The organism is Frankia sp. BMG5.60 (genome assembly GCF_059428125.1).
In genome coordinates this window covers 1,266,481-1,324,151 of record NZ_CM182091.1, presented here as the reverse complement: position 1 = coordinate 1,324,151, position 57,671 = coordinate 1,266,481, and the positions used below count along the sequence as shown (strand labels likewise).

Annotated in this window: 43 protein-coding genes and 4 pseudogenes (2 of these 47 only partly in view); 33 read left to right on the top strand and 14 right to left on the bottom strand. The window is 70.1% G+C overall.

The features are described 5' to 3' along the window. The 3 genes from AC5R91_RS05370 to AC5R91_RS05360 form a co-directional block, all read left to right on the top strand. On the top strand, window positions 1-1,760 hold the 3' portion of the coding sequence (locus tag AC5R91_RS05370; RefSeq protein WP_495396002.1) for an acetyl/propionyl/methylcrotonyl-CoA carboxylase subunit alpha. 268 nt of this gene lie to the left of the window's left edge; 1,760 of the gene's 2,028 nt are visible here — the last part of the coding sequence; the start codon falls outside the window, past its left edge; the stop codon is at window positions 1,758-1,760. Between the two features lie 130 nt (window positions 1,761-1,890). Then, window positions 1,891-3,042 carry an acyl-CoA dehydrogenase family protein gene (locus AC5R91_RS05365; protein WP_495396001.1) on the top strand — a complete coding sequence of 384 codons (1,152 nt, stop codon included), beginning with the start codon at window positions 1,891-1,893 and terminating at the stop codon, window positions 3,040-3,042. Between the two features lie 121 nt (window positions 3,043-3,163). Then, window positions 3,164-3,976, top strand: coding sequence for a COG4705 family protein (locus AC5R91_RS05360; protein WP_495396000.1), 813 nt, complete (start codon window positions 3,164-3,166; stop codon window positions 3,974-3,976). A gap of 124 nt (window positions 3,977-4,100) precedes the next feature. Here AC5R91_RS05360 and AC5R91_RS05355 read toward each other — a convergent pair whose 3' ends face one another. Further along, window positions 4,101-4,775 (bottom strand): response regulator transcription factor, encoded by a 675-nt coding sequence (locus AC5R91_RS05355; RefSeq protein WP_495395999.1) that lies wholly within the window; start codon window positions 4,773-4,775, stop codon window positions 4,101-4,103. Between the two features lie 91 nt (window positions 4,776-4,866). On the opposite strand from AC5R91_RS05355, the gene AC5R91_RS05350 reads away from it, so the two are divergent. Beyond that, a complete protein-coding gene (locus AC5R91_RS05350; RefSeq protein WP_495395998.1) occupies window positions 4,867-6,258 on the top strand; it encodes an AbrB family transcriptional regulator in 1,392 nt (463 codons plus the stop codon). Between the two features lie 27 nt (window positions 6,259-6,285). On the opposite strand, the gene AC5R91_RS05345 is transcribed toward AC5R91_RS05350, so the two are convergent. From AC5R91_RS05345 to AC5R91_RS05325, 5 genes are all read right to left on the bottom strand, one after another. Continuing rightward, window positions 6,286-6,834 carry a hypothetical protein gene (locus AC5R91_RS05345; protein ID WP_495395997.1) on the bottom strand — a complete coding sequence of 183 codons (549 nt, stop codon included), beginning with the start codon at window positions 6,832-6,834 and terminating at the stop codon, window positions 6,286-6,288. 105 nt (window positions 6,835-6,939) lie between these two features. Beyond that, window positions 6,940-7,551, bottom strand: coding sequence for a cysteine hydrolase family protein (locus AC5R91_RS05340; protein ID WP_495395996.1), 612 nt, complete (start codon window positions 7,549-7,551; stop codon window positions 6,940-6,942). A gap of 99 nt (window positions 7,552-7,650) precedes the next feature. Further along, a complete protein-coding gene (locus AC5R91_RS05335; RefSeq protein WP_495395995.1) occupies window positions 7,651-9,174 on the bottom strand; it encodes a catalase in 1,524 nt (507 codons plus the stop codon). A gap of 15 nt (window positions 9,175-9,189) precedes the next feature. Beyond that, window positions 9,190-9,621 carry a Fur family transcriptional regulator gene (locus AC5R91_RS05330; RefSeq protein WP_495395994.1) on the bottom strand — a complete coding sequence of 144 codons (432 nt, stop codon included), beginning with the start codon at window positions 9,619-9,621 and terminating at the stop codon, window positions 9,190-9,192. 52 nt (window positions 9,622-9,673) lie between these two features. Further along, a complete protein-coding gene (locus tag AC5R91_RS05325; RefSeq protein WP_495395993.1) occupies window positions 9,674-10,828 on the bottom strand; it encodes a phosphotransferase family protein in 1,155 nt (384 codons plus the stop codon). A 229-nt stretch (window positions 10,829-11,057) separates the two neighbouring features. Between AC5R91_RS05325 and AC5R91_RS05320 the strand changes: the two genes are divergently transcribed. From AC5R91_RS05320 to AC5R91_RS05290, 7 genes are all read left to right on the top strand, one after another. After that, entirely contained in the window at window positions 11,058-12,269 is a 1,212-nt protein-coding gene (locus tag AC5R91_RS05320) for an NAD(P)/FAD-dependent oxidoreductase (RefSeq protein WP_495395992.1), read from the top strand. 1,405 nt (window positions 12,270-13,674) lie between these two features. Further along, on the top strand, window positions 13,675-13,947 hold the full coding sequence (locus AC5R91_RS05315) for a hypothetical protein (RefSeq protein ID WP_495395991.1): 273 nt from the start codon (window positions 13,675-13,677) through the stop codon (window positions 13,945-13,947). Window positions 13,948-14,782: 835 nt separating this feature from the next. Then, a complete protein-coding gene (locus AC5R91_RS05310; protein ID WP_495395990.1) occupies window positions 14,783-15,751 on the top strand; it encodes a 2-dehydropantoate 2-reductase N-terminal domain-containing protein in 969 nt (322 codons plus the stop codon). Window positions 15,752-15,805: 54 nt separating this feature from the next. Beyond that, window positions 15,806-17,026, top strand: a complete 1,221-nt coding sequence (locus AC5R91_RS05305; RefSeq protein ID WP_495395989.1) for a glycosyltransferase — start codon at window positions 15,806-15,808, stop codon at window positions 17,024-17,026. Beyond that, entirely contained in the window at window positions 17,023-19,101 is a 2,079-nt protein-coding gene (locus tag AC5R91_RS05300) for a right-handed parallel beta-helix repeat-containing protein (RefSeq protein ID WP_495395988.1), read from the top strand. The genes AC5R91_RS05305 and AC5R91_RS05300 overlap by 4 nt, the downstream gene beginning before the upstream one ends. Beyond that, entirely contained in the window at window positions 19,101-21,020 is a 1,920-nt protein-coding gene (locus AC5R91_RS05295) for a right-handed parallel beta-helix repeat-containing protein (RefSeq protein ID WP_495397899.1), read from the top strand. The genes AC5R91_RS05300 and AC5R91_RS05295 overlap by 1 nt, the downstream gene beginning before the upstream one ends. 118 nt (window positions 21,021-21,138) lie before the next feature. Beyond that, a complete protein-coding gene (locus AC5R91_RS05290) occupies window positions 21,139-22,077 on the top strand; it encodes a polysaccharide lyase (RefSeq protein WP_495395987.1) in 939 nt (312 codons plus the stop codon). 566 nt (window positions 22,078-22,643) lie between these two features. Here the strand turns inward: AC5R91_RS05290 and AC5R91_RS05285 are convergent. Continuing rightward, the gene (locus tag AC5R91_RS05285; RefSeq protein ID WP_495395986.1) at window positions 22,644-23,423 is read right to left on the bottom strand and encodes a polysaccharide lyase family 7 protein; all 780 of its coding nucleotides are present in this window, start codon (window positions 23,421-23,423) and stop codon (window positions 22,644-22,646) included. A 502-nt stretch (window positions 23,424-23,925) separates the two neighbouring features. After that, entirely contained in the window at window positions 23,926-24,063 is a 138-nt protein-coding gene (locus AC5R91_RS05280; RefSeq protein ID WP_495395985.1) for a hypothetical protein, read from the bottom strand. A gap of 325 nt (window positions 24,064-24,388) precedes the next feature. Here AC5R91_RS05280 and AC5R91_RS05275 point away from each other — a divergent pair. From AC5R91_RS05275 to AC5R91_RS05245, 7 genes and pseudogenes are all read left to right on the top strand, one after another. Then, window positions 24,389-24,646, top strand: a pseudogene (locus AC5R91_RS05275) (hypothetical protein); the annotation flags it as partial. A 421-nt stretch (window positions 24,647-25,067) separates the two neighbouring features. Continuing rightward, complete coding sequence (locus AC5R91_RS05270) at window positions 25,068-25,901, top strand: glycosyltransferase family 2 protein (protein ID WP_495395984.1); 834 nt, start codon at window positions 25,068-25,070, stop codon at window positions 25,899-25,901. Beyond that, entirely contained in the window at window positions 25,898-27,676 is a 1,779-nt protein-coding gene (locus tag AC5R91_RS05265) for a glycosyltransferase (protein WP_495395983.1), read from the top strand. Before AC5R91_RS05270 ends, AC5R91_RS05265 begins: the two co-directional genes overlap by 4 nt. A gap of 302 nt (window positions 27,677-27,978) precedes the next feature. Next, window positions 27,979-29,154 carry a glycosyltransferase family 2 protein gene (locus AC5R91_RS05260; RefSeq protein ID WP_495395982.1) on the top strand — a complete coding sequence of 392 codons (1,176 nt, stop codon included), beginning with the start codon at window positions 27,979-27,981 and terminating at the stop codon, window positions 29,152-29,154. Window positions 29,155-29,252: 98 nt separating this feature from the next. Beyond that, on the top strand, window positions 29,253-29,630 hold the full coding sequence (locus tag AC5R91_RS05255; RefSeq protein WP_495395981.1) for a hypothetical protein: 378 nt from the start codon (window positions 29,253-29,255) through the stop codon (window positions 29,628-29,630). Beyond that, window positions 29,627-31,528 carry a hypothetical protein gene (locus tag AC5R91_RS05250; protein ID WP_495395980.1) on the top strand — a complete coding sequence of 634 codons (1,902 nt, stop codon included), beginning with the start codon at window positions 29,627-29,629 and terminating at the stop codon, window positions 31,526-31,528. The genes AC5R91_RS05255 and AC5R91_RS05250 overlap by 4 nt, the downstream gene beginning before the upstream one ends. A gap of 109 nt (window positions 31,529-31,637) precedes the next feature. After that, on the top strand, window positions 31,638-32,891 hold the full coding sequence (locus AC5R91_RS05245) for a lipopolysaccharide biosynthesis protein (RefSeq protein WP_495395979.1): 1,254 nt from the start codon (window positions 31,638-31,640) through the stop codon (window positions 32,889-32,891). Window positions 32,892-32,993: 102 nt separating this feature from the next. On the opposite strand, the gene AC5R91_RS05240 is transcribed toward AC5R91_RS05245, so the two are convergent. From AC5R91_RS05240 to AC5R91_RS05220, 5 genes and pseudogenes are all read right to left on the bottom strand, one after another. Beyond that, window positions 32,994-33,839 carry a class I SAM-dependent methyltransferase gene (locus AC5R91_RS05240; protein ID WP_495395978.1) on the bottom strand — a complete coding sequence of 282 codons (846 nt, stop codon included), beginning with the start codon at window positions 33,837-33,839 and terminating at the stop codon, window positions 32,994-32,996. Next, complete coding sequence (locus AC5R91_RS05235; protein ID WP_495395977.1) at window positions 33,836-35,155, bottom strand: glycosyltransferase family 2 protein; 1,320 nt, start codon at window positions 35,153-35,155, stop codon at window positions 33,836-33,838. Before AC5R91_RS05235 ends, AC5R91_RS05240 begins: the two co-directional genes overlap by 4 nt. Then, window positions 35,152-36,969, bottom strand: a complete 1,818-nt coding sequence (locus AC5R91_RS05230) for a polysaccharide deacetylase family protein (protein WP_495395975.1) — start codon at window positions 36,967-36,969, stop codon at window positions 35,152-35,154. The genes AC5R91_RS05235 and AC5R91_RS05230 overlap by 4 nt, the downstream gene beginning before the upstream one ends. 290 nt (window positions 36,970-37,259) lie before the next feature. Further along, window positions 37,260-37,430 (bottom strand): annotated as a pseudogene (locus AC5R91_RS05225) (IS5/IS1182 family transposase); the annotation flags it as partial. 81 nt (window positions 37,431-37,511) lie between these two features. Further along, window positions 37,512-37,968, bottom strand: a pseudogene (locus AC5R91_RS05220) (NF041680 family putative transposase); the annotation flags it as partial. Between the two features lie 73 nt (window positions 37,969-38,041). Here AC5R91_RS05220 and AC5R91_RS05215 point away from each other — a divergent pair. The 3 genes and pseudogenes from AC5R91_RS05215 to AC5R91_RS05205 form a co-directional block, all read left to right on the top strand. Beyond that, a pseudogene (locus AC5R91_RS05215) lies at window positions 38,042-38,517 on the top strand (SAM-dependent methyltransferase); the annotation flags it as partial. Between the two features lie 258 nt (window positions 38,518-38,775). Continuing rightward, complete coding sequence (locus AC5R91_RS05210; protein ID WP_495395974.1) at window positions 38,776-39,867, top strand: acyl-CoA synthetase family protein; 1,092 nt, start codon at window positions 38,776-38,778, stop codon at window positions 39,865-39,867. Then, window positions 39,867-41,261 (top strand): aldehyde dehydrogenase family protein, encoded by a 1,395-nt coding sequence (locus AC5R91_RS05205; RefSeq protein ID WP_495395973.1) that lies wholly within the window; start codon window positions 39,867-39,869, stop codon window positions 41,259-41,261. The genes AC5R91_RS05210 and AC5R91_RS05205 overlap by 1 nt, the downstream gene beginning before the upstream one ends. A gap of 88 nt (window positions 41,262-41,349) precedes the next feature. On the opposite strand, the gene AC5R91_RS05200 is transcribed toward AC5R91_RS05205, so the two are convergent. After that, window positions 41,350-41,814, bottom strand: coding sequence for a PaaI family thioesterase (locus AC5R91_RS05200; RefSeq protein ID WP_495395972.1), 465 nt, complete (start codon window positions 41,812-41,814; stop codon window positions 41,350-41,352). 486 nt (window positions 41,815-42,300) lie between these two features. On the opposite strand from AC5R91_RS05200, the gene AC5R91_RS05195 reads away from it, so the two are divergent. The 12 genes from AC5R91_RS05195 to AC5R91_RS05140 all read left to right on the top strand — a co-directional run. Beyond that, window positions 42,301-43,965, top strand: coding sequence for an AMP-binding protein (locus AC5R91_RS05195; RefSeq protein ID WP_495395971.1), 1,665 nt, complete (start codon window positions 42,301-42,303; stop codon window positions 43,963-43,965). A 66-nt stretch (window positions 43,966-44,031) separates the two neighbouring features. Next, complete coding sequence (locus tag AC5R91_RS05190; RefSeq protein WP_495395970.1) at window positions 44,032-44,817, top strand: ferritin-like domain-containing protein; 786 nt, start codon at window positions 44,032-44,034, stop codon at window positions 44,815-44,817. Then, window positions 44,814-45,455 carry a PaaI family thioesterase gene (locus AC5R91_RS05185; protein WP_495395969.1) on the top strand — a complete coding sequence of 214 codons (642 nt, stop codon included), beginning with the start codon at window positions 44,814-44,816 and terminating at the stop codon, window positions 45,453-45,455. Before AC5R91_RS05190 ends, AC5R91_RS05185 begins: the two co-directional genes overlap by 4 nt. Then, window positions 45,452-45,709: an acyl carrier protein gene (locus AC5R91_RS05180; RefSeq protein WP_495395968.1), complete on the top strand. Its 258-nt coding sequence runs from the start codon at window positions 45,452-45,454 to the stop codon at window positions 45,707-45,709. The genes AC5R91_RS05185 and AC5R91_RS05180 overlap by 4 nt, the downstream gene beginning before the upstream one ends. Beyond that, window positions 45,706-46,554 carry an SAM-dependent methyltransferase gene (locus AC5R91_RS05175; RefSeq protein ID WP_495395967.1) on the top strand — a complete coding sequence of 283 codons (849 nt, stop codon included), beginning with the start codon at window positions 45,706-45,708 and terminating at the stop codon, window positions 46,552-46,554. Before AC5R91_RS05180 ends, AC5R91_RS05175 begins: the two co-directional genes overlap by 4 nt. A gap of 11 nt (window positions 46,555-46,565) precedes the next feature. Next, window positions 46,566-47,465: an acyl-ACP desaturase gene (locus tag AC5R91_RS05170; RefSeq protein ID WP_495395966.1), complete on the top strand. Its 900-nt coding sequence runs from the start codon at window positions 46,566-46,568 to the stop codon at window positions 47,463-47,465. Window positions 47,466-47,508: 43 nt separating this feature from the next. Further along, window positions 47,509-48,837, top strand: a complete 1,329-nt coding sequence (locus AC5R91_RS05165) for a cytochrome P450 (RefSeq protein ID WP_495397898.1) — start codon at window positions 47,509-47,511, stop codon at window positions 48,835-48,837. 198 nt (window positions 48,838-49,035) lie between these two features. Further along, window positions 49,036-49,977 carry a LysR family transcriptional regulator gene (locus AC5R91_RS05160; RefSeq protein ID WP_495395965.1) on the top strand — a complete coding sequence of 314 codons (942 nt, stop codon included), beginning with the start codon at window positions 49,036-49,038 and terminating at the stop codon, window positions 49,975-49,977. A gap of 134 nt (window positions 49,978-50,111) precedes the next feature. Next, window positions 50,112-51,845 carry an AMP-dependent synthetase/ligase gene (locus tag AC5R91_RS05155; RefSeq protein ID WP_495395963.1) on the top strand — a complete coding sequence of 578 codons (1,734 nt, stop codon included), beginning with the start codon at window positions 50,112-50,114 and terminating at the stop codon, window positions 51,843-51,845. A gap of 164 nt (window positions 51,846-52,009) precedes the next feature. After that, the gene (locus tag AC5R91_RS05150) at window positions 52,010-53,245 is read left to right on the top strand and encodes an NAD(P)/FAD-dependent oxidoreductase (protein WP_495395962.1); all 1,236 of its coding nucleotides are present in this window, start codon (window positions 52,010-52,012) and stop codon (window positions 53,243-53,245) included. A gap of 45 nt (window positions 53,246-53,290) precedes the next feature. Further along, complete coding sequence (locus AC5R91_RS05145; protein ID WP_495395961.1) at window positions 53,291-53,893, top strand: SGNH/GDSL hydrolase family protein; 603 nt, start codon at window positions 53,291-53,293, stop codon at window positions 53,891-53,893. A gap of 43 nt (window positions 53,894-53,936) precedes the next feature. Beyond that, window positions 53,937-57,671 carry the 5' portion of an SDR family NAD(P)-dependent oxidoreductase gene (locus tag AC5R91_RS05140; protein ID WP_495395960.1) on the top strand. 3,660 nt of this gene lie beyond the right edge of the window, so the window shows 3,735 of its 7,395 coding nt (coding positions 1-3,735); its start codon is at window positions 53,937-53,939; its stop codon lies beyond the right edge, outside the window.

The window sequence follows — 57,671 nt, the reverse complement described above, 5'->3', positions numbered from 1 at the left end:
CGTTCGCGGCCGCGTGCGCCGAGGCGGGCATCGTGTTCGTCGGGCCGCCGGTCCGCGCCGTCGAGGTGATGGGCGACAAGATCACCGCCCGGCGCGCGGTCGCCACGGCCGGGGTGCCCGTGGTGCCCGGCCGCGACGACCCGGCGATGACGGACGCCGACCTGGTCGCCGCTGCCGCGCAGATCGGCTACCCGGTGCTGCTCAAGCCGTCCGCGGGCGGCGGGGGCAAGGGCATGCGGGTCGCCGTGGATGCCGCCCAGCTACAGGCGGAGATCGCCGGGGCCCGCCGCGAGGCCGCCGCGGCGTTCGGCGACGACACCCTGTTCGTCGAGCGGTTCGTGGATCGTCCCCGCCACATCGAGGTGCAGGTCCTCGCCGACGCGCACGGCACGACCGTCCACCTCGGCGAGCGGGAGTGCAGCCTGCAGCGGCGCCACCAGAAGGTCGTCGAGGAGGCGCCGTCGGTCCTGCTGTCCCCCGAGACGCGGGAGCGGATCGGGGCGGCGGCCGTCGCCACGGCCGCCTCGGTCGGCTACGTCGGCGCGGGCACGGTCGAGTTCCTCGTCGCCGCGGCGAACCCGGAGGAGTTCTTCTTCCTGGAGATGAACACCCGCCTGCAGGTCGAACATCCGGTCACCGAGCTGGTGACCGGGCTCGACCTCGTCGCCGAACAGCTCCGCGTCGCCGCCGGGGAACCGCTCGGCTACACCCAGGCCGACATCCGGCTGACCGGCCATGCGGTGGAGGCCCGGGTGTATGCCGAGGACGCCGCGCGGGGCTTCCTGCCGACCGGCGGGCGGGTCCTGCGGCTGGACGAGCCGTCGGCGCCCGCCGTCCGGGTCGACTCGGGGCTGCGGCTCGGCGCCACCGTCGGGTCCACCTACGACCCGATGCTCGCCAAGATCATCGCCCACGGGCCGGACCGGGACACCGCGCTGGACCGGCTCGACCGGGCGCTGGCCCGCACCTGCGTGCTCGGCGTGACCACCAACATCGGCTTCCTGCGGGCCCTGCTCGACCATCCGGCCACCCGGGCCGGGCAGCTCGACACCGGGCTGATCGAACGGGACCTCGACGCACTCGTCGCCGCCGCCCCGGGCGCGGCTGACGTTCCGGCCGTGTACGCGCTGGCCCGCCTGCTGGAGCTGACGCCGGACACGCCGTTCGTCGATCCCTGGGACGTCCCCAGCGGATGGCGGCCCGGCGAGCACTCGTCGCTGCACTGGACGATCGCGGCCGCGGGCCTGGCCGGACCGGTCGAGGTCGGTGTCCGCGGCACCCCGGCGGACGCGTTGGTCGCCGTCGACGGCGGCGAGCCGATCCCGGCCGCCGTGGAGTGGGCCGGGGCGGCCGTGGGTGGGCCGGCCAGCCGGCTGGCGGCCGGAGGCGAGCTGGCGGTGACGCTGGCCGGCCGTACCCGCCGGTGGCGGGTCGTCGCCGACGGTGCGACGCTCTGGCTGGGCGCCGACGGCGCCGCGTGGCCCGTGTCCGAACACCGCCGCCGCTCGGCCGCGGCCGCCGTCGAGGCCGGCGGCGAGGCCCGCAGCCCCATGCCCGGCACCGTCATCGCGGTGCACGCCACCGCCGGCGACGAGGTGGCCGCCGGCGCGCCGCTGGTCGTGGTGGAGGCGATGAAGATGGAGCACACCGTCGGCGCCCCGGTCGCCGGGGTGGTCAAGGACGTCCTCGTCGGCATCGGCGAGCAGGTCACCCTCGACGCGGTGCTCGCCGTCGTCGATCCGGCCCCGGTCGAACTCTGAACCCGGTCGAACTCTGAACCCGGTCGAACTCTGAACCCGGTCGAACTCTGAACCCGGTCGAACTCTGAACCCGGTCGAACTCTGAACCCGGCCGAACTCTGAACCCGGCCGAATCCTGAAGGAGTCAGCAATGCCCGACACCCGGTTGAGCGAGGATCAGGAGTCGCTGCGCAAGCTCGTCGAGGAGTTCGCCCGCGAGGTCGTGGCCCCGGCGGCGGCGGCGCACGACGAGGCGAAGACCTTCCCCTACGAGGTCGTCGCGCAGATGGCGGAGATGGGGCTGTTCGGCCTGCCGTTCCCGCAGGCCGTCGGCGGGCAGGGCGCGGACTACTTCACCCTGTGCCTGGCGATCGAGGAGCTGGCGCGGGCGGACTCGTCGGTGGCGATCACCCTGGAGGCCGGCGTCGGGCTGGGCGCGATGCCGGTGTACCGGTTCGGCTCCGACGCGCAGAAGGAGCAGTGGCTGCCACTGCTGACGTCGGGACGGGCGCTGGGCGCGTTCGGGCTCACCGAACCCGGCGCCGGCAGCGACGCGGGCGGCACCCGCACCACCGCCGGCCTCGACGGCGACGAGTGGGTCATCAACGGGTCGAAGGCGTTCATCACCAACTCGGGCACGGACATCACCCGGCTGGTGACGGTGACCGCGGTGACCGGTCGGACGGCGGCTGGCGGCAAGGAGATCTCCGCCATCCTGGTGCCGGTGCCGACCGCGGGCTTCACCGCGCAGCCCGCCTACTCGAAGGTCGGCTGGCACGCCTCCGACACCCACCCGTTGACGTTCGACGACGTGCGGGTGCCGGCGGAGAACCTGCTCGGCGCGCGCGGCCGCGGGTACGCGAACTTCCTGAGCATCCTCGACGAGGGGCGGATCGCCATCTCGGCGCTGTCGGTGGGTCTCGCCCAGGCGTGCGTCGACGAGAGCGTGCGCTACGCCAGGCAGCGGGAGGCGTTCGGCGCGCCGATCGGGCGCAACCAGGCCATCGCCTTCAAGATCGCGGAGATGGAGACCCGGACGTACGTCGCGCGGGCGGCCTATTACGACGCGGCCTCCCGGATGCTCGCCGGCCAGCCGTTCAAGAAGCAGGCGGCGATGGCGAAGCTGTTCTCCTCGGAGGCGGCCGTCACCAACGCGCGGGAGGCGACCCAGATCTTCGGCGGGTACGGGTTCATGAACGAGTATCCGGTGGCCCGGCACTGGCGGGACTCCAAGATCCTCGAGATCGGGGAGGGCACCAGCGAGGTGCAGAAGATCCTCATCGCCCGCGACCTCGGCCTGTAGGCCGCCGCTGGCCGGACCTGCCGAGAATCCCGCCGGGAGCCGCAGTCAGATTCGGGAGCCGCAGTCAGATTCGGGAAATGCAGTCAGGTTATCGTCAGGTCCGGGCTGCGAGCCTCGCGGCATGACTGCTGTGACTGGCCGGGCGGGACCATGGGGCCGGACGACGTTGAACAAGGTCCCACAGGTCACGATCTTCTTCTGGATCATCAAGGTCCTCTGTACCACCATCGGTGAGACCGCGGCGGACTTCCTCGACTCGAATCTCGGCCTGGGCCTGACGAACACGACCTACGTGATGGGCGCCCTGCTGGTCGTCGCGCTGTTCTTCCAGTTTCGGCTGGAGCGCTACGTTCCCTGGGTCTACTGGCTCGCGGTCGTCCTGATCAGCGTGGTCGGCACACTCATCACCGACAATCTGACCGACAACGCCGGCGTGCCGCTGGAAGCCACCACCGCCGTGTTCGCCGCCGCGCTGGCCGCGACGTTCGCGGCGTGGTTCGCGGTCGAGCGGACGTTGTCGATCCACACCATCTCCACCACTCGGCGGGAGGGTTTCTACTGGCTGGCGATCCTGTTCACCTTCGCCCTCGGCACGGCCGCGGGTGACCTGGTCGCGGAGAAGCTGAACCTGGGCTACGGGGTGTCCGTGCTCGTGTTCGCCGCGGCCATCGCCGCGGTGGCGGCCGCCCGGTTCGCCCTCGCCGCGAACGCCGTGCTCACCTTCTGGATCGCCTACGTGCTGACCCGGCCGCTGGGAGCCTCCGCCGGTGACCTGCTGTCCCAGCCGCGGGACGAGGGCGGACTCGGTCTGGGCACGGTCGGGACCACGGTGATCTTCCTGGTCGCGATCGTCGGCCTCGTCGCCTACCTCACGGTCCGGCGCCGGGACGAGATCGCCCCCGAGAGCCTCCCGGGGAGGACGACGGAGGCCTGAGGCGCGGGCGGCGGGCGGCGGGCGGCGGGGGTGCGGGGGTGCGGGGGTGCGGCGGTGCGGAGTGGTGGCCGCGACCGGCGTCCGTCGCCACCGGCCGGCCGGCGACGTCCTCGTCGCAGTCGGGTCAGTGCAGCCGGTATCCGATCCCGCGGACGGTGTCGAGCCGGGCGTCGACCGCCGCCACCCGCAGGGCACGCCGCAGCCTCGTCACGTAGGAGTCCAGCGTGTTCTCCCGGACGATCGCGCCGGCCGGCCAGGCCGAGCAGACCAGCGTCTCCCGGCGGACGACCTCCCCGCGGCGTACCAGCAGGGTCGCCAGCAGGCGGTACTCGGTCGGGCTAAGGGGTACGGCCGTCCCGCCGCTGCCCAGGCGGAACCGCAGCGGATCCAGGGCGATCGCGTTGCCGTTGCCGCCCGAGTCCGGTCGGCGGCGTCGGACCAGCACGTCCAGCCGGGCGGCGAGCTCGGCGAACGCGAACGGCTTGGTCAGGTAGTCGTCGGCCCCGCGGGCGAAGCAGCGCAGCCGGTCGGGCAGCGCATCCCGCGCCGTCAGCACCAGCACGGGTGCCCCGACGCCGCGGTCGCGCAGGGCGCTGACGACGTCCATCCCGTCCATGTCCGGCAGACCCAGATCCAGCACGAGGGCGTCGGGCCTGGCCGCGACGGCGGCGATCCGGCCGAGGGCGGAGGCGCCGTCGCGGACCGCCCACACGATCTGGAAGTCCGCCGCCTCGAGTCCGCGGACGAGGACGCGCCGCAGCGCCGGATCGTCCTCGATCACCGCTATCGCTCCGGGCACCGTTTCCGCACCTCTCCCGCACCTCTCCTCCGACGCGAGCTCGACGGATGGGATCGCATGCAGAACATCACGCCGGGCGTGTGAAGACCGTGTGAGGGGCGCACCGCAGGCTCCAGCCAGCACCGGAATCCGCCTGTTCCGACCTTCGGGCCATCCATTTTGGCCCCATCGTGTCAGGCTGGGGTGGTCTGTCAGGCTGGGGTGGTCTGCCTGGATAGCTCCCTTATCTGCATTCACCGATCTCACATCAGACCGCCGTACCCTGGGTCGGGTGCAAGGAATTCTGCTTTCATTCCGGTGCCGCGGAAACGGTGCTGGCGGATGGATTCTGCTGGTGGTGGCCTGTTATCTCCTCGGCGAGCTCGGTGAAATCGTCGGGGTGCCCGCGCCGCAGCTCGTCGTCCCGTTGCTGGTGGGGGCCGTTCTCGCGCTCGGTGGGATAGTCCGGCGGAATCTCCCGGCCCCGACCATCCGCGTGTCCCAGGCCGTCCTCGGCGTCCTGATGGGGAGCTATCTGAACGTCTCGGAGCTGCGCTCGGTCCTGGGCACGGCGCTTCCGCTGACGGTGGTCACGCTGGCGACCATCGCGTTCTGCCTGCTGGCGGCGCTGCTGTTCACCCGGACGAGCCGGGGCAGCTTCACCGACGCGGCGCTCGGCATGATGCCGGGCGGCTCGGCCGCGATCGTGGCCTGCGCCGAGGAGCTGCGGGCGGACAGCCGGCTGGTGGCCCTGAGCCAGTACCTGCGGGTGGGGCTCGTCGCGTTGACGGCACCCGCCGTCGTCGCCATGTCCCACGGGACGGTGGGACGTCCGCGCCCGGGCTCCTTCCCGGCCTTCGCGCATCTCGTCGACGGATCCAGCCAACCGGTCGGCCTGGCGTTCCTCGTCGGTGTCTGCCTGCTGGGGGCGCGCGCGGGTCGCCGCCTCGCGCTGCCGGCGCCGGCGCTGCTGGGACCGATGCTGCTGGGGATGGTAGTGGGCTCGATCGCGGTCGGACCGGGATTCGCCCCCGCGGGCCCCCTGCGTGACCTGGTGTTCATCCTCGTCGGGCTCGACGTCGGCCTGCGTTTCAGCCGCGCCTCGGTGCGCGAGATCCGCCGGGTGCTGCCGTCGCTGTGCGCCTGTATCGCCCTGGTCTGCCTGGCCTGCGCGGGCCTGGCCTGGGTGCTGGCCAGGATGATCGGCGTCCCGTTCCTGGAGGCCTACCTGGCGACGACCCCGGGCGGCATCAACGCGGTGCTCGCCACCGCCACCGTGGCCCACATCAACGTCGGCGTGGTCTCCACCGTCCAGAGCTTCCGTCTCGTCCTCGTGGTGCTGTTCACCCCGCCGCTGGTCCGCTGGCTCGTCCGGCGGGCTACACCAGCCAACGGACCAGCCGCCCCCGTCTCGGTGGACGCCCTCGGGCCCACGGAGCCCGGCGTGCCCGGGGTGCCCGTCCAGGCGGACGCCCCGGGGTCGGCGAGCGGGGTCCTCGACTGACGCCGGGCCGGCCCCGCCGGCCGCGGGTCAGGCCAGGTCGGCGCCGCCGAACACGGCTCGGGCGGCGGTGGTCCGCAGCCGGTCGAGCACCTGCGCCTGCCTGTGGGCCCGCTCGAGGAGCACGTCGAGTCGATCCTGGTCGATCCGGTCGTACCGGTCGGCCACGGCACTCAGGGTGCGCCAGCCGGCCGACTTGCCCGCCACTCCGATCCGCAGCGTCTCGAGCTCGATCACCGTGCTCAGCTCGGAGCGGCGCACGACCCGACCGTTGGACTTCAGCCGGCCCGCCGCTTCGGCGGCCCACCCGGCGGCGATCTTGTGCTTCCGCTCGTGGACGCCGAGCGCGTGCATCAGCTCGAGCAGCGCGTCGCGGTCCTCGGCGATCTCCGAGGCCACCCGTGCCAGCGCGTCCCCGACGGGTGTTCCGCGGTGGGCCGTCGCCGTGCGGCGGGCGAGCCGCAGCCCGGCGGTGGAGCCGGCCAGGTGGTCGTTCAGGTAGATGCCGAGCGGGTCCGGGCCGGCCTGCGCCCCGGCCGCGCGACCGCCGGTGATGGTCTCGGTTCTGGCGTCACTCATGCCGCGCCTCCCTCGCTCGGGCTCACCGCCGCGGGTCGGTCCTGCGGTAGGTGTCTCCGGTCGGGCCCGGGCTAACCCGCGCCGGAGACTCCCGGGGCCGGGTGGTCAGCGCCAGGCGGCGGTGATGGCGGTGGAGGGCACGACGAAGGCGATGTTGCGCATGGTGTAGCGGACGACGTGCTCGGCGTACTCGTACGGGTCGCCCGCGATGCAGTCCGGCGGGACGACGACCGTGTAGCCGAGGTTCATCGCCTCGATCGCCGTGCCCAGGACCGCGATGTTCAACGAGACGCCGGTGACGATCAGGGTGGAGACCTTCGTGTTGCGCAGGTACTGGTCGAGGCCGGTGGCGAAGAAGCCGGTGAGGCCCTGCTCCCGGCGGAACACGACATCCTCCGGACGCGGAGCGATCTGGGGCATCACCGCGCCCTGACCCCCGGCGGTTCCGGCGGCCGACGACGCCCGCAGGTTCACGAACGTGTTGTGCGCGAAGCCGAAGCCGTCGGGGCGCCGTTCGTCGGTGCAGTAGTAGATCCGCACGCCCACCTTGCGACCCGCGTCGAACAGCGCGGACAGGTTGTCGAGCAGACCGGTGCGCCGGGCGGACTCGGCGAGCCCGGGAAGTAACGGTCGGTCGCCCAGGAGGTTTTCCTGGCATTCCATGTTCACGATGGCGGTGGTGGCCGGGTCCAGGTGCGGCGTGACGTCGAGAGGCATGGTCGGCACGCTACCCGGCACCGCCCGCCCCGGTCGTGGTTCGTGCTCGGCATCGGCGACGAGCACGAACCACGGCCCGGCGGGGCGGACGCGCGTGGGTCAGGCCTTGGCCTGAGCGTCGGATCGGGCCGGGTTGGCCTGCTGCGCGGCCTTCGGGTCGGTCTGCTGTTGCTTGGCCCGAACGCCCGCCTCGATCCGGCCGCCGAGCTCCTTGTCGACGTTGCGCCAGTACTCGAAGGCACGCTCGAGGACCGGCTCGCTGACGCCGTTGAGCAGGTGGCCGACGATGTTGTCGACCAGCCGGGCCCGGGCGGCGTCGTCGAGAACCTCGCGGACCATGGTGGCGGCCTGGCCCCAGTCGTCGTCGTCGGGACGCAGGGTGTAGGCGGTGCGCACCATCTCGCCGTCGGCGTGCCAGCGGCCGCCGTCGTCGGTCAGCTCCGGCTGGGCCGCCGGGCCGCCGTACGAATTGGGCGCGTACACCGGGTCGCTGACGTTCCGCACCCGCATCGCGCCGTCCTTGGAATAGCTGTGGACGGGGACCTTCGGCGAGTTCACCGGGATCTGCTTGTAGTTCACCCCGAGGCGGGCGCGGTGGGCGTCGGCGTAGCTGAACCCGCGGGCCAGCAGCATCTTGTCGGGGGACAGGCCGGTGCCGGCGACGAGGTTGTTCGGCTCGAAGGCGGCCTGCTCGATCTCGGTGTGGTAATCGCTGATATTGCGGTTGAGGGTGAGGCGGCCGACCTCGTGCAGCGGGTAGTCGGCGTGCGGCCAGACCTTGGTCAGGTCGAACGGGTTGAACCGGTAGGTCTTCGCCTCCTCGAACGGCATGATCTGCATCTTCAGCGTCCAGCTCGGGAACTCCCCGTCCCGGATGTGCTCGTACAGGTCACGCTGGTGGTAGTCGGTGTCGATCGCCGCCATCTGGTCGGCCTCGTCCTGGGTGAAGAACTCGATGCCCTGGTCGGTCTTGAAGTGGTACTTCACCCAGAACTGCTCGCCGGCCGCGTTGATCCACAGGTAGGTGTGGCTGGAGTAGCCGTTCATGTGCCGCCACGTGCGCGGAATGCCGCGGTCACCCATCAGCCAGGCGACCTGGTGGGCGGATTCCGGGGACAGCGTCCAGAAGTCCCACTGCATGTCGTGGTCGCGCAGGTTGTTGTCGGCGCGTCGCTTCTGCGACCGGATGAAGTGCTGGAACTTCAGCGGGTCCCGGACGAAGAACACCGGGGTGTTGTTCCCGACGAGGTCGAAATTGCCCTCGCTCGTGTAGAACTTCACCGCGAAGCCGCGGGGGTCGCGCCAGGTGTCGGGGGAGCCCCGCTCGCCCGCCACGGTCGAGAACCGGATGAGCACGTCCGTCTGGGCGCCGGGCTGGAACACCGCCGCCCGGGTGAAGGCGCTGACGTCCTGGGTCACCTCGAAGGTGCCGAACGCGCCGCCGCCCTTGGCGTGCGGCTGGCGCTCCGGAATGCGCTCCCGGTTGAAGTTCGCCATCTGCTCCAGCAGATAGTGGTCTTGCAGCAGCAGTGGGCCGTCCGGCCCGACGGTCAACGAGTGTTCGTCGCTGGCGACGGGCACTCCGGCGTCGGTCGTCGTCGGACGGGTCTCGTATGTGGTCACAACGTCCTCCTCGCCTTACCGTGCAGGGACACCATCCGATCTGCAGCTACGGCACACGCCCCAGAACACGACCTCGGCCTCTTCGATCATGAACCCGGCGTCATCGCTCGGCTCCAGACAGGGGCGGGCGCCGGTCACGCAGTCCACATCGGCTACCCGGCCGCAGACGCGACAAACCAGATGGTGATGGTTGTCGGCCGTGCGGGTCTCGAAGCGGGCCGGCGAGCCCGCAGGCTCGATCCGGCGAACGAGACCGGCGGTCACGAAGACCGCCAGCACGTCGTAGATGGCCTGCTTCGAGACCGTGCCGAGCCTGGCGCGGACCCGCTCGGCCACCGCGTCGGCCGTGGCGTGCGGATGCTCGGCGAGCACGTCCAGCACCGCGAGACGCGGTCCCGTCACGCGCAGGCCGGCACCGCGCAACGCGGCTTCCCGGTCGGTGGCCATGGATCGATCGTGCCACCTGTTCTGGATAGAGTCAATTTAACGACCAGGTCGTTTACTGGGCCTCGAGCAGGGCCAGGGTGTCGAGGTCGGCGGTCGCGACGGAGAAGCGTCCGATCATCGTGTGGTTGTCCTGCCCCCAGTGGTCCTTGGTACCCATCCAGGCCTGCAACCCGTACATCGCCCACCGCCGGTACTGCTCCCAGATCGCGTCCGCGGCCGGCACGTCGCGCGCGCCCGTGGCCAGCAGCGCCTCCCGGTAGCGGACCAGCAGCTCGCGCTCGTGGGCGCGGCGCTCGTCGACGGTGAGCGCGCCGACCATGAAGTAGCTGACGTCGCGCCAGGCGTGCCCCTTGCGGACCATCTGCCAGTCCAGCCAGATGCGATGGCCGTCCGGGCGCAGGTAGGTGTTGCCGAGGTAGGCGTCGCCGTGCACGATCGTGCGCGGCCCGGTCTGCTCGCGGGCGTACTGGTTGAGCAGGTCATAGGCGCGCAGGAAGCGCTGCGGGTCGGCGACCATCCAGGCCGGCAGCCGTTCGATGTAGACGTCGCGGCCGAGGTTCTCCTCGACCAGCCACCACATGATGCGGGCCTGGTCGCAGTCGCCGCGGGTGTCCATCGAGGTGGGCAGCCAGCTCGCCGCGTCGAGCCGGGGGCTCGCCCAGTAGCTGCCGTGCAGGACGGCCATGTCGTCGAGCGCCCGGCCGACCGCGTCGACGCCGATGTGCTGGAAACTGTTGCCGAACTCGCCGCCGAGTTCGATGAGGTCCTCGAGGACCGCCAGCCCCTGGCCGCTGCCGTCGGGATCCCAGTCGGCGTAGTAGAACCGCGGCGCCGGGATCCGGCTGCCTTCGACCAGTTCGTGGTAGAACCGCGCCTCCACCTGGCAGATGTCCATGGGGTTCGCGCGGCCGGTGAAGTTCGCCTTGAGGCACAGGTGCTCGGGCAGGCCCGCCTGCCGGCCGACCTCGTTGTAGCTGACGGCGACGCGTCCCTTCGTGGTGTGCGTGCTGCGCAGCTCCACGGTCCGCAGGTCGGTCACCTCGATGCCCGGGTAGCGGTTGGCCAGCATCGCGCCTAACCAGGGCGCCGTGACCTGGTCCCAGCGCATCGGCATCGGCGCCGGCCGGGCGTACGGGCCGTAACTGGCCAGCTCCGTGACGTCGGGCCGCCAGGGCTGGGCGGAGGGCAGGCTCGGGCTGTTCGACACGCGGCGACTCCCGTCGTTCACACTCGGCTACGGCACCCGCCCTGTGCAGGCACTGGCGCCGGTGGCAGATTGTGTCAGTCTTGCCGGTGACACGCCTGTTCACCGGGGGCGTTCGGTTCGGCCGGGATCAACCTTTTCTCTGGCACCGGGTGCCACTAGAGTTCTGGGCGTCCCGGGAGGCCGGGTCGGTGGGCGCTGGCCCGCCCCGGTCGTGGAGGGCTCTGGCTGCATGGACAGGATCGTCATCGTGGGGGCCGGGCTCGCCGGCGGACGGGCGGCGGTGGAGCTGCGCGCGCAGGGGTTCACCGGGAGCATCGTGCTGCTGGGCGCGGAGGAGCACCCGCCCTACGACCGGCCGCCGTTGTCCAAGGGTGTGCTGTCGGGCCGGCTCGAGGACACGACCCTGCCGCTCGATCTCGGTGGCGTGGAGGTCCGGCTCGGCCGGCGGGCCACCGGGCTGCGGCCCGGGGTCGTGGAGACGGATGCCGGCCCGGTCGCCTACGACGGGCTGGTGCTCGCCACCGGGGCCGCGCCGGTGACCCTGCCCGGCGACGGGCCGCAGCGGGTGCTGCGCACCATCGACGACGCGCGGGCGCTGCGCGAGGCGCTCAAACCCGGCGTCCGGCTGGTCGTCGTGGGCGCGGGGTGGATCGGCGCGGAGGTCGCGACGATCGCGGCGAAGATCGGCGCCGAGGTGACGGTGATCGAGGCGGCCGCCTCGCCGTTGCAGGTGGCGCTCGGCGGCGAGGTCGGCGGGCAGACGGTCGCGTGGTACGCCGAGGCGGGCGTGGACCTGCGGCTCGGCGTGTCGGTGCGCGAGATCGGCCCGCAGGCGCTGGTGCTCGGTGACGGTGCGGTGCTGCCGGCCGACGAGGTCGTCGTCGGGGTGGGCGTGCGTCCGGACACCGCGTGGCTCGCCGACTCCGGCCTCGTCCTCGACCGTGGGGTCGTCGCCGACGAGCATCTCGCCGCCTCCTGGAGCGCGGATGGACCCCCGGTGGTGGTGGTCGGGGACTGCGCGGCGTGGTGGTCGCGGCGGTACGACCGTCGGCTACGGGTGGAGCACTGGGACTGCGCGCAGGGCAGCCCAGCGGTCGCCGCCACCACGCTGCTCGAGGGCGAGGCGGTCTACGACCCGGTGCCCTACTTCTGGTCGGAGCAGTTCGGCCGGATGGTGCAGGTCGTCGGGCTGGCGGGGGCGGGGGATACGCTGGTATGGCGGGGGGATCCCGGCGCCGTCGCGGCGCCGGAGGCCAAGCGGGCGCCCGGCTGGTCCGCCGGCTGGCTCGGGCCCGACGGCCGCCTGTCCGCGATCGCGACCGTGAACCGCCCGATGGACGCCGTCGCCGCCCGCCGGCTGATCGCCGCCGACGCGGTCGTGGACGCCGAGCGGTTCGCCGACCTCGCGATCGCCCTCAAGGACCTCGCCACCACCGCCTGAGCTCGCCACCTCGCCACCACCGCCTGAGCTCGCCACCGCCGTTCGCGGACATCTCCCCACACTCGCGGGCGATTAGTCAGGAATAACGCGCAGTGCGACCTGTTCGCTCCGCTGCGGCAGCTCGGAGCGGGTCGGCGTGGGGGTGATCCGGCCCCGATACCAGAACGGATGGTCGTTGGCCTCCCCCCGCCCTGGGGTGATCCGCCCCGCCGATACCCGCCAGCACGGCCTCAATCCGCGGGGACTGCACCCCCGCCGTGAGCCCGGGTGGCGTAGTCCTCGGCCTGCCCGCCGTCGCCGGCGGCGGCGTGGGTTTCGGCGAGACATCCGATGGGTCCATGCCGTCAGGCCGCCGGGGAGCGCTGGCGGTTCTAGGGAGGTGCGGGGGCGGCCGATGATGACGGCGGCAAGGTCGATGAGGCGGTCGGCGTAGGCCAGGGCGTAGGAGCGGCGCCCGGGTTCGCAGGCCAGGCCGGCGAGGGCGAGAAGCCGGCGAACATCACGATCAGGACCGCGGGGAGTGCTCCGGCGACCGGCTGCACGACGGCACGTAGGCCGGTGAGCCAGGGAGACGGCACGGACTACCCCTGAGGCAGATCCTAGACCGGGCAGGGCGTCTCCGCCGACGGTGGCGTGCCGGTGTTCTGGAAGGTCTACGACGGCGGCGCCACCGAGGTCAGCCAGGTCGAGGCGGCGATGCGCGCGATGCGGGACCTCGCCGCCGAGCGCCGGTTCCTGCTCGTCGGGGACAGCAAGCTCGTGTCGTACGCGAACCTGTCCGCGATCGACGCCGCGGGCGTGCGCTTCCTGGCCCCCGCGTCGAAGACCCTCGTCCCGACCACGGTGTTCGCCGGCCTGGACTGGGCGGGTGCACGGATCCTCGAGCACGTAGCGGCCCGCGACACCGGCAAACTCGCCCACCAGCGCGCGTCCCACCGGGCCTGTGAGGGGGTCACCGTGCTGCGCGGCCCGCGCGCCGCCGACCCGCCACTGACCGTCCGCACGGTCTACGTCTGGTCGTCCGAGCACCAGCAGGCCAGCCGGGCCGCCCGCGACAAGAAGATCGAGGCAGCACGGGAGGACCTCGTCCGGCTGCGCCGCAACCTCGGGAAGTACGCCTACACCACGAGACCGCGGTCACCGACCGGGTCGACGCGATCCGCCGCCGCCACGGCGTCTCCGCCCGGCTGCGCGCTCAGGTCGGCGCCGACGAGGACACCGGGGCCCCTACCCTGCTCTGGCACTTCGACGAGCAGACCTGGCCATCGACACCGCCGCCGACGGCTGGTTCGCGCTCCTGACGAACCAGACCACCGACGAGGCCGACACCGGCGAGGTCTTCGCCGGATACAAGGGCCACAACGCCGTCGAACGCCGCCACGGCGCCTTCAAGGGCCCACTCGCCGTGGCCCCGCTGTTCCTGGAGAACAACGCCCGGATCTGCGGGCTGCTCCACATCGTGTGCATCACCCCGCTGATCTTCTCGCTCATCGAGCGGCAGGCCCGCCAGGCCGCCCGCCCCGACGGGAAGGTCCCCGGCCTCTACGCCGGCCGTCCCGTCCGCCCCACCGGCCAACTCATCGCCAGAGCCCTGGCCAGCCTTCGCCTCGTGCCCGCCCACGACAGCCAACCCGACCCAACCACCATGATCGCTACCCGGTCGGCCGAAACTCCTTAACCACAAGCGCGGAGTACGGGGTAAAGGTGCAAACAAGGCATCCACAGACGCCTCGATGCAGCCGTCAGACAGCATGGCCGGATAAGCCGCCCGCAATGGCAAGTTCTTTCGTTCCTGTGGCGAGAATCGGCCGAGCCGGTCTCAAGACGCGACACGCGAGTTCTTCAATCGCCGGTGACGCCCAGGCCGGCCGCTATCCTCGCCATACGGAAAGGGAGGGGTGGGTCCACCGTCCGCGGGCAATGGGGTCGTTCATTTGTGGGGGAGAAAAATGTGGGACAGGCACGCGACCAGCCTATCTCGTTGGTCACGGATGCAAATACTGTCGCGTCGACGCCAAATGTCGAATCTACCGCGCCTCCGACATCCGAGACGCAGGACAGGTTCTGGTCGTTGATCAGAACCTACTGATTCTGATCGAGTGTCAGACCTGGCCAGAATGCCAGGATCTAAGGTTTTAATTGACGGGAGACTGGGTTCTGCCCATGTCCTGTGGGGGGTCGTGGATGTACGCGCCTCAACTGCTTCAGTTGCCCTTGGCGCCCGGAGCGGGTCGTTCGCTCGGGCGCGTCGTGTGCTTCGTATGGAGCATTTTATTCACACTTTCCCGGCATAACTGCCTGGCTCGGCGGCCGTAGCCGGTCTTCTGCTGGCTGTTGTCGACAATGGATGGTCCTTGGCCGCCAGACTCGAACCGTTGTGTGCCAGTGGCGATCACCTCGACCTGCTCTTACATCAACCGTGTCCCCACCATAAGTGTCCGTGCTCAGAGGTCGGGCGGGTGCACCCGCGCTCACCAGCTGGATGAATACCACGAGAGGGAGATCTAGTAGCTATGGCGCGAATCTTCATCATGGGCTCGGGTGTCGTGGGCGCTGCCACCGGAAAAGGATTTCGCGCGGCTGGCCACGACGTCACGTTCATCGACATCTCGAAGCCACGGATTGCCCAGCTCAGGGCAGCGGGACTGGACGCCCGGGGCGCCCTCGATCTCGGCGCCGAGCCGGCATCCTTCATCTTTCTGACGCTTCCAACTCCCAACGACGGCAACCGATACGACCTGTCCGCCTTCGAGGCGGGAACGGCCGCCGTCGGTGCGGCCATCGCCAATGCGGCCGTGCCGCCCACCGTCGTCGTGCGGTCGACGGTCCCGCCGGGCACCACGGAGGATCTGGTCCAGCCGATCCTCGACAAGCACTCGGGCACCACGGCCGGGGAGGGATACGCACTCGCCGCCACCCCGGAGTTCCTGCGTGCGGCGTCCGCGCTCGAGGATGCCCGGTGGCCGTGGATGACGGTCATCGCCGCCCGTAGCGCACGCACCCGGGAGCGTCTCGCGAATCTCCTGGCGCCGTTCGGAGGCGAGGTCCGGATCTTTAACGACCCGGCCATCGCCGAGTTCATCAAGTGCTCACACAACATCTTCAACGCCGCCAAGATCAGTTTCTGGAACGAGATGTGGCTGGTCGCGCAGGAACTGGGCCTGGACCAGCACGTGATCGCCGAGACGGTGGCGATTTCCGCGGAGGGTTCCTTCAACGCGCGGTACGGGATCCGCGGTGGCGCCCCCTACGGCGGCGTCTGCCTGCCCAAAGACACCCGTGGCTTTCTGGGATACGCGGAGACCATGGAGATCGACATGCCGTTGCTGCGCGCGGTTGTCGAGGTCAACGAGCGGCTTGAGGAGATGGCCGGTAGCGAGTTGCTGAAGGAGAAGGTGGCATCCTTCGACAGTGCGGCGGCCGGGACCCTGCCGGTCCAGCGGCCGGAGCCGTCGGCCGCCTCGACGACAGCAAGCGCCTGACCCGGACTCGGCGTTGCGCCAAGTTCCGTCCACCTTCCGATAGGAAGATCGTCCGTGACAATCAACTATTACCTTGTCTATCTTCCGCTTGGCTTCATAGGTCTGATTCGTTGGGCATTCTGGTTGATCAGACGTGTTCCGGCGGCGCTCTACCGGCCCATCAAAAACGATCATCGTCTGTCATTGTCGATCGTGGTGCCGGTGTACCAGGAAGAACCGGAGATCTTCACGCGGGCGCTGGAGTCGTGGATCGCCAACCGGGTTTATGAGGTTATTCTGGTAATAGATGTCACCGACAAGAAGTGCTTGGAGATCGCGTCCCGCTATCCGGCCACGGTGATCGTCACCGATGTCCCCGGGAAGCGGGACGCGCTCCGGCGTGGCTGGGAGGCGGCGAGCACCGAACTCGTCGCTCTCGTCGACTCCGACACCATCTGGGCCACCGACGTCATGGTCGAGGTCTGCAAGCCGTTCATCGATCCCCGGATGGGCGGTGTCGCAACCCGCCAGAACGTCTACAATCCGCATGGGTTCCTCCAGCGGATCACGGATCTGTTCCTGGACTACCGCTACTTCGACGAGAATGCCGCCCAGACGGTCATGGGTCGAGCAGTCTCCTGCCTCTCCGGGCGTACTGCGGTGTACCGCCGCGAGCTGCTCCTCGAGATCTCTGCCGACTTCATGACGGAGACCTTCCTCGGTGTCCCGTGCATGTCCGGCGACGACAAGCGCCTGACGACCCTGATCCTCGAACGGGGATACGCGACCTACCTGCAGCGGTCCGCGCGCGTCTGGTCGACCTTTCCGAAGGGCTGGCGCATCTTCTGCAAGCAGCGTCTGCGGTGGGCCCGTAACACCTGGCGGTCCGACCTACGCGCCCTGTCCAGGCGCTGGGTCTGGAAGAAACCCTTCCTGGCTTTCACGATGATCGATAAGGGTATGAGCAGCTTCGCGTTGTTGCTCTCGCCGATCTTCATGACGCTGGCCGTCGTCCGCCAGGACTGGTTCTTTGTCGCCTGTCTGGCTGCCTGGTGGTGGGTGAGCCGGGCCGTCAAGGCACTTCCGCACCTACGTCGACGCCCGTCCTCCTTCTTTCTGATACCCGGATGGGTCTTCGTCTCGTTCGTGATGGCGATCATCAAGCTGGGCGCGCTCGCGACGATCCGCAAGCAGCGTTGGCTGACCCGTCAGGTGCAGGTGGAGAACGGCGTCGTGGTCCGCACAGCCCAGCCCGGCCTGGCCGAGTCGCCCGCGCCGGTGGACATTCCGGCGTGAACGGCCACCTGCTCCTGCGGTCCAGCGTGTCCCTGTATCGCCTGCTGGCCTGGATGTGCGCGGTCTGGACAGCCGCCGCCGGACTCCTGATCGCCGGTACCCTGGGGGCGGGCGCGGCGCCCCCGCCGCCTGCCGCCGGTGCGGGCGCGGTGCGTGCGCGCTCGGCAGCGGTGCCCGCTGCGCACCGGCGGATCATCGTCCGCGCCGACCGGGTCGATCTCGTCGCCGACGGTCGGCACATCGGGAGGATCCCGCGCCCCGGCGGCGTCATCGAGGCCAGCTGGCTGGCGAGCAAGCTGCCGCAACGCTGGCTCAGCGACGCGGGCGGGGCCACCGTCCGGCTGGCGGCCGAGCTCGTGCTCGGCCGTGGCGTCCTGTTCGAGGTCGGTCCGCTGACCCGACGCCTGGAACTGGTCGGTGGTCCGGATCCGCGGGAGGCCGCCGGTGTCTCGGTGGGCAGCGGCACGCTGTTCATGTCGAATACGACGGTCGTCTCAGTCGACCCCGCCACCCATCGCCCGGTTGCCGCCGGCCTGGCAGGGCGGCCCTGGATTTCGGTGGGGACGGGCGGCCGGGCGGAGGTCCGTGATACTCGGATCATCGGACTCGGTGGCGGCACGGGCGCGCACTCTGCCGGGCTGTTCCTCGGTCCGGGTGCCACCGGCTTGATCACCCGTTCGACCTTTGAGAACAACAATACCGGTCTCGTGATGTCGGGAACCCGGTCCGTGGTGGTGGATACCGTTACGGTCCGCGGCTCCACAGGGACCGGAGTTGCGCTGCGCGACGACGTGGAAACGTCGATCGGTGGCCTGGTGAGCACCGACAACGGCGAGGACGGGGTGTCGGTGTCCGGCCTCGCCGGTCGGCACGTCACCGGCCTACAGACCGAGCACAACCGCAGGTACGGGGTTCGGGTCGCGGACACCCGCGGCGCGCGGGTGGTGGGCATCCGCTCGACGGGCGACACGATCGGCCTGGCTCTCGATTCCTGCCAGGGCTGCACCGTCCGGAATCCGCGCGTCCAGGGCGGCGCCGTCGGTCTGCAGATCGGTGGGAACAGCGCCGGCGTCACGGTGAGTGGCGGGACGATCGCGAACGCCGGGACCGGCGCGCGGATAGCCGCCACGGCCGGTCCGGTGCGCATCAACGGTCTGTCTGTCGCAGCCGCCATCAACACCGGCGTCGCTCTGTGCGGGGCCGACGTTGCGCTGGACACCGTGACGGTGTCGGCCAAGGGAACCGGCGTCAACATCTGCGGTCAGTCCACCGGCGGGCGACTCGTCGGCGGTACGGTGCGGGCCGGCAGGACCGGAGTCAAGGTGATGGCGCCGGCCAGCCGCGCATCGGTCACGGGCACCGCCATCGTCGGCGGCTCCGATGCCGGCGTGGAGATCTCGGCATCCGGGGTCGCTTTCCACCACGTCCGGGTCGAGCGGGCGCGTACCGGTGTCCGGGTCTACGGCCAGGCCCGCGACACCGTTCTCGACGGCGTCACGATCCGGGGCGGGCGGGACGGTGTCGTGGCAACCGGCACGGCCGGCCGGCTCACGGTGCTGCACCCCAGTATTTCTGGCGTCTCCAGGGTCGGAGTCTCCTCCGGTGCCAACGGCCTGTCGATTCAGGCGGGGTCGATCGACGACGCGTATCTCGGCGTCAACCTGCGTGGCTCGAGCCATATCAGTGATCTCGCCGTCACCGATGTCGTCAAGGGATTCAAGATAAGCCATGGCGGTCACGCCGACACGAGGCACATCGATGTTCTGGCGACCAAGTTCGGCGTTCAGGTGGATAAGGGGAGCTCGTTCGCTCTCGCTGATTCAAGGGTTCGCGCATCCAGAGCTCTGATAGGACGGGTGGATCGACGTGGTGACAATACCGTTGCGCTTCCTCCATTCCCCTGGTACGGTTTTGCCGCAATCGTCGCAGTCGTACTGGCGTTGCTTCTGGAAGTAATTCATCGAATACGGGCGGGAAGCCCGAAAGACGTCGGCTTCCGACCACGTGGTAAACACCGAATGAGTTGCGTCGACCGGCTTCGAGCCGCAGTCAACGCGCGCAAGGGAGCGGGTTGATGTCCACAACGATAAGACGCACGGCGGTGTTGGCTGCCGCCGGCGTACTAGGTACCTCGGCGGCACTGGTCGCGGGGCCGAGCGCGGCACAGGCGGCCGGCTGTGCCGGGCAGGTCCGGTACGCGTCGACGACGAACACGATCTACCTGCAGTCGGGCTCCGCGACGCTGACCGACATCAAAGCGAGCTGCCCCGCCGCACCGCTGACACTGGTGAACCCCTCGCGGCGGATCTGGGAGCTGGACGCGGACCTGGTCATCCAGAACGGGGCCAGGCTCGTCCTGCACGGTGGGGCCGTCCGGGGCGATGTCGACGTACTGCGGCTGCGGAGCCTCTCCTCGGCGGCGAAGAACGAGGTCAGCGCGATCACGGCTCAGTACGGCAACATCGATGTCAACACCGTGCGGATCACCTCCTGGGACACGGCGACCGGTAAGCCCGACACCGACCCGGCCCTGCCGAGCGGCGCTCCGCCGGGCGCCCGTGGGCGCGCCTTCATCCGAGCGCTGTCGTACCTGGACGGAAGCACGCCGCGCGAGTCCCGGCTGGATATCGCCAACAGCGATATCGGCTACCTGGGCTGGTACGGCGCGGAGAGCTACGGCGTCTCCTTCAAGGGTCGTGGCTGCGACGCGCAGCACATCCCGGTCTGCGACGTCCTCAACGTCTACGGCTCCGAGACCGACAGCCGTTTCCACCACAGCTTCATGGGGACGTACACATACGACGCCACGAACATGGGGTTCACCGGTAACGAGTACGACCACAACGTGATGTACGGTCTCGACACGCACGACGACTCCGACTTCCTCACGATCACGAAAAACCACTTCCACCACAACGGTGACCACGGAGTCATCTGCTCGCAGCGCTGCAACAATCTGCTGATCTCCGACAATGAGAGCGACCACAATGGTATCCCGCCGTTCTCGTTCCCGGGTGACAAGGATTTTTCGGACAACCAGGTCCACGGGATCATGCTGCACCGCGGTATCACGAATACCGAGGTCAAGAACAACCGTGTGCACGACCAGCCGAACGGTGCCGGTATCGCGGTCTTCGACAGCGTCGGCAACTCGATCCACGATAATGTGATCGACAGGGCCGAGTACGGACTGCGTTACAGCGTGGGGACGACTAGGCTGCAGACCTTCAACAACAGGATCACCAACAGCAGCCGGTACGCCGTCCTCACCTTCCAGGGCTCGGACACCCCGATTTATTCGACCCGGACGGGTCGGCCGACCAACCTCTTCTTCTCCGGCAACACCTTTACCGGGACGGGCGGCAACGCCTTCAAGATCAGCGACACGGACGGCGCGACGTTCATCGGGAACAGACTGTCCGGCACGGTCGGACCGGTCCTGACGGAGAACAGCACCGGAACGGTGTTCAACAGGCTCACCTACCCGGCGAACCAGTTGTTCGCCACCCGCGGGTCGATAGCCACCAGGGGCAGCACGACGATCGTCGGGGCGACCCGGCCGACCAAGGTCAGAGTGGACACGAACAGTGGAGTGACGCTGACCAACACCGACCATCGGGTCTACGACCTGCCGACTGCGGTCGCCACTTCGCTGACGCCGACGGGTGGCACCGTCGTGCTGACCTCCGCCGTCATCGGGACGGCGGCGACCACCATCACCCCACGGGCTCTCTGGGTGACACCGGTGGTCGGAACGGCCACCGCGCGGGTCACCAGATTCACCTCGGCCACGAGCCACCTCCTCATCTCGGTCAACACGGCGGGTACACAGCTGACCATCAGGATCGGTAGGCGCAGACCCAACACCGTCTACACGATCAAGTCCGGATCGACGGTGCTCGCCACGGGGACCTCAGACGCCAGCGGCCAGGTGACGTTTACGATTACCCCGACGACCACGGGTGTCATCGACTACACGATTGGCACACGTTGACGAACCGGCTGTCGCAGATGGGCGGGCAGACTGTCATAAATGGGCAGATCATCAGATCATCAGATCATCAGATCATCGTTAATAGGCGAGAATGTTGTAGATAGGCGAGGTGTTGTAGATGGGCAAGGTGTCGAGGGCCATCGCCGGTACGGTCGGAGCGACCCTGCTGGCGATGACCCTCGTCGCCTGTTCCGGCTCGTCCGAGCCGAAGCCGGCGCAGCCACCGCCTTCACCTACCGCCACCGGGGGCCGGGGCGCGGCGGCCACGCCAGGCATCGACGCGGACACCGCTCTGGTCGCCCGGCTGGCCAAGGTGGCGGGAGCTGATCTCACCCCGGCCCGGCACGGCCAGTTCGGGATGAACCAGGCGGAGATACTGCCGATCACCTCGGCCGCGGACTCGCTGCCCGCCTCGGATGCGGCCCGCTCCGCAGTGCGCGCAGACGCGTACCTGCGGGTGCACTACCCGGCTGGCTCGGCGAGCCAGACCGTGCGGCGGGAAAGTGGCGCGCCGTCCGGCGGGGCCCAAGCTTACCTTTACTACGGCCGCCGCCCGGTCGACGCGCTGGTCCTGCACTATTATATCCGGTTTCCCATCGGCTTCGACTTCGTGAAGGGCGGGAAGCTGCCAGGCCTGTTCGGCGGTACCGTGACCAGCGGTCAGCACATCCCGGATGGCTCGAACGGATTCTCGACTCGGTTGATGTGGCGGGCCGGCGGGGCCGGCGAGCTTTATGCCTACCTGCCCGACTCGGTCACGCACGGCACGTCGATCGGGCGTGGCCGGTGGACCTTTGCCACCGGCCGCTGGATCGAGGTCCAGCAGGAGGTACGGCTGAACCATCCCGGCCAGCGGGATGGTGATGTCACCGTCTGGATCGATGGCAAGCCGGTCCTCGACGCTACTGGCCTGAGGTTCCGGACCGTCTCCAATCTGGCGATCGACGGAGTCTTCTTCTCGACCTTCTTTGGTGGGGACGACCTGAGCTGGGCCACCCCAATGGACCAGCACGTCGACTTCGCGGGTATCTCCGTCCGGCCGCCGCCGAACCGTTGACCTCGGCCGGCCCTCTCGTCAGGTGTCTGCCCAGGGCCTCGGCAACATCGCATAAGGTTATGGCCGGTTGTGCCGGGTAGTGGCACTGGAGCTCAATCTGGGTGGGCGTTCATACCGGGGTGACTCACGTCCGCCTTTCGCACCGAACCCGCACGAATCACAAAAGAATACGTCTTCATCATCGCCAGCCTGCGCGGTGACCGCATGTCCGCGGGAGCGCTCCACACCCACGTCCGCCAACATTGGCGAATCGAGAACCGGGGTACTACGTCCGCGACACCACTTGGCGCGAGGACGCCAGCCAGGCCTACACGGGAAACGGCCCGCGAACTCTCGCTATCCTGCGAAACCTCGCCCTCAGCCTCTTCCGCCTCCACGGCATTACAAAAATCAAGGAGACAACCGAATCCATCGCCCGCGACCGCAACCGGGCCCTCATCTTCCTCGCAACCTAACGTGAGAGATCGCTACGCAGAGCGATCTTGGTGAGGCCCTGGGTGTCTGCCCGGCCCACCCCCGCCTACCGGCAGAAGGGCTGGCCGAGCGGGCGGCGGGGCCGTGCGTCGCTACCAGTGGAAGACCTGCAGCGCGTAGACGACCACCTCGCCGTAGCTGCCCGGCCTGTCGCCCATGCTGGTCTTCGTCTGGGTGTAGCAGCCGGCCTTGAAGTACAGACCGGATCTTTTGACCGGCAGGTCGACCTTCAGGGTGTCGTTGTAGTAGATCCTGATCCGTGTGTCGGTGGCGACCAGCCTCACGGTGAAGACCTTCCCGAGCCGGTAGTCGGTATCCAGGTCGCCGATGTTGTCACCGTCATGCTCGACGAACAGATGGGTGCCCTCGAGGCGCACCATCACAACGTCGTCCGACTTACCGTGGATCTGCCCGGCGACGACCTGCGGTTTCGTGTCCGGCAGATGGACGATCGCCTCGGTGAGAACCATCGTGTGGACGCCGGAGATGGTCGACCAGGCGGCCTTCTTGCCGTCCGGGGTCATCTCGCGTAGTTCCGAGCGTGGGTACGTGGAATTGTCGGTCGTCGCCCTGTTGACCGGAGCACGGAACTGCACGGCGTCGCCTCGACCGGTGACGGTGAAATAAGGCGCCAGGGTGAAATCCGCGAGCCGTGGCTGGGTGATCTCCAGCGGCTTGCCGGAACTGTCCGAGCTGATCGGCAGGGTCAGCTTCCAGCGGGAAAGATCGATCAGATCGGCGGGAACGCGGCCCGGACGGGGCACCTGCGCCGGCGGGGTGAGGGGGGACGGCCGAAGCAGGTTGGCCGCCCTCCCCAACGGACCGCTGGTCGGCGACTGCGTGCTGGGAGCACCGGTGCCGGCGTATGTCACCGCCGTGACGCCAGCCTGATGTGCCGAGCCGCGAAGACAACCGGACAGCATCACCATGCCGAGTGCGGCGGCCAGTGCGCCTGCCCCTGCCCGCCGGGAACGTGTGCCGGTGGACGGCTCCAGTGAACCCGGTGCGGGCTGGTGAGAATTTATGATCAGACTCCCTGGGTGCATCGACGCGATATCAGGGGCGTATACCGATAATGGCTCTCTGGTGGGGCGTCGAGGTTCATTTCCCTCATCCATTGCTCCTTGCGCCTGGATCGATCCCCGAGCGTCCGGCTTCGCGCGTCCGAGGGTACCGGTAGTGTGGCCGGAGGATAAGGTACACCCGTGGACTCCGACGTGTTCGGCAACACGGGCGGGTATCGTACAATTGAATTCGGGTGGCTCTCTGGCTGGGGACGGTGGGATGCGGAAATCTCCCCCTCCCCGGTAGGAGGCCATCGCCGGCCGCACGGCAGTGCCTCGCCGAGATCCCTCTGCGTAGCGATCTCTCGCGTTAGGTTGCGAGGAAGATGAGGGCCCGGTCGCGGGCGATAAACTCGGTGGTCTTCTTTCTGAAGGCCGGTTTGAACAGTTCGACAGCCAGGTGTTGCGGCAACTCGACCTGCCATCGGCGGCGCTCGACCGGCTGCACCTCATGCCGACCTGCGGAACCCGGTACTACCGGCGGCGCGACCCGGCCCGGAGTCTGGTCTATGCGAATGATCTCTTCGACGAGGCCAAGAGCCGGGTCGTTGACGTGCTCGTGCAGGGTGCCCAGGAACTGGGCTTCTGGGAATCCGAGCAGTGGGGGGACATTGTAGAGGACCGCGGCAGCCAGGTCACATTTCCGCCCTCGGCCAGCTCGCTCCCCTCGAGGCCAAAGAGGCGTGGGACCCCAGCGGTGACAAGAAGCTGCGCCTGCGGGCGTATGCCGCCGAACGGCTGCCCGACCTTGAGGTCCGGCCGGTGGCTCGACGTCGATCGACGAGACCCGCCAGGGCATCGACAAGGCGTACGGCATCACCCGGCTACTCGCGCACCTCGACCTCGACCTCGACCTCGGCATCGACGACCTGTTGTTTGTTGGTGATCGGCTGGAGGAGGGTGGCAACGACTACCCGGTCCGGGCCATGGGTGTCCGGTGCGTAGCGGTCAGCCGCTGGGAGGACACCGCGAACTACCTCGAGGACCTCCTCAGATCCGTCGCGCCGTCGATCGCCACCGCATCCAGGTAGGACCGGGTGAGGTCGGGGTGAGGCCGATGTGTCGAAGGGGTGGTAGGGGCGATCGGCAGGTCGGGTACCGCCCGGTTCCCGCGAATTCTCACCCGAACGGGTGGCGGCCCTCGTCAGGAATACGCCAACTGGTGAACGAGCCGCGCATCCGCTGACCATGCCCAACCGAGCGGGAAAACGGTTGGGCCGCCGATTTCGCACCGTCCTCCGCCGACGATCGGGAAATACCCCGATCCTGGTCGGCGACACGCCAGCACCCCGGGTTTCTAGAGGTACCAACATCCATTATCTAGAGTCACGGCGCGTGATGAGTGCGCGGTCGGAACTTCGGCGGGACGGAACTCCACCGTGGTCTACCGGCCATCCAGGTCTGTCCAGGGGGGATTCCTTGTCTGATTCGTGTGATTCGCCATCGGTCAGCGTGGTGATTCCGACGCTCAATGAGGCGCGGAATCTGCGGGAAGTGTTCGGCGGGCTTCCGGTGCACGCCGAAATAATCGTGGTGGACGGGAAATCCACCGATGACACCGTCCGACTGGCCCGCGAGCTACGCCCCGACGTGATCGTCGTCCGCCAGACCCGCCAGGGCAAGGGGAACGCCATGGCCTGCGGCTTTGCCGTGGCATCCGGGGACATTGTGGTCACGCTCGACGCCGACGGTTCGGCCGACCCGGCCGAGATACCCGCCTTCGTCGCGGCCCTCGTCCAGGGCGCCGACTTCGCCAAGGGGACCCGATTCGCCCAACGTGGCGGTAGCAGCGACATCACCCCGTTGCGTACCCTTGGGAATCTCTTCTTCTGCCACCTGGTCAACCTGCTCTTCCAACGCCGGTTCACCGACCTGTGCTACGGCTACAATGCATTCTGGCGAGATTGTCTGCCGACGCTCGGGCTGACGCCGGGAGAGACCGACGGCATCCGACGGCATGGCGACGGCTTCGAGATCGAAACCTTGATTACCCTCCGCGCGGCCAAGGCCCGCCTGCGGATCGCCGAGATCGGCAGCTTTGAGTACGAGCGCCGGCATGGCGCGAGCAACCTCAATGCGGGCCGCGACGGTATGCGCGTCCTGCGGACCATCCTCGTCGAATGGTCGGAAAACCTCACCGCCCGGACACGAAACCTCACCGCGCGGAACGGCATGGTGCTCGGTCGTCCCGGTCAGTCGGTCTCGGCCATCGTCAACCAGCGAGGTCCGGGTGACCTTTCGGACGGGCGGCGCAGGACAACCGGCGCGCCGGAATACGCCCGATGATCTCCCCGGACGGCCTGCGGCTCTCGGTGGTCATCTGTGCCTACACCGAACGGCGCCGGCACGACCTGCAGCGTGCGGTGACCAGCATCGCCGAACAGACCAGGAGGGCCGACCAGCTGATCCTCGTCATCGACCACAATGACCGGTTGCGCCGGTGGGCCGAGGCCGCGCACCCCGGTGCCACGGTCATTCCCAACACCGGCCGCCGCGGATTGTCCGGTGCCCGCAACTGTGGTGTCGGAGCCGCCACCGGTGATGTGATCGCCTTCCTGGACGACGACGCCCACGCCGAGCCGGACTGGCTGGCTCAGCTGGCCGCCCATTACACCGACCCCCGGGTCGCCGGGGTCGGCGGTGCCGCCACACCGGTGTGGCCACACCGCCGACCCCGCTGGTTCCCTGCCGAATTCGACTGGGTGGTCGGATGTAGTTACGTCGGGCTGCCGACCGACACGGCGGCGGTCCGTAACCCGATCGGGGCGGGGATGTCGTTCCGACGGGCTGTGTTCGACCGCGTCGGCGGGTTCACCGAGGGGCTCGGGCGGGTCGGCGCCACCCCGCTGGGCTGCGAGGAAACCGAGTTCGGTATCCGGCTTCAGGCGATCCTCCCGGAGGCTGTCGTCCTGTACGAGCCACGGGCACGGGTATGGCACCAGGTGACCGGCGACCGGGCATCCCCGCGGTACTTCCTGGCGCGCTGCTATGCCGAAGGCCTGTCCAAGGCCGCGGTAGCAGACCGGGCCGGGGTGGACGCGGCGCTCGCCACCGAACGGCAGTACCTCAGACGCACGCTGCCCCGAGCACTGGCTCGTGACCGCCACCGCCCCGGCACCTGGCCGCGAGCCGGGGCCGTGCTGGTCGGCGCCGGGGCCACCGCCCTCGGATACGCATACGGCCGGCTGCGCGTCGCCGCCGGCCGGCGTCACACGCCACGTCAGCCGATCCCGTTGGAGATACCTGTGATCCCGATTTTGCTGTACCACTCGGTGACCGATTATCCGGTGGCGAACTATCGACGCTGGACGGTCGACACCGCCACCTTTGTCCGCCATCTCGCGCTCATCGCCGGTTCCGGCCGGGTAGCCCTGACGGTGTCCGAGTACGTCGAACGGATACAACACCAGACACTACCTCCGCGACCGGTCCTCATCACCTTCGACGACGGATTCGCCGACAACCTGGCCGCCACTCGCGAGGTCGTCGCTCATGGGCTCACCGCGACCTGTTACGTCGTCACCGACTGGATCGGCCAGGCCGGCATGCTGCGCGACGCCGACCTGCGGGCCCTGGCCGGCATGGGGGTCGAGATCGGTGGTCACAGCCACACCCATCCCCGGCTCGACGAGCTCCGGCTCGATGGGGCGCGCCGGGAGATCAGCAACTGCAACGCCCGGTTGGCCGCTGCGATCGGCGCGCCGGTGCGCTCCTTTGCCTACCCCCACGGCAATTACGACCACGGCGTCCGGCGGCTCGTCCGGCAGGCCGGCTTCACGTCCGCCTGCGGGGTGCGCAACATGATGTCCCACGGTGCCGACGACCCATTCGCCCTTGCTCGGCTGACGGTGACGGACGGCACCCCGGATGGGCAGATCAGGGCGTGGCTGGACGGGGCCGGCCGCGCGGCCCCCGCGCGGGAGCTGCTGCGGACGCGGGGCAGCCGGCTCTCCCGCCGCGCGCGGGCTCGGCTCCTCGGCCCGCGGGTGCCCTACCAACCGATCGTCGCCGATCCGCCTGCACCAGCCGTCCCGGCGGCGCTTGGGGAGGACCAGCCATGACCACTACGTCGCCGGTCAGGACCGCGCTGGGCGAGGGGCCGTCCAGTCCGGCTGGGACGCCGGGGGCGTTGCCCGCGCCCCCCCCGGCCGGCGGGCCCCACCCGCCCGTCAGCTCGGCCGGGTCTGCTGCCCGCCTCCCGGCCACCGTTCGGCACCACACCGGCCGGCACCACACCGGCCGCACCCAGCCGCCCTGCATCGATGGTCCGATCGCGCTGTACGAGATCGAACTGTCCGCGCCACTTCCGACGTTCGTCGGTGACGGACCGGCGCAGGTTCTGGTCCGGCTACATGGCCGTCCCATGGGGGTGGTCGCGGCAACGCTGTCCCCAGCCGGCCTGCGCCCGGACCAGCTTGCCGGCCGGATCATGGACAGACTCTGGCCGGACGTGGCGGCCCACCTCACCGCGGATGGGCTCGCGGTGCCCGAAACGAGCCCGATCGATGGAGTTATGACGTCAGACGTCTGCCGGCCGGTACTCCCCGCCGAGCTCGCCGGCACCGTCGTCGTGACAAGTTGCGCGGCCTCCCCCTCGCTGGCGGCCACGCTCACGGGAATCCTGGCGCAGTCGGCGCCACCGCGGGAAATCATCGTGGTCGACAACCGGCCGCGCACCAGCGGCATCCGCCAACAGCTCAGCCGGATAGCCGGCGACGTGCGCTACGTCGCCGAGCCCGCGAAGGGGCTTTCCCGTGCCCGCAACGCCGGACTGGCCGCCGCGACCACACCGGTGGTCGTCTTCACCGACGACGACGTCGAGGTCGACTCGCGCTGGTTGGAGTTTCTCCTGTCCGGGTTCGTCACCGGCTCGGGCGTCGTCGACGAAACAGTGGCGTGCGTCACCGGGCTGATCCGGCCGCTGGAGCTCGCGACCCCGGCGCAGGTGTGGTTCGAGCAGTTCGGCGGCTTCGGCAAGGGGTTCGTCCGACGCCGGTTCGATCTCGTCGAAAATCGATCAGAAGATATCCTCTATCCCTATACCGCGGGCGTGTTCGGCAGTGGCGCGAACAGCGCTTTCCGGACTGACATGCTGCGCCGGCTGGGTGGGTTCGACGAATATCTCGGAACGGGCACCGCGGCGCGCGGCGGCGAGGACCTCGACATCTTCCTGTCCGTGGTGCAGAGTGGCCATGCCTTGGTCTACGAGCCGGCCGCGCTGATCCGGCACAGGCACAAGCAAAACACTGCCGAGCTGCGGCGCCAGATGTACGACTACGGGGTTGGTCTGGGTGCGATGGTCACCAAACGCATTGCGACCCAAAACGTTGAACGCGTCCAGATCGCCCGCCTTGTCCCCGACGGCCTGCACCATCTTCTCCACCCACGCAGCAGCAAGAATGCCGGCAAATCCCGCGGCTATCCCCGGTCCCTGACCACGACCGAGTTGGTCGGGATAACCCAGGGGCCAGTCGGGTACCTCGCCAGCCGAGCACTCGGTCGGCGTCGCGCCGCGACCGGCGGCATGCCCATGCGCTGACTCCGGGCGCCCGCGCCGCCTCGTCCCCGGGATGCCCATCCCCGGGCCGCGGACATCCACCGCGATCACGGGAGCAGAACCATGAGGGGAGCAGAACCATGAGCAGCATGTACGCCCGCCGAATAACGCATGCGGCGCTCGTGGCGGTAACCGTGACACTCGCCTTTCTCGTGATCAGTGGAACAGATTCGCCGGTGCGGGTCCTGCTTGCCGTCCCTGCCGCCTTCCTCCTTCCCGGGGCCGCTGCGCTGACCAGGCTCCCGGTCGAGGGGGCGGCGGCATGGGTCGGGCTTGCCGTCGCTATCAGCCTTGCCGTCGACGTCCTGATTGGAATGATCATGGTTTGGTCGGGATGGTGGCATCCGGCCGTGTTGCAGTCCGTCGTGGGACTTGCCTGCTGCGCGGTCCTCATTCACAGCCTCCACGCCGACCTCCGCACGGGTCTTCGCGCCGACGGGGAGGTGCGAGGGCGTTGACCGGCGGACCGCTGCTTCCCCCCGAGGAGGTATTGGATCGCCGGCCTGGCCAGGACGCGGCTTCCGATCCCCGCGCCGCAGCCGCTCTTACCCGCCTGCGGTCGGTCCGGCAAAGACGTCCCGATGACTCCGGAATCCGTCGACCGGCGCGGTCGTCGGACCCCGTCACGGCAGTCCTTCCCTGGCTGCTGCCGCTGGCGGTCGGCATCACCCTCTGGAGTCTGTCACTGCGGTGGATCAACGTCGAGAACCTCACCGACTACGGTCTCCCGCCGGTACTGCCCATCGTCTGGTACATCGGCCTGGGCGTGCTTCTTCTCGGCGCGGCCGGCGCCGTCGGACGGGCCCGCTTCCAGCCGTTCGTCGTGGCGGCCTACCTGGTTGCCTGCATTCTCGTGCTCTACGGCACCCTTCCGCTCATCCTGGACGCCCCGCACTACCCCTGGGTGTACAAGCACATCGGGGTGGTTCGCTATATCGAGCAGCATGGCGGCGTCGATGTCAACGTCGACATCTACCACCGATGGCCCGGCTTCTTCGCCGGTACCGCGGTCTTCGGCTCGCTTGCCGGTCGACCCAACCCGGCCGCCTTCGCCGCCTGGGCCGAGGTCTTCTTCACCGGCATCGACGCCCTGCTCGTCTGGGCGGCCACCAGGACGCTGCTTCGCGAACCGCGGATCGCCGCGGGCGCGGCACTGGTCTTCATCGTGACGAACTGGGTCGGGCAGGACTATTTCTCCCCCCAGGCACTCGGCCGGACACTGGGCCTCGCCATATATCTGGTGCTCCTGCGACAACTCCGCACCGGCGCGCCGAGGGCTGTCCTGCGGCGGACCGTGCGGACCGCCGGAATCCACAGCAGAAGGCCGCCGCTGCGCATCGCCGCTCCGCCGGGTCCGACCTGGCCGCTGCCGGTGGCGGTCGCCGTCGTGCTGTTCCTGTACGGGGTGGTGGTAGTCAGCCACCAACTGACCCCGTACCTGCTCCTCCTCGGGGTCGGTGCGCTGACCGCGGCCGGGCTCGTGCGGCCGTGGTGGGTGGTGGCCGCCATGGCCGGTCTGGCGATCGCCTATCTGATCCCGCACTTCGACTATGTGCAGGCTCATTTCGGGGTCTTCAGCAGTCCCGACCCGTTCGCGAACGCCCGGTCGCAGGATCCGCAGCTCCCTCCCTCGGGGAAGATCGCCAAAGCTACCGGACTGATCCTGACCAGCACGGTCTGTGCGCTGGCCGGCATCGGCGGGCTGCGCCGGCTGCACCGCGGTGACGGCCGGGTGCTTCCGCTCCTCCTGCTGAGCATCGTGCCGGGCTTCATCCTGTTCGGGCAGAGCTACGGCGGCGAAAGCATCCTGCGAGCGATCCTGTTCTCCCTGCCCTGGTGCGCGCCGCTGGTGTGCTGCGCCGTCGCGCCGCCGACCGGGCGGTGGCGGCGGCGGCACGTCCTGGCGGGCTTCGGCGGGCTCCTCGTCCTCACCGCGATCTTCATCCCCGCCTTCTTCATGAAGGCGGAACTGAACCTCATGCGCGGCGACGAGATCCAGGCCGGTGATTATCTGTACGCGCACGCCCGGTCCGGGTCGGTGGCCGTGCTGACCGGAGCCACCTTCCCGGTCCGCTACGGCGCACGATATCCCGAGGTGGACGACGTCCTGATCACCGACACCTTCGGCGACCGCGCAATCAGGCCATCGATGGTGAACACCGTGGCCGACTTCATCGGAACGTACCCGGGACGGGGTTACCTCGTTTTCTCGACGTCGCAGGAGGTGTATGACCGTGTCTACCGGACAGCGACCGCCGGTGCGCTGCGGGCGGTGGAGACGGCCGTCCGCTCCTCGCCGCGTTTCCGCCTCTGGTACGCAACCCCGAACACCCGCATCTACGAGCTCGTCGGATAGCACCTGGACCCTGGCGCGGAGCCGTTCGCTGCGAAACCTGCTGCCCCGATCGACGAACAGGGCTGCCGGCCAGACCGGTGCGCTGTACCGCAACGGCATAGCGCTGGCGATGAGCGGCGGCCTGTCGTCGTTGGTGGGCAGCCTCTACTGGGTGCTGGCCGCCCGGCAGGCCGACCGGCCGTCGGTCGGCGAGGCCACCGCCCTCATCTCGGCCCTCACCGGCCTGTCCTACATGTGTCAACTGGGCCTGGGGGGCGCGTTGACCGCGTTCCTGCCGCAGGCGGGGGGCCAGGCGCGCCGCCTGGTCGCCGGCGCCTACGCCGGCGCGGCCGGCCTTAGCGTGCTGGTCGGCTTGGCCTTTGCCTCGCTGGCCGCTCGGGTAAGCCCGGCCTTCGCCGTTCTCCAGCCATCCCGGATCGCCCTCTTCTTCGCCGTCTCGGTGGCGATCTGGTCGTTGTTCGGACTTCAGGACAACGTCTTCACCGGCCTGCGGAAGGCGGTCGTCGTACCGATCGAGAACACCGCCTACAGCATCGTCAAGCTCGTCCTGCTCGTCTCCTTCGGCAGCGGGGTAAGCGGATTGGCATTGTTCACCTCATGGGTGTTGCCTGCGGCGACAGCCGTCATACCGGCGTCGGTCGTGCTGCTGGTGTGGCTGCGACCCGCCGGACGCCCACCGAGCCCACCCGGGCTGGCCGCGGACTTCCGAAAATACGTGGCCGGCGACTCGCTGGCGGAACTGGTGTCTCAGCTCAGCACGACGTTCCTGCCGGTCGTCGTCGTCGCCCGGCTGGGTGCGACGGAAGGGGCCGTATTCGGAATCAGCTGGTTGATCGTATGCGCGGTCGACGAAATCCCGTGGAGTCTCGGGACGTCGCTCACGGTCGAAGGAGCGCAGCCCGGCGCCGACTCCCGCCGACTCCAACGGGCGATGCTGCGTCGCATTCTCCCGGTTATTATCGGGATTGTTCTCGTCCTCGTCGCCGTCGCGCCGCTCGTGCTGGCTCTCTTCGGCCCCGCCTACCGGGCCGACGCGACCACCGCGCTTCGGCTGCTTCTGGCGGGCTCGGTCGCCCGCACCGTCGTCATCCTGGAGCTGTGCACGGCTCGCGCGCAGCGAAGGGCCGGGTGGCTCGTGTGCATCGAGACGCTGCTGGCAGTGCTGGTGTTGGCCAGCTTCTGGCTGCTGGGGGGAAGCCTGGGACTGGCGGGGGTCGGTCTGGCCTGGTTCGGATCACAGACCGCGACCGCGTTCGTGGTGCTCGTCGCGGGTCGGGCTGGCGACGACCGGGCCGTGGCCCGGTCAGGGGATCGGCCCGGTCGCCGTGAGGCGGTCGTGATGCCGGCCGGGGAGTCGGGATGACAGGAGTCGGGATGACGAACGGGCGTCACACCTCGTCGAATCGGCGTGTGCCGGGGCCCGTGGACCCGGTCGATCTGCTCCGAAGCCGGTCGACCTGCCGTCCTACCGCGGCTTCTCCGCCCGCCCACAGGTCAGTACCGGAAAGCGCGCGTCGTGCACATCGAGATCCCTGCGACTGACGTCGCCGACCGCCAGACCCAACAACGCGGAAACACCTGCCAGGACGTTTCCGAAACCCTCCACCGTGGCCTCGATCCCGACTCGGGCGAGTTCGGCTCGAAGACCCAGGGGCGTCCAGCGCCACTTGTCGTCGGACTCGTCGTCCGGGTCGATACGTCCCAGGGCCGGCACCGAGATCAACAGGACGCCGTCCGGGCGAAGCGACCGCCAAAGGTTCTCCAGACAGCGGCCCGGAGAAGTGTACTGAAGGACCTGTGTGAGAATCACACAGTCGAACTCGGCGGCGGGCAGACTGTCCGCGGCGTCGAGGTCGATGTGAAGATCGGCATGGTGGTTCGTCTCATCCCGGTCGACGACCGTAATCCGACCTGGAGTTCCGAACCGTGAGCTGTAGTCCGCGTTTTTGACCTCCAGCACGTTCCCCCGTATGTCCTTGGCGTGTCGACTGATCCACTGCTCGAGATAGTGTCGGTCGACCGGCAGCCCGCGGTCCCATCCGTAGCGGTCGCTGAACGGCCTGACCCGTTTCATGTTCCCCCACGACACCCGGCGTCCGGGCGCGTTCCGCAGCGTCCAGTGCGCCATCTTCCGCACCACTCGGGGCGATCGCCGGTAGTAGTCGAGGGCCCACTGCGATGGAAGTCGCCCCCCCTCGACCATCGGGTTCCGCGCCATGGGCCTGTCATGGTGCATCACGTCGCCGCCTTCCCGGCCGTCGTTCTTCCCGGCCGTCGTCCTTTCTGTCGTCGTCCTTTCTGTCGTCGTCACCGCGAGGCGGCCGCTCGCCGTTCCCGGGCGTAGAGCAATGGTCCGGCGGCGTAGCCGGCGAACTCGCGCAGCAGGGCCCCCTTCGGGGCCTGGACCCGCCCGTCGAGCCGCTGGCTCGTCTCATGGCCGATACGGACCATCCCACGTAGGCCTTGTGGGATGCGGCGTACCACCTCTCCCCGGGTCGACGGCTGGAGAAGCAGCTTGGCCAGCAAGGCCGTGAAACCGGACCCATAGGTGAACATCTGGGCGAGCAGGGCCGCCTCGTCGGCGCGGTGGTGGTGCCAGACGAAGGCGGCTGGTTCGTACGCGATCGCTCGGCCCGCCCGCAGCGTCCGCACGAAGAGATCGAGGTCCTCGCCGCCCCGTGTCCTGGTGCCCGGTCCCAACGTCTCGTCGAAGCCACCCAGGTTTCGCAGGAACGCGGCGTCGAACCCGGCATTCGCGCCGGCACCGACGAAACCTGCATAGGGGTAGAGCGGACCGTGCCGCTCCTTGCCAGTGAGGTCGAAACGCACTGGCTCACAGCGGTCGGACCAGTATGATGCCCGGGCGTCGAAGTAGATTTCGGCCGCGCTCATGATGCTCGCCGTGCAGACGAGTCCCGTGACGCACGCAACGTCTGGCCGGCGCCGGAAACCCCGCACCATCCCGTCGATCCATCCAGGGTCCACCGAGACGTCGTCGTCGGTGTAGGCGACGTACACCCCCCGCGCCAGTGCGAGACCGCGGTTGCGGGCGCGGGAGGCACCCGGGCGTGGTTCGATGACATAGCGGAATCGTTCGTCGGTGGCCGAAAACGAGTCGACGACCCGCCTTGTGGCGTCGCTCGACGAGGCGTTGTCCACGATGAGGAACTCGACTGCCGGATAGGTGATCTCCGCGAGTCGACGCAGGCAGTTGGCCAGGATCTCACTTCGGTCTCTGGTGGGAACGACGACGGAGACGAAATCCGTGGCATGAACCTTGTTCGGGCAGGCGTCGGTGACCGCGGCAGGCCTGGTGTGGGCATCAAGGCGATCGAGCGGGCGGAGACCTTCGCCGACCAGGTGATCGTTGATGCGCTCGCCGAACTCTGACCAGATCCTGCCGAACAGCTCATCGACGTCGATGCCGGTGGCCGTCCTGGCGGCCGCGGCGTAGCCGAGCGGCTCACCGTGCAGCCGGACGAGGATCCGCGCACGTCGCTGACGGTCGGATGGCGGCACGACCGAACGCACGACGCCCCCGGCCGACACCTCGAGCTCACAGCACCAGGTACCCCCGTCGGCCGCGGCTGGTTCAGCTGGGGACTCCCGATTCCCGGGGAGGTTCATCCGGCGCTCCTCGCCTCGTAATCTTCGGCACGTCCACGGATCGTCCGTTGGACCGGGATAACTCGACGCAACGCCCCACCCAGTTCTCGCTGGATGTCGGGACGTTGGTAAACCTGCGATCTGCGCACCGTCTCGACGAGCGCAGCAGCGCGAGTAAGGCGTCCCACCTCGATCCTGGGCAGGGCATAGCGGTCCCGAGCCGTCGGAAAGGCGCGCCAGGTTCGTAGCGCGAACGCCGCGTCGTACCCCGCCTTCTTCGCCATCGTGTGCACGCGCGCGTCGTGTTCCCCGTAGGGATAGGCGAACAGGCGTGGCGTGGGCAGCCCGGCGGCCGCGAGGTCGCCGCGCGCCGCGGAAAGCTCGTCCCACAGGACAGCCTCACTCATCCTCGTCATCTGCCCGTGGGTGCGGGAGTGCGCCGCCACCTCCCAGCCTTCCCGGTGAAGGGCGCGCAGCTGGCTCGCGTCGAGGAGCGGTAGCCGGGTGGCGCCGTTCACCGCATCCCACCTGTTCCAGCCGCCGATCTCTTTCGTGACCACGAAAACCGTCGCGGGAATACCAAGCTCCCGAAGGACGGGCACGGCGTGCTCGAGCAGACTCGAGTAGGCGTCGTCGAAGGTGAGGACCAAGGACTGGTGCCGGGCGGGCCGGCCGTCGAGATGACCCAGGAGCTCATCGACACCGACGAAGGTGAAGCCGGCGTCCAGCAGGGCCGTCAGCTGTGCCCGGAATTGCGGCGGAGAGACCGCGTACCTGCTCAGCAGCGGATCCGATATGTCTTCCACCGCGTGGTAGGCAAGGACCCGCAGGCCAATGTCCGGTGCATGCAGGAGGCCGCCGCGCTGGTGGGCTCCCCGCCAGTAGGAGCAGTCACGCAGTCCCAGGAACATCCATCTGGTGGGCTTGTCCACCTTCCCGGCGCCGACCCTTCCGAGCACAAGACCCGCCGGGACGGCGGATGCCCGGGGCGGTGCCGCCGCCGCGGCCCTGGCGAGGGTTCCTCTGATCGTCTTCCCGCCATGCTGGGCAAAGAGCCGGTCACCGAGACCCGGATGCTTTCGGGAAAGCGCGGCATCGGCCTGCCCGGCCTGCCGCCACTGCCTCAGGTGCGCCTCGGGCGAAACGACGTAACGCTGGTAGGAGACGGCGTCGGCGGCGAATCGAACACGTGCACCGCTCTGCAGCAACCGGTAGAGGAAGTCGGTGTCCTCACCGCCGAAGCTGCCGCCGGCGGTGAAATTCTTATCGAAACCGCCGAGGCTGACAAAGGTCGACGCCCGCATCGACACCTGCCCGGAGAGCAGGTCCGCGAGGGTCAGCCGCCCGCCCGACCGGAGCAGCCGCCGGCGGCGCTCCCGGGCCCAACGGTCGACCCCGTAGGTGAGCACCGTGGGAGGCGAGTCAGGGTGCATCGGGATGTGGCCGACCACGGCGTCGGCGCCGGCAGCGAGAAGCTTCTCATGCTCGACGAGGAGCCGCCGGTCCGCCGCCATATCGTCGTCGAGGAAAAGGATGAACTCGCCGCGCGCGGTCGCGGCCCCACAGTTTCTCGCCGCGGCCGCGCCTGCGTTCTCCTGCCACAGGATACGCTTGGAGAACGGCAGGGTGATGGCCCGTAGAGCCTCTTCGGTGCCATCCGTGGAACCATCGACGACGACGATCAGTTCACAAGGCCACGGCATATCGAGGTACCGTAGCTCCGCAATACTCTGCAATACCACGTCCCGGCGGTTGTATGTCGGCATCACAATGCTGAACCGGACCGGACGGCTATTACGGGCGGACTGCTCCACTGAATGGCCCAGAATGTCCACGCTCGGTTGCTCGTGGTGGCTCATCGCGAATTCCGCCGAGCCAACCCGGCTGACGCTATCCCCATGGGGACGACTCTAGTTCGAGCCGGTCGGCGCGACGGGATGCGGTCCGGCCGTGTCGCAACGCCGCGGACTTACTGACGTTGAACTCGTGGGGTACGACAGGGTTTCGTGGGGTATTCCAGGTGTATGAGGTATCCGGATGGGGGTGGGTTTAGCTTTTCCCTGTAACGTCGCGTCGCGGTGCGTAGACACAATGCCGTGACGTGGTGTTGGTCGTCAGGCGGTCCAGTGACCTTGAGCAGCGCGTTCGCGCGTTCGCCGACGACTCGCAGCGTGTTGTGGATCCTGTTGTGCACCTTCTGTTCGGCGGTGAGGGTGCCGTCCTTGGGCTTCTTGTATGGGATCGCGAACGGCTCGGCCCGGGTTCCCACCCCTTCGTAACCGAGGTCGAACAGGAGTGTCCATTTACGGGTGACGGTTCCGGCAGCCCGGTGTTGATGGTGCTTTAGGTGGCGAGGGCCCCGGCCTCGGCTTGTCGTTTAAGTTGTCTGCCTTTCAGATCCCGTGACTGTTGATCTGTCCGTGGTCTTCCCGACCGGTTGGATGATCGCCTGTCGTCGGTTGGTGCGACCGGGCGGCCGGGGCCGGGTCGGGTGGGTTTCGGCGTCGGGCTGGAAGCGGTGTCTTCGGGCGGAGGTTCCGGAATCCCGTGCGGACACGGGCTGGAGTCAGCCTTGTGGGTTCGGCGGGTCGTTCCCAGGGGCGGCGTAGGTCCGCGGTGAGCGTGCGGGCAACCCGGAGTTGGGTGTAGGTGGCGATGACGAGCCAGGTCCAGCGGTCCGCCGCATGAGGGTCACGGATCTTCGGGGTGGTCCAGCCGAGTGTCTGCTTGAACAGCCGGAAGGTGTGTTCCAGGTCGAACCGGCGGAGAAACGACTGCCAGGCGCGGTCGACGTCGGTGGCGCTCGCGTCGACGGTGGAGGACCACAGCCAGACCCCCAACCACCAGCAGCTATCACGAAGAGTCACGCTCAGAGGTAAACGACAAGCAGACAGCTTGACGGGTTCCGCGCACGCCCGCGCCCTGCTCGCCAGCACCCCGCAGGGCCGGACCGCCTACATCGACGCGGACCTGCGGGATCCGGAGGCGATTCTCGCCTCCGCGGAGCTGCGGGACACCCTCGACCTGACCCGCCCGGTGGGGCTGTCACTGATCGCGGTCTTCCACTTCATCCCCGACGAGGCCGACCCGTACGGGATCGCAGCCAGGCTGCTCGACGCGCTGCCCGCCGGCAGCTACCTGGCACTCTCGCACGCCACCGCCGACTTCGATCCCGGCGCCGAACAGCTGGCCGCGACCTACCGGGCGCGCGGCGTGTCGATGACCATGCGCGGCCGGGCGGCGGTGGATCGGTTCTTCGCCGGGCTGGAGCTCGTCGAGCCGGGCGTGGTGGCCGCCCAGCGTTGGCGCCCGCACGACCCGGCCTCGGGGGAGTGGCCGACGCGGAGGTCAGCGGCTACGGCGGTCTCGCTCGCAAACCCTGAGCCCGGCGCGCAGCGTCGCCAGGTGCTCGATCGCGACCCGCTCGCCGTATCACCACCCGTGGGTGAGCGCGATGACGCGTTGTTCTCTGGCGCGGCGGGGGAGTTCGGCGCCGGCGGGTGCCGCGGGTGCGCGGAAGTTCCTATTGCCCGATCGGGAGGGTCCCGGTCGGGCCTGCGGCCGCCGGAAGGCGGGCGACGATGGCCCCGCCGAGGTCGATGGCCTCGCCGAGGTATCCGACGTGCCCGCGGAGGCAGCGCATGAGTTCCCCCGTCCTCGATCTTCCTCGGGCCGGTCAACCCGCCGTGGACCCCGACGAGTACATCGCCGCCCTGATGCACTGGCACTTCACCGCGTCGACGGGCAGCCCGTTCTGGCTGCGCCGGGCGCGCGCCCTCGACTTCGACCCGATCGCCGACGTGCGCACCTTCGCCGACCTGCGCCTGTTCCCGAACGTCGTCGACGAGTTCCGGGACGTGCCCGTCGAGGACCTGATCCCGCGCGGGCTCACCGGCGAGGACCGGGTGATCGCCGGCGTCTACGAGAGCGGCGGGACCACCGGGTCGCCGAAGCGGTTCGTCATGTTCGACCGCTGGATGGAGTTCGCGCTCGGCTGGGACGAGTTCCACTACGCCGATCTCGGGCCGGCGAACGTGCTCGCGGTCGCTCCCAGCGGCCCGCACATGTTCGGCGAGTTCGCCGCACGCCGCGCGCGGCGCCACGACGGCGTGCGGTTCACCGTCGATCTCGACCCGCGGTGGATCAAGCGGCTCATCGAGCGCGACGGGCCCGGCGCGGCGGACCTCTACGCCGAGCACATCATCGACCAGGCGGCGCACATCCTGACCACCCAGGCGGTGGGCATCCTCATCACCACGCCCCCGCTGCTCGAACGGATGGCGCGCCGCGACGACCTCGTCGAGCTGATCCGCAAGAACATCCGGTTCATCTGCTGGAGCGGCGCCCACATGGACGCCGACTCCCGGGAGATCTTCCAGACGGAGGTCTTCCCCGGCATCCCGCTCAAGGGCCTGTACGGAAGCACCACCATCCTCGGGATGTCCCGGGAGCGGCCGGGGGAGGGGCTCGACGGCCTCGCGCTGTTCGACCCGCCGAGCCCGTACATCGCCTTCCGGGTCGTCGATCCCGAGACCGGCGAGGATGTGGCCCTCGGTGACCGCGGGCAGGTCGTGATGAACCACCTGACCAAGTACGCCCTCATCCCGAACAACCTCGAACGTGATCATGCCGTGGCCGTCGAGCCGCCCCCCGGCTGGCTCGGCTGCTCGGTCGCCGACGTCGGGCCGGTCGCCACGTTCGACGATCATGCCGTCATCGAAGGGGTCTACTGATGGGCGAGCCCATCCACATCGACGCGCTGGGGCCCGCCGGGCCCTACCGCAGCCGCAACCGCCGCCCCCTGACCTCGCTGTCCGGGGCACAGATCGGCGAGATCAGCCAGGTGCCGTCGCTGTACGTGCGACGCACCATCGCGGCGATGCGCGCCGCCCCGGTGCTGCCCGGCGCGCAGCGCCTCGACGCCCTGGAGACGGCGGCCGAGCTGTTCCTGACCGCCCCGATCGGGGGGTTCGGCCCGGACGAGTACGTGGAGCTGGTCTCCACCGCCTCGGGGGTGCCGCGCGCGGTGGTCCGCCAGTCCGTCGAGTGGATCGCGGACGTGCTGCGCTCGCTGCGTCACACGATGGAGCTGGCGATGCCGCGGGGCGCCGTCGGCGACTGGCGCGACGAGCGGACCAGCGCGGGCTCGGCGGTGTGGGCGCGCCGCGGCGATCTGTTCGCGGTGCACGCGGCGGGCAACACCCCGGCCGTCCACGGCCTGTGGCCGGAGGCGCTCGCCCTGGGCTACAAGGTGGTGGTGCGCCCGTCCGCCCGCGAGCCGTACACGGCGTTGCGGCTGGTGGAGGCCCTGCGCCAGGCCGGCTTCCCGCCGGCGACGCTGACGCTGCTGCCGTGCGACTACGCCGTCGCCGACCTGATCATCGCCGAGGCCGACTACGCGATCGTCTACGGCGGCCAGGACGTCGTCGACAAGTACAGCGCGATCCCCACCGTGCTCACCCAGGGCCCGGGGCGTTCGAAGATCCTCGTCACGGCGGATGTCGACTGGCGGGAGAAGATCGACATCATCGCCGACTCGGTCAGCCACCTCGGCGGGACCGCCTGCACCTGCGCGAGCGCGGTGCTCGTCGAGGGCGACCCGGAGCCGCTGGCCCGGGCGCTGGCCGAGCGGCTGGGGCGGATCCCGAGCCTGCCGGCCGACCATCCCGACGCCACTCTCACCGTGCAGCCGACCGCGTCGGTGGTCGAGGTCGACCAGTACCTGCACAAGGTCGCCGGGGACGCCCGGCCGCTGCTCGGCGGCGACACGATCGTCGACGAGCTGGCCTCGGGCGGCGCGGTGCTGCGGCCGGCCGTGCACCTGGTCGACTCGAGCGGCGCCACGCAGCTCGGCGTCGAACTTCCCTTCCCCTGCGTCTGGGTCGGGCCGTGGCAGCCCGCGGACGGGATCGCCCCGCTGCGCGACTCGCTCGTCCTCACCGCGATGACCAACCGTGCCGAGCTGATCGACGCGCTGCTCGACGAACCGTCGATCATCAATCTTTATCTCGGCGACAATCCCACCACCTGGCTGCGCCCAGGAATTCCGCATGACGGGTATCTCGGTGAGGTTCTCATGCGCACCAAGGGAATGATCCGCACGGCGGTCGGACCGACCGAGGCCTGACCCGTCGGCGCGGACGGCGCGGTTCGCGCCGCCGCTGCGGTGGCGTCGCCGGCTCGCTCCCCGCGACCGGCGACGCCGCCACCGGTTCTCAGCTCGCGGGGGTCAGCAGGCAGGTGCAGCTTCCGTGCGCGACGAGCTTTCCGGCGGAATTAGTGACCTGAGCCTCGGCCGTCGCCGTCCGGCGCCCCACGTGAACCGTCCGGCCGACGCATTCCAGCGCCGCCGCGTCGAGATTCACCGACCGCACAAAATTCACCTTCAGTTCCAACGTCGTGTAAAACAGGTCGGCCGGCAGGCTCGTGTACACGGCGCTGCCCATCGCCGTGTCCATCAGCGTCGCGATGACACCGCCGTGCACCGTGAACATCGCGTTGGCCGCGGCCGGCGACGGTTGCAGCGTCCAGACCGTCCGCCCCACCTCGAGAGTTCGCACCCGAACGCCCAGCGAGTGGCCCACGCCGACCCCCTCCGCGAGGCCGTGTTCCAGCAGTACGCGAAGATCGTCGATGCGCTTGGCGACCTCGGCCTGCGCGCTGATGCCGTTGTGCTCCACGGCTGCACCTCCCTGTCTCGGACGGGGTCGAATGTCCGGACACGTTATCCGCATCGGTGGACCCGTGTCGCCGAGTCGCGGCCGCGGCGTGCGGGTCACCTGGCAAACAACGGCCGAACTCGCGTCGACTCCACGGGGCCGATGTTCGGAATATCCGGTGAACCGCGATAACATGACTCCTCGTATTCCTCCCGCGGTAACCTTCGGCCGATTCGGCCTGCTTATTGCCCCCGGCGATGGATCGATTGGAGAGGCGGCTCTTTCGTTGACCCGCCGGCGTCGGATTGTCAGGATTGCGGAGGCGACATCGAGCGGGCCGGAAGACCGGCCGAAAGGCTCCGTCACCGTCCGACCGGACCGAAAGTGTTCCCGGCCGCCCGTTGTTTCCCGCCCTCGCGCGGCCACGTCCGGCCACCGCGCCGGAGACTGCACCGCACCGGAAACCTGCACCGCACCGGAAAACTGCCCAGAACGGGAGAGCATCTGATGCGAGGCACGACGCTGCCCGGCGCCCTCGACGAGGCGGCCGCGACCGGGCCCGACGTCCCCGTGAGCTTCCCCTCCTCGGCCGAGCGGCTCACCCTGACCGAACTCGCCGCGCGCACGACCGCGCTCGCCCGCGCCCTGGTCGCCGAGGGCGTGGCGCCAGGGGAGCGGATCGGGGTGTTCAGCCGGAACAACGCCGACTTCATGACCGCGGTCATCGCGGTCGGCCGGGCCGGCGCCGCCGCCTGCCCGCTGCCGCTGCCGACCTCGGCGGGCGACCTCGCCGGCTACGCCGCCCGGATCGCCGCCGTGACGAGCGCGGCCGGCGTCGGGCGCGTGCTGGTCGGGGCGGGGGCCGACGGCCTGACCCGCCGGCTCGCGCCGGTGCTGCCCGCGCTGCGGTTCGACGGCATCGCCGGGCTCGTCCGATCGGCCCGCGACGGCGTGGCGCTGCCGGGCGTGTCGCCGTCCGACCTGGCGATCGTCCAGTTCACCTCGGGCAGCACCGCCGTGCCCAAGGGCGTCGTGCTGACCCACCGCAACGTCGTGCACGGCACCGCGGCCATCGCCGACGGCATCGGGCTGGGGGTCGGCGACCACGGCGCCACCTGGCTGCCGCTCTACCACGACATGGGGCTGTTCGGCGCGCTGAGTGCGATCCTCACCGCGGTGCCGATGACGATCTGGTCGCCGTCGACGTTCATCAAGGATCCGGCGTCCTGGCTGCGCTCGTTCGCCGAGATCGGCGCCACCGTCGCCCCGTCGCCGAACTTCGGCTACGACGCCCTGCTGGCGGCGGTCGACCCGGCCGAGGTCGCGGGCCTGGACCTGCGCCGCTGGCGGGTGGCGCTCAACGGCGCGGAGCCGGTGAGCCCGGTCACGGTGCAACGCTTCGGCGCGCACTTCGCCCCGGCCGGGTTCGCCCCCGAGGCGATGTTCCCCGTCTACGGGATGGCCGAGGCGACCCTCGCCGTCACCTTCCCACCCCTGGGCCGGCCGCCGGTGACGACCTGGGTCGACCGCGACCGGCTGGCCCGTGACGGCGTCGCGGTGCCGGTGCCCGCGGACGCCGCCGGGGCCCGCGGGCTGGTCGGCGTCGGGCGGCCGGTGCGGGGGATGCGGCTGCGGATCGTCGACGACGAGCGCCACGCCGTCGCCGACGGCACCGTCGGGGAGATCGAGATCGCCGGCGACGCGGTCACCGCCGGCTACCTCACCGCCGGCGGCCCGCCGACGGCACTCGAAGCCGACCCGGCGGGCGAGCGGTGGCTGCCGACCGGCGATCTCGGCTTTCTCGCCGCCGGCGAGCTGCACGTCAGCGGCCGGCGCAAGGAGATGATCATCGTTCGCGGGGTGAACTACTACCCCGAGGACGCCGAGGCCCTCGTCCGCGACGCCCCGGGGGTGCACCGCCGCCGGTGCGTCGCCGTCGCCGACACCGACGACACCGGGGCCGAGTCGCTGACCGTGATCGCCGAGACCACCCTCGACGACGCCGCCGACCGGGTCCGGCTGGCCGCCGACCTGCGGGTCGCCGTCGGGTCCGCGCTCGGACTGGCCGAGGTGTCGGTGCACCTGGTCGCCCCCGACGCCCTCCCGCGGACCTCGAGCGGGAAGTTCCGCCGCGTCGAGGCCCGCGACCTCGCCCGCCCGCGGCCCCGGTAGCGGCCCGGCCCGACCGTCGCCCCGAAACCGGACGGCGCCCGCGATCCCGACGGAGGTAGGCCCGACATGCACGGCTACGACGTCTTCCGCCACTACGAGCAGAAGCGCTGGACCCTCGCCGAACTGCCGTTCGACGACATTGACCGCGACCGCGTGCGACCCGAGTACGTCACGATGGTCAAGAGCTCCGTGATGGGGGAGGCGAACTCGATCGCCGCCCAGCACGGTTTCCTCAACGAGTTCGACGACTACGACTTCTCGACCTTCGTCGCCGTCTGGGGCTACGAGGAGCTGCAGCACCACTTCGCGTTCCGGACCTGGCTGGACGCGGTCGGCGTGGCGATGCCCGCCGCCCCCGTCCAGGCGATGCGTGCGCCCTACGCGCCCGGCACCACGCCGAGCGCGACGCTCGCCACGAACATCATCTCCGAGCTGACGGTGAACCACGTCTACCGGTCCGTGGCCGCCTGGGTCGACGAGCCGGTCCTGCGCTCGCTGATGCTGCGCGCCAGCCGGGACGAGGCCGGCCACGCCCGCGAGTTCCTGCACTACGCGCGCCGGCGCCTGGTGGCGCACCCCAACGAGCTGCCCTCGGTGCTGGAGACGCTGTACGTCTACACCTCCGAGGCGCGGATCAAGCATCCGGTCGGGGTGTTCAAGAGCGGGCTGGCGGAGGTCGCGAACCACGAGACCATCGACACCGCGTTCGACATGTTCCTCGCGGGCATCGCCACCGAGGGCGAGCTCGACCGGCTTCAGGACAACATCCGCCGGGCCTTCGCCGCGCTCACCGGGCTGGACCTGAGCACCAACGGCCGCGTCCGCCGGCGCCTCGCCGAGGCGCTGGCATGACCGCCCCCGAGCTGCCCTGGGCCGTCCTGGCGGACTACCGCTGCTTCGGCTGCTCGCCGCACAACCCCCACGGCATCGGGCTCGAGTTCGACGAGCACCCCGAGGGCCTGCAGACCACCTTCGACCTCGGCCGCAGCTACGAGTCGTACCCGGGGGTCGTCCACGGCGGGCTGCTCGGCGTCGTCTGCGACGAGACGATGGGCAACCTCATCGTCGTGCGCACCGGGCTGGTGGCCTTCACCGTCAGCATGCGGACGCGCTACCTCGCCCCGGTCGCCACCGGGCGCAGCTACACCTGCGTGGCCCGCCTCGCCGCCGGCAGCGACGCCGGCTCGCCCCTGATCAGCACGACCGCGGAGATCATCGACGCCGACGGCGTCCCGGTCGTGACCGCGTCCGCGACCTACCGCAACGTCCCCTTCGGCACCGCCCGGGAACGCATCGCCCTGACCAACTCCGAGGCCGACCGCCTCCACCAGGCGATGTCCCCTGCGCCGGCGCCGTCCCCTGCGCCGGCGCCGTCCCCTGCGCCGGCGATGTCCCCTGCTCCCGCGCCGTCCCCTGCTCCGGCGCTGTCCACCAGCCCGGGGTCGTCCGCCACCGCGGACGGCCCTGTCCCCGTTGAGGAGTCCCTGTGACCACCGATGCCGACATCCTCCGGCAGATCACCGAGATCGTCGCCCGGGAGCTCGCCGTGCCCGCCGAGTCCCTCGCCGCCGACACCGACCTGCGCGCCATCGAGGGCGCCGACTCCGTCCGGCTGCTGCGGGTCGTCGCCAAGGTCGAGCAGACCTGGGACATCGAGCTCGACGACGAGGACGTCTTCACCGTCGCCTCCGTCACCGAGCTGGCCGGCGTCGTCCGCGAGGCGCTGCAGGTGAAGGCGGCGTGACCACCACCACGGACCCGCGGCCGGGCGAGACGAACCAGCACTACGACCTCGACCCGGAGATCTTCGGGCTGTTCCTCGACCCGCTGCGCAAGTACTCCTCCGGGCTCTACCGGAGCCCCGGCCTCACCCTCGCCGAGGCACAGGTCGCCAAGCTGCACTTCGTCGCCGAGCGGCTGCGGCTGACCCCCGGGCAGCGGCTGCTCGACGTCGGCTGCGGCTGGGGGTCGCTGATCCTTTTCATGGCGCGGGAGTACCGCGCCGAGGTGACCGGGGTCAGCCCGGCCGGGCGCCAGCACGAGTTCATCGCCGGCCGCGCCGCGGAGCTGGGGCTGACCGACCTCGTCTCCACCCGCGTCGGGAAGTTCACCGACGTCGAGCTCCCGGCGCGCTCGTTCGACGCGGTCACCATGCTCGGCTCGATCGTCCACATGCCCGACGTCGACGGGGCGGTGCGCCGCGCGCGGTCCATGCTGCGTCGCGGCGGGCACTTCTACGTGTCGGAAAGCTGCTTTCGCAACGCCGCGGCGCGCGACGAGTTCGACCGCCGCGCCGGCACCGAGTTCGTGCGAAACTCGATCTTCGGCTGGGGCGACATGCGGCCGCTGTCGGAACTGGTGCGCGCGGTCGAGGACGCCGGCTTCTCGGTGACGAGCGTCGACGACCTCACCGACGACTACCGCCGCACCATCGACGACTGGCTGGAGCGCGTCGCCGCCGGCGCGGCCGCGATCGACGAGCTGCGCCCGGGCACGTCGGCGGAGCTGACCCGCTACCTGGAGGTCGCGAACGCCGGGTGGGGCTTCACGACCAAGCACTACGCCCTGGTCTGCCGCAACGCCCGCTGACCGGAGGAACGATGACGACCACGAGCGACCCCCACCCGACGATCCCGACGATCCCCGCCCGGTCGGTCGGACTGCCCGCCGAGGACCTCGACCGGGCGGTCACCGACTTCATGACCGCCTCCCCGGTGACCCGCCGGTGGGACGTCGAGACCGGCTTCGACTGGGCGGCGGCCGACGCCGACCGGCTCACCGAGGGCCAGCGTTCCGCCGTCCGGTTCATCACGTTCATCGAGGATCACCTGCCGGGCTACTTCGCCGTCTACGGCAGCCGGTTCCCGCTCGACAGCGACGTCGACGTCGAGACGTTCCTGCTCAACCGCGAGATCTACCACTTCACGGTGCGCTGGGCGCAGGAGGAGGACAGCCACGCCCGCACCCTGTTCCGCTACCAGGTGGAGTCGGGCATCGCGCAGCCGGCGGCGCTGCGCCGCGAACTCGCCGAGGAGGGGCGCAAGCAGTTCGCGCTGCCCCACGAGCACCCGGCCGCGCTGTTCGCCTACACGCTCGTGCAGGAGAAGGCCACCCAGATCTACTACCAGAACCTGCGGGCCGTCGTCGGCGACCCGGTGCTCGCCGAGGTCCTGGGCCGGCTCAGCCGCGACGAGGCCCGCCACTTCACGTTCATGGCCGACATGGTCGACCTTTACCTGCGCCGCTACGGCGACGCCGTCGTCGAACCGATCCGCGAGGCGGTGGCGCAGTTCCGGATGCCGCTGGCGGACACGCTGCGCGGCTACTGGCGCTGGGCGTTGCGGATCGCCGACACCGCCCACTACGACCACACCGAGGCCTACGACCACCTCGTCCGGGTCGTGCGCCGCGCGGTGGACGCGCCGTCCGACCGCGTCGACGAACTGGCCAGCTTCGTGCGGGCCTGCCGCGCGACGGACCCGACCCCCGCGCCGCGCTGACCGCATTCCGCCGCCGTTCCCACCCCAGGAGCCCGCCGTGGACATCGGCACCGACACGTCTCCCGTCCTGCACGCCAGCACCGTGCCGGCCCCGACCTCGCCGGCCCTGACCCCGACCCCGCCAGCCCCGGCCCCGACCCCGCCGGCCCCGACCCTGCCAGTGGATCTCACCGTCGACCAGGCGGCGCTGAACATCTTCGACCCCGCCTGGCATCACGACACCTTCCCCAACTACCAGGTCCTGCGCGAGGCCGGTCCGTTCGCGCCCGGCCCGCTCGGCCTGCGGCTGGTGACCCGCTACCGGGAGGTCGAGGCGATCCTGCAGGACTCGGCGTGGAGCCACGCCGAGGAAGGCGAGATCATGCATCCCGACAGCGACGGATCGGACCTGCCGACGTCGTTCCTGTGGATGGAACCGCCGGACCACACCCGGATCCGCCGGCTGGTCGGCAAGGCGTTCAGCGCGCGGCGAATCGAGGGGCTGCGCGCGCGGGTCACCGAGGTCGCGGGCGGCCTCGTCGACGCCGCGATCGCCGCGGGCGAGGTCGACCTGGTCGAGGCGATCGCCTACCCGCTGCCGCTGACGATGATCGCCGAGCTGATGGGCGTGCCGACGTCCGACCACGCGGCGGTGCGGTCGATGTCCTTCGGGCTCGCCCGCGGCCTGGACCCCGACATTCTGCTGTCCCAGGCCGAGATCGACCTGCGGCGCGACTCGGCCGCGGCGTTCCGGGAGTACTTCACCGATCTCGTCGCCCGCCGGCGCGCCGACCCGGCCGACGACCTCGTCAGCGCGCTGGCCCTGGCGGAGGCCGAAGGCGACCGGCTGACCAGCGACGAGATGCTCGCGACCCTGGTGGTGCTGCTCGTCGCCGGCCACGAGACCACGGTGAGCCTGATCTCCAGCACGTTCCTGATGCTGATGCGCAACCCCGACCAGTACGCGGCGCTGCGGGCGGACCCGGACCTGGCCACCCCGGCCGTGGACGAGCTGATGCGCTACTGCACCCCCTCGCACCTCACGACCCGGGTCGCCACCCGCGACGTCGAGGTGCTCGGCGAGCGGTTCGCCGCGGGCGACGGGGTGATCATCCTGCTCGCGTCGGCGAACCGCGACGCCGAGCTCTACGCCGACCCCGAGCGGCTCGACCTCGCGCGGTACGCGGGCGGCGCGGTGCCCCGCCACCTCGCCTTCGGCCGCGGGCACCACTACTGCATCGGCGCGCCGATGGTGCGCCTGGAGATGGAACTGCTGCTGCGGACGTTGGCGCTGCGCGCACCCCGGCTGACGCCGCTGGTCGACCCGCCGCCCTACCGTCCCAACCTCGTCGTGCGTGGCATCGCGGAACTGCCGGTGCGGATCGACGGCTGAGACGGATCGACGGCCGGGGCGCATCGAGGGCTGGGGCGCATCGAGGGCCGGGGCCCGGTGCCGGCCAGCCGGGTGTGGCGGGACTCACGCCGCTTGGCAGGCGTCCGACACTCCGGTGACTTGCGACGGGAAGGTGCGGTTCACCAGGGGTTATCTGGCACCGTTAGGCTTGCGCTCGACGCCCCTGTGGAGGTGGCAATGGAGTTGCGGCACCTGGTGTCCTTCCTTGCTATCGCGGACGAACTGCATTTCGGCCGCGCTGCCGCTCGACTACATCTTTCGCAGCCATCCCTGAGTCAACAACTACAACGACTGGAACGAAGTCTCGGTGTCGAGCTGGTGGCCCGGACGTCACATGATGTCCGGCTCACCGCCGCCGGAAAGGCCTTCGAGGCCGAGGCGCGGGCCATCATCTCGCAGATGCGCAAGGCCACCCACACCGCCCGCGAGGTCGCGGCCGGCCGCACCGGGGTGGTGAGTGTCGGGTACAACTTCCCCGGCGGTCAGCACGTCGTCCCGGCCGCGCTCACGAAGATGTCGGCCGAATATCCCGACGTCAGCGTCACGCTGGTGGAGCAGCGCACCGGTCCACAGCTTTCCGCGCTCGCCGCCGGCGATCTCGACATTGCCATCGTCTACGGCCGTCCGACCTCGCCCGAGTTCCGCTCCCGGCGTCTTTTCCGGGTGCCGCTCGTCGCGGTCGTCGGCCATGGGCACACGTGGGCGGGGCGCGGCGGCATTCCCTTCGGGGAACTCGCCCGCCAGCAGTGCGTCCTGTTCGCCCGGGAGAAGAGCCCGGCGATGTACGACGCGATCCAGGCGGCCGCCGAGGCCAGCGGCATCACCCTGTCGGTCGCCCACGAGGTGGACGACCCGAGCGCGACCGCGATCGTCGTGTCGGTGAAACCGCTGGTCGGGTTCGCCTCGGCGTCACGCGGGCTGAACATCGGCTCCGCGGTCGGGGGTCCGCGGCCGGCCGCCGTCCAGCTCTACGACCCGGTTCCCACCCTGGACCTCTACGTGGTCTGGCGGGCGGCGAATTCGGCGCCGCTGGTGGACATCTTCGTCGACTGTATCGAGGCGGCCCGGCCGTTCCAGGTTCCAGCATATGGCCGCGCCGAATCAAGGGTGAGGCGATAGGAAAGCTCGACCGTTCATTCAGGGAAAGCGCCTTGCCGCGTTCTCGGAATAATCCGAGACTCGGGCGTGGAATGCTGGAACGCACTTCACCGTGCGGATGGCTGCGTCCGCGCCACGCGGAAAGGTGATGACACGTGCAGAAATCCACCTCGGCCGGCGGCCCCGTCCTGCCGGACGACCAGGGACTCTGGTCCATGGTTGACGGGGGCGCCCAGGCGCATCCCGAGCGGCCCCTGCTGGGCCGCACCGACCTGCCCGGCGAGGCGATCCACGAGATCAGCAGCGGCGAGTTCGCCGAGCAGGCCCGGACGGTGGCGGCCGAGCTGCTCGCCCTCGGGGTCGCGCACGGCGACCGGGTCGCCGTCATGGGGCGCACCGGCTACCCCTGGGTGTTGCTGAGCGTCGCCGCCCTCGGCGTCGGCGCGGTGATCGTCCCCGTGTACCCCACGGCCTCGGAGGTGCAGGTCCGCCACGTCCTCACCGACTCCGGCGCCGCCTGGGCGTTCGCCGAGACCGACGAGCAGGTGCGGCAGGTCAGCGAGGCCGGCGCCGCCGGGCTGCGCCGCCCGGCGTGGCCCCTGGGGCAGGTCGACGAGTGGGTGGCCGCGGCGGCGGGCTCGACCGATGCCGGGGCGCGGCGGGCGGCGCTCGACGAGGAGTTCGCCCAGCGTGCCGGCAAGGTCCGCGCCGACGACCTGGCGATGATCATCTACACCAGCGGCACCACGGGCCTGCCGAAGGGGTGCATGCTCACCCACCGCAACATGTTCGCCTCCTCGGCGGGCACGGTGGAGCAGACCGGCGAGCTGTTCCGTACCGCCGAGGTCCGCGCGCAGCAGGGCACCCAGGCCACCACCCAGGCCACCACGGCGCTGTGCCTGCCGCTGTCGCACGTGTTCGGCCAGACGATCCTGTTCGCCTGCCTGTACGCGGGGACGCGCACCATCCTGCTTCCCGGGATACCCGAGCTGCTGCCCGTGATGCCCGTGATCCGCCCGACGGTCCTGTCCCTCGTCCCGTATGCGCTGGAGAAGATCCGCAAGCGGGTGCGGGACCTGCCCTCCGACGACGTCTCCGCGGCGTTCGGCGGCCGGCTGACCCAGGTGATCTGCGGCGGCGCCTCGCTCGACGAGACCACCGCGGCGTTCTTCGCCAGCGCGGGCGTCAACGTGCTGAACTGCTACGGCCTGACCGAGGCCGCCACGGCGGTCACGGTCAACGCCCCGGCCACCAACCGGCGCGGGACCGTCGGACGGCCGATTCCGGGAACGACGGTCGCGATCGCCGACGACGGGGAGGTGCTCGTCCAGGGCGCCAACGTCTCGCCCGGTTACTGGTCGGCCGGTGAGCGTGCCGTCGGCCGCGACGCCACCGGGCCGGAGGAGGACCGCTGGCTGCACACCGGCGACATCGGCCGCCTCGACCCCGACGGCTACCTGGTCATCACCGGGCGCCGCAAGGAGATCCTGGTGACCAACGGCGGCAAGAACGTCGCGCCGACGCCGTTGGAGGACCGGGTGCGCCTGCACCGGCTGGTCAGCAACTGCATGGTCGTCGGGGAGGCTCGCTCGTTCGTCTCGGCGCTGATCACCCTGGACCCGGCGCCGCTGGCCGCCTGGGCCGCGGCGAACGGCGTGCCGCTGGACGGCGCGCAGGACTGGCGGGAGCACCCGCGGCTGCTCGCCGAGCTCCAGCTCGCCGTCGACGACGCCAACAGCCTCGTCTCCCGGGCCGAGTCGATCCGGAAGTTCCGCGTGCTCGACGGCGACTTCACCGTCGAACGCGGCCATCTCACGCCTTCCATGAAGCTTCGCCGCGCGATCATCGAGCGGGAATTCACCGAGGCGATCGCATTTCTTTACCAGTGATCTGCGCCACTCGATTGAGTGGGCTTATCGGCCGATGAGATGTCGGCCTGTCCATTGACCGACGATCTGACCGATCAGCACCATGACAAGGTAGCCGGCCCGAACGCTGCGCTGCCGGCGGCCGCCGGGCGGCCGCCGGCGGTCTACAACGGGAGGACAATGCCATGTACGACGTCATCGTGGTGGGCGCACGCTGCGCCGGATCGCCCCTGGCGATGCTGCTCGCGCGGCGCGGGCACAAGGTGCTCGTGGTGGACCGTGCCACCTTTCCGAGCGACACCGTCTCCACGCACTACATTCATCAGGCCGGCCTGTCCCGACTTCAGGACTGGGGCATTCTGGACCGTCTTGTCGCCACCGAGCCGCCGGCGATGCGGCATCTGACGTTCTCCTACACGGACATCTTTCTCGAGGGTTTCGCGGACCCGATCGACGGAATCACCGAGGTGTACTCCCCGCGCCGGACGATCCTCGACGAGATCCTCGTCGACGAGGCGCGCAAGGCCGGCGCCGAGGTCGTCGAGGGGTTCACCGTCACCGACGTGATCTTCGCCGAGGGGCGCGCCGCCGGCGTGCGCGGCCGGATCGGCGACGGCCCGGAACGCGAGTTCGCCGCTCGGTTCGTGGTCGGTGCCGACGGCCGCAACTCGACCGTGGCGGGCCTGGTCGGGGCCGAGATCTACCGGTCCATCCCCGCGTCGTGCTTCGTCTACTACTCGTACTACAGCGGCCTGGACTGGCCGTTCCACCACCGCACCGGCTTCGGTCAGCAGCAGCTCGGCGCATGGCCGACGCACAACGGCCAGCACCTCGTCGCCGTGATGCGCCGCAAGGAGCGGATGCGCGAGTTCCGGGCGAACGTCGAGGGCAGCTTCCACGAGATCATCGACCAGGTCGTGCCCGAACTCGGCGAGGACCTGCGCACGAACGGAAAGCGGGCGGAGAACTTCCGCGCCATGGCCTACCCGGACAACTACTACCGCCGTTCCGCCGGCCCCGGCTGGGCGCTCGTCGGCGACGCCGGATACCACAAGGACCCGTTCACCGGCTGGGGTATCACCGACGCGCTGAAGTACACCGAGGTGCTCGCGGAGAAGCTGCACGAGGGTCTTTCCGGTTCGCGTCCGATCGATGATGCGGTCGAGGAGTACACGAAGATCCGTGATGCCGAGAGCAACGGCACCTTCGAACTCACCTGCAGCCTCGCAGAGCTCAGCCTCACTCCCTACTACGACTCCGTGTTTCGGGCCACCAGCATGAGCCCCGAATACACGACGAAGTTCTTCGGCCTCATCGCCGGCGGAATTCCCGGCGAGGAGTTCTTCGCCCCGGCGAACCTCGAGCGGCTCTACGAGGACGTCAACATGCCGGCCGACCGGAGGATTCTCACCCCTTCCTGAGCGCGACCGCGCCGCCGACCGCCACGAAAAGGGAAAGGCCCGCAGATGCCCGCAGTCAGGTTCACGGCCCTCGGCGACAGCTTCGTCGAGGGCCGCGGTGACGTCGCCGCCGACGGCTCCTACATCGGCTGGGCCAGCCGGTTCGCCCGGCGGATGGGCGTGGCCGCCCGCGAGGTCCGCAACCTCGGCGCCTACCAGACGACCACGCAGCAGGTCGTCGACCGGCAGTTGCGCCCGGCCCTGGCCCGCAAGTCGCCGCTGATCGGCGTGGTGGTCGGCGTCAACGATCTCGTCCAGGACTTCGATCCCGACCGGTTCGCCCGCAACCTCGACACGATCTTCCGGTCGCTGGCGGGCCTGGACACCACGGTGTTCACCGCCAGCTACCCCGACATCCCCGCGAACCTCCCGCTGCCGGAGGAGTTCCGCGGCCTGCTGCGTGAGCGGTTCGTGTTCGCGAACAGCGTCCTGCGCGAGGTGTGCGAGGCGACCGGGACGCTGCGCCTGGACATCGCCGCCCACTCCGACTGGGCCGGGCGGCGGCTGTGGAGCCCCGACGGCCTACATCCCAACGCCGAGGGACATCGCCTGTTCGCCGAGCAGATGGCGGACCTCGTCGAGCGCACGTCCTGGCTGACGGCCGCCTGAGCCGCACCGCCCGCCGGCGTCGCCCGGCAGAGAAGGGAAAATCGTGACCCAGCCAGCGCTCCCCCTGAGCCCGTCCGAGCCCGACGGTTTCGACGACCGTCGGCTCGCCCGGACCCCGATCGCGATTGTGGGCATGTCCGGCCTGTTCCCGATGGCCCGCAACCACCGCGAGTACTGGCAGAACGTCGTCGACGGGGTGGACTGCACGACCGAGGTGCCGCCGTCGCGGTGGGACCTCGACGACTACTACGACAGCGACCCCACCTCGCCGGACAAGACCTACTCGCGGCGCGGCGCCTTCATCCCGGACGTCGAGTTCAGCCCGCTGGAGTTCGGCATGCCGCCGAACCAGCTCGAGGTCACCAGCACGATGCAGACCCTCAGCCTCGGCGTCGCCCGCGACGTGCTGCGCGACGCGGGCGCCCGCGACGCCGCGGGCACGGCCGCGGACTGGTACGACGCCGGGCGCACCGGCGTCGTGCTCGGCACGACCGGCCCGGTCCCGCTCATGCACCCGCTCGCGGCCCGACTGTCCACGCCGGTGCTGCGCGAGGCGGTGCGTAGCTGCGGGCTGAGCGAGGCCGACGCCGACGCGATCAGCCGCAAGTACGTGGAGGCCTTCGCGCCCTGGGAGGAGAACTCCTTTCCCGGCCTGCTCGCCAACGTGGTCGCGGGCCGGGTCGCCAACCGGCTCGGCCTCGGCGGGATGAACACGACGGTCGACGCGGCCTGCGCGGCGTCGCTGTCCGCGGTTCGCCTCGCCGTGGCGGAGCTGGTCGACGGGCGCGCCGACACGATGATCACCGGCGGCGTCGACACCGAGAACACGATCTTCATCTACATGTGCTTCTCGAAGGTCCAGGCGCTGTCCAAGAGCGGCACGATCAGCCCCTTCTCCGACGACGCCGACGGCACCCTGCTCGGCGAGGGCATCGGCATGCTGGCGCTGCGCCGCCTCACCGACGCCCAGCGCGACGGCAACCGGATCTACGCCGTGATCCGCGGGATCGGCTCGTCCAGTGACGGCCGTTCCAAGAGCATCTACGCCCCCCGCGCCGAGGGGCAGCGGGTGGCGCTGGACCGCGCCTACCACGACGCCGACTGTTCGCCGGCGTCGGTGGAGCTGTTCGAGGCCCACGCCACCGGCACCGCGGTCGGTGACCGCACGGAGCTCACCGCGCTGGGCGGCCTGCTGCGCGACGCCGGCGACGAGCGCAACTACGCGGCGCTGGGCAGCGTGAAGTCCCAGATCGGCCACACCAAGGGCGCCGCCGGCACGGCCAGCCTGATGAAGCTCGCCCTCGGTCTCTACCACAAGGTGCTGCCGCCGACGATCAACGTCGAGCGGCCTAACAGCGCCGTCGACTTCAACGACGCCCCCTTCTACGTCAACATCGCGAACCGGCCGTGGATCCGCGACCCGCACCGGCCGACGCGCCGGGCCGCCGCGTCCGCGATGGGCTTCGGTGGGACGAACTTCCACGTGGTCCTCGAGGAGCACTCGGGCGACCGGTCGGCCGTGCAGGTGCTGCACCGCACGGCCCGCGCGCACCTGTGGCACGCCCCGGACGTTCCCGCGCTGCTGGAACTGCTGCGATCGGGTGCCCCCGGCGGCGACGGGCCCATCCCGGCCGACGCCGCCCGGGTCGGCTTCGTCGCCGTCGACGACGAGGGCGTCGACGAGCTGCGCGAGCTCGCGCTCGCCCAGCTCGAGCGGGCCCCGGACGCAGCCGAATGGTCGCATCCCCGCGGCGTGCACTTCCGCCGTTCGGCCCGGCGAGGCGTCACCGTCGCCGGCCTGTTCGCCGGGCAGGGCAGCCAGTACCTCGACATGGGCCTCGACGCCGCGATCGGCGTCCCGCCGGTCGGGGCCGCCTTCGACGAGGCGAACGCCGCGTTCGACGGCGCCGAGCGGCGGCTCGCGCCGATCGTCTTCCCGCCACCGGTGTTCTCCGCGGCGCTGCGCCAGGAGCAGGAGGTGGCCCTGCGCGCCACCGAGCACGCCCAGCCGGCGATCGGCGCGATGTCCGTCGGCCAGTTCCGCTACCTGCGCGAACTCGGCCTGCGTCCCGCCGGTTACCTGGGCCACAGCTTCGGTGAGCTCACCGCGCTGCACGCCGCCGGTGCCCTGGACGCCGCCGGCTACTTCCGTCTCGCCCGCGAGCGTGGCCTGGCCATGGCGCCCCCCGCCGACGACACCGGCGACCGCGGCACGATGGCCGCGGTGCCCGCGTCGCGCGACCGGGTCGCCGCGATGCTGACCGAGCACCCCGACCTGGTGATCTGCAACCACAACGCCCCGGAGCAGGTCGTCGTCGGTGGGCCGACCGAGGCGGTCGCCGCCTTCGTCCGCCGCTGTGCCGACGAGGGGCTCGACGCCCGCCCACTGCCGGTGTCCGCCGCCTTCCACACCCGCTACGTCGCCCACGCGGTCGACCGCTTCGCCGAGGCGCTGAGCACGGTCGGGATCGGCGAGCCGGCCACGCCGGTCTACTCCAACACCCGCGGCGCGGGCTACGGCCCCGACAGCGCCGCCAACGTCGCCGTGCTGGCCCGCCAGCTTCTCGAGCCGGTGGAGTTCGTCGACGCGGTCCGCGCCGCCCACGCCGCCGGCTGCGACATCTTCGTCGAGTTCGGCCCGAAGCAGGTGCTGACCCGGCTCGTCCGCCAGATCCTCCCCGACGCCGACGTCGTGGCGGTCCCCACCGACGCCGGCCCCCTCGGCAACTCCGACGTCGCCCTGAAGCAGGCCGCCGTCCAGCTCGCCGTGCTCGGCGTCGACCTGTCCGGCCTCAACCGTCACCAGGCCGACCCGTTCGAGGCGGTCCCCGCCAAGGGCCCGACGGTGACCCTGTCCGCGCCCGAGTACACGCCGCCGGCGCGTCGGGCGGCCCACGCCGCCGCGCTCGGCGACGGCTACCGCATCACCGCCGCGGGCGCCCCCGCCGCGGCCCCCCTGCCCGCCCCGCGGGCCGAGCTCACGTCCGAGGTGACCACGGTGGAGCACGTCCCCACCGGCGCGAACGGTGCCGGGGTGAACGGTGCCGGCGCGCACCACGTCCTCAACGGCGTCGGCCTGCTCGACAGCGCTCCCGTGAACGGTGCCGGGACCAACGGCGCCGGGACCAACGGCGCCGGGACCAACGGCGCCGGGACCAACAGCGCCGGGATCAACGGCGGCGGGACCAACAGCGGAGGGACCTATGGTGGCGGCGTGAACGGCGCGGGCCGCAACGGCGGCGGGTACCTCCCCGAACCGGCGGCCGCCCGTCACCCGCAGCCCGTCCCGGCCGACGGGGGAGCCGGCCTGTCCGCCGGGGCCGACATCCTCGCCCAGCAGGTCAACCTGCACGCCGTCTACCTGGAGAGCCAGCTCGACGTGGCCAACCGCCTCGTCGGCGCGCTGCAGGAGTACCAGCGCCGCGGCCAGGCCGACGAGCGGTTCACCGAGGCGGTCGCCACCGTGGCAGGCCAGAGCGTCGCCATCGGCCAGACGCACACCCGGGCCAACGAGGTGCTGGCCCAGCTCGCCGCGCTCGAACTGGCGACGGCAGACCCCGGCGCCCCGACGCTGGGCGGCGGCCCCCGGCCGGCCCTGCCGGCGTCGTTCGGCCCGGCGCCGACCGCTCCCCGCGCGCTCCCGCCGACCCCGGCGGCGCTGGCCGCGGCCCCGATCACCGCGGCGCCGGCACCCCGGATCCCTGCTCCGGCCCCGGTCCCCGCTCCGGCCCCGGTCCCCGCTCCGGCCACCCTCCCGACCCAGCTCCCGATACCGCCG

Bases quoted from the DNA above. Each gene is read 5' to 3' on its own strand.
- AC5R91_RS05170 (WP_495395966.1), top strand. From the start codon at position 46,566: ATGACGACCACGAGCGACCCCCACCCGACGATCCCGACGATCCCCGCC.
- AC5R91_RS05190 (WP_495395970.1), top strand. From the start codon at position 44,032: ATGCACGGCTACGACGTCTTCCGCCACTACGAGCAGAAGCGCTGGACC.
- AC5R91_RS05260 (WP_495395982.1), top strand. From the start codon at position 27,979: ATGGGGGTGGTCGCGGCAACGCTGTCCCCAGCCGGCCTGCGCCCGGAC.
- AC5R91_RS05330 (WP_495395994.1), bottom strand. From the start codon at position 9,621: ATGGCCACCGACCGGGAAGCCGCGTTGCGCGGTGCCGGCCTGCGCGTG.
- AC5R91_RS05185 (WP_495395969.1), top strand. From the start codon at position 44,814: ATGACCGCCCCCGAGCTGCCCTGGGCCGTCCTGGCGGACTACCGCTGC.
- AC5R91_RS05235 (WP_495395977.1), bottom strand. From the start codon at position 35,155: ATGAACCTCCCCGGGAATCGGGAGTCCCCAGCTGAACCAGCCGCGGCC.
- AC5R91_RS05345 (WP_495395997.1), bottom strand. From the start codon at position 6,834: ATGAGTGACGCCAGAACCGAGACCATCACCGGCGGTCGCGCGGCCGGG.
- AC5R91_RS05145 (WP_495395961.1), top strand. From the start codon at position 53,291: ATGCCCGCAGTCAGGTTCACGGCCCTCGGCGACAGCTTCGTCGAGGGC.
- AC5R91_RS05195 (WP_495395971.1), top strand. From the start codon at position 42,301: ATGCGAGGCACGACGCTGCCCGGCGCCCTCGACGAGGCGGCCGCGACC.
- AC5R91_RS05150 (WP_495395962.1), top strand. From the start codon at position 52,010: ATGTACGACGTCATCGTGGTGGGCGCACGCTGCGCCGGATCGCCCCTG.
- AC5R91_RS05205 (WP_495395973.1), top strand. From the start codon at position 39,867: ATGGGCGAGCCCATCCACATCGACGCGCTGGGGCCCGCCGGGCCCTAC.
- AC5R91_RS05265 (WP_495395983.1), top strand. From the start codon at position 25,898: ATGATCTCCCCGGACGGCCTGCGGCTCTCGGTGGTCATCTGTGCCTAC.
- AC5R91_RS05255 (WP_495395981.1), top strand. From the start codon at position 29,253: ATGAGCAGCATGTACGCCCGCCGAATAACGCATGCGGCGCTCGTGGCG.
- AC5R91_RS05340 (WP_495395996.1), bottom strand. From the start codon at position 7,551: ATGCCTCTCGACGTCACGCCGCACCTGGACCCGGCCACCACCGCCATC.
- AC5R91_RS05210 (WP_495395974.1), top strand. From the start codon at position 38,776: ATGAGTTCCCCCGTCCTCGATCTTCCTCGGGCCGGTCAACCCGCCGTG.
- AC5R91_RS05310 (WP_495395990.1), top strand. From the start codon at position 14,783: ATGGCGCGAATCTTCATCATGGGCTCGGGTGTCGTGGGCGCTGCCACC.
- AC5R91_RS05295 (WP_495397899.1), top strand. From the start codon at position 19,101: ATGTCCACAACGATAAGACGCACGGCGGTGTTGGCTGCCGCCGGCGTA.
- AC5R91_RS05320 (WP_495395992.1), top strand. From the start codon at position 11,058: ATGGACAGGATCGTCATCGTGGGGGCCGGGCTCGCCGGCGGACGGGCG.
- AC5R91_RS05245 (WP_495395979.1), top strand. From the start codon at position 31,638: ATGAGCGGCGGCCTGTCGTCGTTGGTGGGCAGCCTCTACTGGGTGCTG.
- AC5R91_RS05290 (WP_495395987.1), top strand. From the start codon at position 21,139: ATGGGCAAGGTGTCGAGGGCCATCGCCGGTACGGTCGGAGCGACCCTG.
- AC5R91_RS05360 (WP_495396000.1), top strand. From the start codon at position 3,164: ATGACTGCTGTGACTGGCCGGGCGGGACCATGGGGCCGGACGACGTTG.
- AC5R91_RS05160 (WP_495395965.1), top strand. From the start codon at position 49,036: ATGGAGTTGCGGCACCTGGTGTCCTTCCTTGCTATCGCGGACGAACTG.
- AC5R91_RS05365 (WP_495396001.1), top strand. From the start codon at position 1,891: ATGCCCGACACCCGGTTGAGCGAGGATCAGGAGTCGCTGCGCAAGCTC.